At 67.9% G+C, this 56876-nt stretch carries 51 protein-coding genes; 31 read left to right on the top strand and 20 right to left on the bottom strand.

From position 1 onward, the window contains the following. Nucleotides 1-9: 9 nt before the first annotated feature. Nucleotides 10-855, bottom strand: coding sequence for a hypothetical protein (locus ACWD4J_RS34100; protein WP_451399363.1), 846 nt, complete (start codon nucleotides 853-855; stop codon nucleotides 10-12). Further along, a complete protein-coding gene (gene eccE / locus ACWD4J_RS34095; protein WP_451399362.1) occupies nucleotides 855-2171 on the bottom strand; it encodes a type VII secretion protein EccE in 1317 nt (438 codons plus the stop codon). The genes ACWD4J_RS34100 and eccE overlap by 1 nt, the downstream gene beginning before the upstream one ends. 398 nt (nucleotides 2172-2569) lie before the next feature. Here eccE and eccB point away from each other — a divergent pair, with 398 nt between their 5' ends. The 7 genes from eccB to ACWD4J_RS34060 all read left to right on the top strand — a co-directional run bounded on the left by eccB (nucleotide 2570) and on the right by ACWD4J_RS34060 (nucleotide 9954). After that, nucleotides 2570-4156 (top strand): type VII secretion protein EccB, encoded by a 1587-nt coding sequence (eccB, locus tag ACWD4J_RS34090; protein WP_451399361.1) that lies wholly within the window; start codon nucleotides 2570-2572, stop codon nucleotides 4154-4156. 204 nt (nucleotides 4157-4360) lie between these two features. Further along, nucleotides 4361-4672, top strand: a complete 312-nt coding sequence (locus tag ACWD4J_RS34085; protein WP_451399360.1) for a WXG100 family type VII secretion target — start codon at nucleotides 4361-4363, stop codon at nucleotides 4670-4672. A gap of 81 nt (nucleotides 4673-4753) precedes the next feature. Continuing rightward, nucleotides 4754-5038 carry a WXG100 family type VII secretion target gene (locus tag ACWD4J_RS34080; RefSeq protein WP_451399359.1) on the top strand — a complete coding sequence of 95 codons (285 nt, stop codon included), beginning with the start codon at nucleotides 4754-4756 and terminating at the stop codon, nucleotides 5036-5038. A 261-nt stretch (nucleotides 5039-5299) separates the two neighbouring features. Continuing rightward, nucleotides 5300-6523, top strand: coding sequence for a type VII secretion-associated serine protease mycosin (gene mycP / locus ACWD4J_RS34075; RefSeq protein WP_451399358.1), 1224 nt, complete (start codon nucleotides 5300-5302; stop codon nucleotides 6521-6523). Between the two features lie 72 nt (nucleotides 6524-6595). Further along, nucleotides 6596-6943, top strand: coding sequence for a hypothetical protein (locus tag ACWD4J_RS34070; protein WP_451399357.1), 348 nt, complete (start codon nucleotides 6596-6598; stop codon nucleotides 6941-6943). 41 nt (nucleotides 6944-6984) lie between these two features. Beyond that, nucleotides 6985-8520 carry a WXG100 family type VII secretion target gene (locus ACWD4J_RS34065; protein ID WP_451399356.1) on the top strand — a complete coding sequence of 512 codons (1536 nt, stop codon included), beginning with the start codon at nucleotides 6985-6987 and terminating at the stop codon, nucleotides 8518-8520. Between the two features lie 72 nt (nucleotides 8521-8592). Continuing rightward, complete coding sequence (locus ACWD4J_RS34060) at nucleotides 8593-9954, top strand: S8 family serine peptidase (protein WP_451399355.1); 1362 nt, start codon at nucleotides 8593-8595, stop codon at nucleotides 9952-9954. Between the two features lie 1256 nt (nucleotides 9955-11210). On the opposite strand, the gene ACWD4J_RS34055 is transcribed toward ACWD4J_RS34060, so the two are convergent. Continuing rightward, nucleotides 11211-11825 carry an ATP-binding protein gene (locus ACWD4J_RS34055; protein WP_451399354.1) on the bottom strand — a complete coding sequence of 205 codons (615 nt, stop codon included), beginning with the start codon at nucleotides 11823-11825 and terminating at the stop codon, nucleotides 11211-11213. 201 nt (nucleotides 11826-12026) lie between these two features. Between ACWD4J_RS34055 and ACWD4J_RS34050 the strand changes: the two genes are divergently transcribed. Next, the gene (locus ACWD4J_RS34050; RefSeq protein WP_451399389.1) at nucleotides 12027-12911 is read left to right on the top strand and encodes a helix-turn-helix domain-containing protein; all 885 of its coding nucleotides are present in this window, start codon (nucleotides 12027-12029) and stop codon (nucleotides 12909-12911) included. After that, nucleotides 12908-13111 carry a DUF397 domain-containing protein gene (locus ACWD4J_RS34045; RefSeq protein WP_451399353.1) on the top strand — a complete coding sequence of 68 codons (204 nt, stop codon included), beginning with the start codon at nucleotides 12908-12910 and terminating at the stop codon, nucleotides 13109-13111. Before ACWD4J_RS34050 ends, ACWD4J_RS34045 begins: the two co-directional genes overlap by 4 nt. A gap of 109 nt (nucleotides 13112-13220) precedes the next feature. Here ACWD4J_RS34045 and ACWD4J_RS34040 read toward each other — a convergent pair whose 3' ends face one another. Next, nucleotides 13221-13829, bottom strand: coding sequence for a hypothetical protein (locus tag ACWD4J_RS34040; RefSeq protein ID WP_451399352.1), 609 nt, complete (start codon nucleotides 13827-13829; stop codon nucleotides 13221-13223). A 691-nt stretch (nucleotides 13830-14520) separates the two neighbouring features. Here ACWD4J_RS34040 and ACWD4J_RS34035 point away from each other — a divergent pair. From ACWD4J_RS34035 to ACWD4J_RS34005, 7 genes are all read left to right on the top strand, one after another. Next, nucleotides 14521-14850 (top strand): hypothetical protein, encoded by a 330-nt coding sequence (locus ACWD4J_RS34035; RefSeq protein ID WP_451399351.1) that lies wholly within the window; start codon nucleotides 14521-14523, stop codon nucleotides 14848-14850. Beyond that, entirely contained in the window at nucleotides 14850-16112 is a 1263-nt protein-coding gene (locus ACWD4J_RS34030; protein ID WP_451399350.1) for a hypothetical protein, read from the top strand. Before ACWD4J_RS34035 ends, ACWD4J_RS34030 begins: the two co-directional genes overlap by 1 nt. 23 nt (nucleotides 16113-16135) lie before the next feature. Further along, the gene (locus ACWD4J_RS34025) at nucleotides 16136-16846 is read left to right on the top strand and encodes a hypothetical protein (RefSeq protein WP_451399349.1); all 711 of its coding nucleotides are present in this window, start codon (nucleotides 16136-16138) and stop codon (nucleotides 16844-16846) included. A 30-nt stretch (nucleotides 16847-16876) separates the two neighbouring features. Next, complete coding sequence (locus ACWD4J_RS34020) at nucleotides 16877-17488, top strand: hypothetical protein (RefSeq protein ID WP_451399348.1); 612 nt, start codon at nucleotides 16877-16879, stop codon at nucleotides 17486-17488. Nucleotides 17489-18057: 569 nt separating this feature from the next. Further along, nucleotides 18058-19536, top strand: a complete 1479-nt coding sequence (locus tag ACWD4J_RS34015; protein ID WP_451399347.1) for a hypothetical protein — start codon at nucleotides 18058-18060, stop codon at nucleotides 19534-19536. Nucleotides 19537-19820: 284 nt separating this feature from the next. Beyond that, nucleotides 19821-21080: an outer membrane protein assembly factor BamB family protein gene (locus ACWD4J_RS34010; RefSeq protein ID WP_451399346.1), complete on the top strand. Its 1260-nt coding sequence runs from the start codon at nucleotides 19821-19823 to the stop codon at nucleotides 21078-21080. 536 nt (nucleotides 21081-21616) lie between these two features. Beyond that, nucleotides 21617-22147 carry a hypothetical protein gene (locus tag ACWD4J_RS34005; protein WP_451399345.1) on the top strand — a complete coding sequence of 177 codons (531 nt, stop codon included), beginning with the start codon at nucleotides 21617-21619 and terminating at the stop codon, nucleotides 22145-22147. Nucleotides 22148-22153: 6 nt separating this feature from the next. On the opposite strand, the gene ACWD4J_RS34000 is transcribed toward ACWD4J_RS34005, so the two are convergent. After that, nucleotides 22154-22894: a hypothetical protein gene (locus tag ACWD4J_RS34000; RefSeq protein ID WP_451399344.1), complete on the bottom strand. Its 741-nt coding sequence runs from the start codon at nucleotides 22892-22894 to the stop codon at nucleotides 22154-22156. A gap of 21 nt (nucleotides 22895-22915) precedes the next feature. Continuing rightward, nucleotides 22916-23233, bottom strand: a complete 318-nt coding sequence (locus ACWD4J_RS33995; RefSeq protein ID WP_451399343.1) for a hypothetical protein — start codon at nucleotides 23231-23233, stop codon at nucleotides 22916-22918. A gap of 83 nt (nucleotides 23234-23316) precedes the next feature. On the opposite strand from ACWD4J_RS33995, the gene ACWD4J_RS33990 reads away from it, so the two are divergent. Continuing rightward, on the top strand, nucleotides 23317-23715 hold the full coding sequence (locus tag ACWD4J_RS33990) for a hypothetical protein (RefSeq protein ID WP_451399342.1): 399 nt from the start codon (nucleotides 23317-23319) through the stop codon (nucleotides 23713-23715). 26 nt (nucleotides 23716-23741) lie between these two features. Beyond that, entirely contained in the window at nucleotides 23742-23930 is a 189-nt protein-coding gene (locus ACWD4J_RS33985) for a hypothetical protein (RefSeq protein ID WP_451399341.1), read from the top strand. A gap of 214 nt (nucleotides 23931-24144) precedes the next feature. Here the strand turns inward: ACWD4J_RS33985 and ACWD4J_RS33980 are convergent, their stop codons facing one another. Continuing rightward, nucleotides 24145-24756, bottom strand: a complete 612-nt coding sequence (locus tag ACWD4J_RS33980) for a hypothetical protein (protein ID WP_451399340.1) — start codon at nucleotides 24754-24756, stop codon at nucleotides 24145-24147. Between the two features lie 44 nt (nucleotides 24757-24800). Next, the gene (locus ACWD4J_RS33975; protein WP_451399339.1) at nucleotides 24801-25319 is read right to left on the bottom strand and encodes a hypothetical protein; all 519 of its coding nucleotides are present in this window, start codon (nucleotides 25317-25319) and stop codon (nucleotides 24801-24803) included. A gap of 193 nt (nucleotides 25320-25512) precedes the next feature. Here ACWD4J_RS33975 and ACWD4J_RS33970 point away from each other — a divergent pair, with 193 nt between their 5' ends. The 3 genes from ACWD4J_RS33970 (at nucleotide 25513) to ACWD4J_RS33960 (ending at nucleotide 27474) form a co-directional block, all read left to right on the top strand. Then, a complete protein-coding gene (locus ACWD4J_RS33970) occupies nucleotides 25513-25839 on the top strand; it encodes a hypothetical protein (protein WP_451399338.1) in 327 nt (108 codons plus the stop codon). A 20-nt stretch (nucleotides 25840-25859) separates the two neighbouring features. Then, complete coding sequence (locus ACWD4J_RS33965; protein WP_451399337.1) at nucleotides 25860-27008, top strand: WXG100-like domain-containing protein; 1149 nt, start codon at nucleotides 25860-25862, stop codon at nucleotides 27006-27008. A gap of 73 nt (nucleotides 27009-27081) precedes the next feature. Continuing rightward, nucleotides 27082-27474, top strand: a complete 393-nt coding sequence (locus ACWD4J_RS33960; RefSeq protein WP_451399336.1) for a hypothetical protein — start codon at nucleotides 27082-27084, stop codon at nucleotides 27472-27474. Nucleotides 27475-27553: 79 nt separating this feature from the next. Here the strand turns inward: ACWD4J_RS33960 and ACWD4J_RS33955 are convergent, their stop codons facing one another. From ACWD4J_RS33955 to ACWD4J_RS33920, 8 genes are all read right to left on the bottom strand, one after another. Continuing rightward, entirely contained in the window at nucleotides 27554-27703 is a 150-nt protein-coding gene (locus ACWD4J_RS33955) for a hypothetical protein (RefSeq protein WP_451399335.1), read from the bottom strand. Nucleotides 27704-27874: 171 nt separating this feature from the next. Then, nucleotides 27875-28531 carry a hypothetical protein gene (locus tag ACWD4J_RS33950; RefSeq protein WP_451399334.1) on the bottom strand — a complete coding sequence of 219 codons (657 nt, stop codon included), beginning with the start codon at nucleotides 28529-28531 and terminating at the stop codon, nucleotides 27875-27877. A gap of 197 nt (nucleotides 28532-28728) precedes the next feature. Then, on the bottom strand, nucleotides 28729-29388 hold the full coding sequence (locus ACWD4J_RS33945) for a hypothetical protein (RefSeq protein ID WP_451399333.1): 660 nt from the start codon (nucleotides 29386-29388) through the stop codon (nucleotides 28729-28731). Nucleotides 29389-29592: 204 nt separating this feature from the next. Then, nucleotides 29593-31545, bottom strand: a complete 1953-nt coding sequence (locus ACWD4J_RS33940) for an ATP-binding protein (protein WP_451399332.1) — start codon at nucleotides 31543-31545, stop codon at nucleotides 29593-29595. A 40-nt stretch (nucleotides 31546-31585) separates the two neighbouring features. Then, nucleotides 31586-31912: a hypothetical protein gene (locus tag ACWD4J_RS33935; RefSeq protein WP_451399331.1), complete on the bottom strand. Its 327-nt coding sequence runs from the start codon at nucleotides 31910-31912 to the stop codon at nucleotides 31586-31588. 44 nt (nucleotides 31913-31956) lie between these two features. Next, nucleotides 31957-32763, bottom strand: a complete 807-nt coding sequence (locus tag ACWD4J_RS33930; RefSeq protein WP_451399330.1) for an immunity 49 family protein — start codon at nucleotides 32761-32763, stop codon at nucleotides 31957-31959. Nucleotides 32764-32788: 25 nt separating this feature from the next. Further along, complete coding sequence (locus tag ACWD4J_RS33925; RefSeq protein WP_451399329.1) at nucleotides 32789-38065, bottom strand: toxin glutamine deamidase domain-containing protein; 5277 nt, start codon at nucleotides 38063-38065, stop codon at nucleotides 32789-32791. Between the two features lie 233 nt (nucleotides 38066-38298). After that, nucleotides 38299-38829, bottom strand: a complete 531-nt coding sequence (locus ACWD4J_RS33920; RefSeq protein WP_451399328.1) for a hypothetical protein — start codon at nucleotides 38827-38829, stop codon at nucleotides 38299-38301. 295 nt (nucleotides 38830-39124) lie between these two features. Between ACWD4J_RS33920 and ACWD4J_RS33915 the strand changes: the two genes are divergently transcribed. Further along, entirely contained in the window at nucleotides 39125-39553 is a 429-nt protein-coding gene (locus ACWD4J_RS33915; RefSeq protein WP_451399327.1) for a hypothetical protein, read from the top strand. Nucleotides 39554-39622: 69 nt separating this feature from the next. On the opposite strand, the gene ACWD4J_RS33910 is transcribed toward ACWD4J_RS33915, so the two are convergent. Together ACWD4J_RS33910 and eccCa are read right to left on the bottom strand one after the other, a co-directional pair. Next, complete coding sequence (locus ACWD4J_RS33910) at nucleotides 39623-40006, bottom strand: hypothetical protein (RefSeq protein WP_451399326.1); 384 nt, start codon at nucleotides 40004-40006, stop codon at nucleotides 39623-39625. Nucleotides 40007-40158: 152 nt separating this feature from the next. Then, nucleotides 40159-44103: a type VII secretion protein EccCa gene (gene eccCa, locus ACWD4J_RS33905; protein WP_451399325.1), complete on the bottom strand. Its 3945-nt coding sequence runs from the start codon at nucleotides 44101-44103 to the stop codon at nucleotides 40159-40161. A gap of 268 nt (nucleotides 44104-44371) precedes the next feature. Here eccCa and eccD point away from each other — a divergent pair, with 268 nt between their 5' ends. From eccD to ACWD4J_RS33875, 6 genes are all read left to right on the top strand, one after another. Further along, complete coding sequence (gene eccD, locus ACWD4J_RS33900; protein ID WP_451399388.1) at nucleotides 44372-45829, top strand: type VII secretion integral membrane protein EccD; 1458 nt, start codon at nucleotides 44372-44374, stop codon at nucleotides 45827-45829. 228 nt (nucleotides 45830-46057) lie between these two features. Further along, nucleotides 46058-46345, top strand: a complete 288-nt coding sequence (rpsO, locus tag ACWD4J_RS33895) for a 30S ribosomal protein S15 (RefSeq protein ID WP_451399324.1) — start codon at nucleotides 46058-46060, stop codon at nucleotides 46343-46345. Nucleotides 46346-46660: 315 nt separating this feature from the next. Beyond that, nucleotides 46661-48904: a polyribonucleotide nucleotidyltransferase gene (locus ACWD4J_RS33890; protein ID WP_451399323.1), complete on the top strand. Its 2244-nt coding sequence runs from the start codon at nucleotides 46661-46663 to the stop codon at nucleotides 48902-48904. Then, entirely contained in the window at nucleotides 48901-50280 is a 1380-nt protein-coding gene (locus ACWD4J_RS33885; protein WP_451399322.1) for a M16 family metallopeptidase, read from the top strand. Before ACWD4J_RS33890 ends, ACWD4J_RS33885 begins: the two co-directional genes overlap by 4 nt. 126 nt (nucleotides 50281-50406) lie before the next feature. Further along, the gene (gene dapB, locus ACWD4J_RS33880) at nucleotides 50407-51159 is read left to right on the top strand and encodes a 4-hydroxy-tetrahydrodipicolinate reductase (RefSeq protein ID WP_451399321.1); all 753 of its coding nucleotides are present in this window, start codon (nucleotides 50407-50409) and stop codon (nucleotides 51157-51159) included. A gap of 33 nt (nucleotides 51160-51192) precedes the next feature. Continuing rightward, entirely contained in the window at nucleotides 51193-51645 is a 453-nt protein-coding gene (locus ACWD4J_RS33875; protein WP_451399320.1) for a hypothetical protein, read from the top strand. Nucleotides 51646-51675: 30 nt separating this feature from the next. On the opposite strand, the gene ACWD4J_RS33870 is transcribed toward ACWD4J_RS33875, so the two are convergent. Beyond that, nucleotides 51676-52221 carry a PH domain-containing protein gene (locus ACWD4J_RS33870; protein WP_451399319.1) on the bottom strand — a complete coding sequence of 182 codons (546 nt, stop codon included), beginning with the start codon at nucleotides 52219-52221 and terminating at the stop codon, nucleotides 51676-51678. A 144-nt stretch (nucleotides 52222-52365) separates the two neighbouring features. Further along, nucleotides 52366-52605: a hypothetical protein gene (locus ACWD4J_RS33865; RefSeq protein WP_451399318.1), complete on the bottom strand. Its 240-nt coding sequence runs from the start codon at nucleotides 52603-52605 to the stop codon at nucleotides 52366-52368. A 201-nt stretch (nucleotides 52606-52806) separates the two neighbouring features. On the opposite strand from ACWD4J_RS33865, the gene thyX reads away from it, so the two are divergent. The 3 genes from thyX (at nucleotide 52807) to ACWD4J_RS33850 (ending at nucleotide 56502) form a co-directional block, all read left to right on the top strand. Beyond that, nucleotides 52807-53547: an FAD-dependent thymidylate synthase gene (gene thyX, locus ACWD4J_RS33860; protein ID WP_451399317.1), complete on the top strand. Its 741-nt coding sequence runs from the start codon at nucleotides 52807-52809 to the stop codon at nucleotides 53545-53547. A 225-nt stretch (nucleotides 53548-53772) separates the two neighbouring features. Further along, nucleotides 53773-54672 carry a 4-hydroxy-tetrahydrodipicolinate synthase gene (gene dapA / locus ACWD4J_RS33855; RefSeq protein ID WP_451399316.1) on the top strand — a complete coding sequence of 300 codons (900 nt, stop codon included), beginning with the start codon at nucleotides 53773-53775 and terminating at the stop codon, nucleotides 54670-54672. A 144-nt stretch (nucleotides 54673-54816) separates the two neighbouring features. After that, nucleotides 54817-56502 carry a ribonuclease J gene (locus tag ACWD4J_RS33850; RefSeq protein ID WP_451399315.1) on the top strand — a complete coding sequence of 562 codons (1686 nt, stop codon included), beginning with the start codon at nucleotides 54817-54819 and terminating at the stop codon, nucleotides 56500-56502. The last annotated feature ends 374 nt before the right edge of the window (nucleotides 56503-56876 follow it).

Raw genomic sequence — 56876 nt, 5'->3', positions numbered from 1 at the left:
GACGACGCGTCAGTCCATACGCCGGGCCACGCCGAGCAGGCCCGTCTCCGCATCGGTGGCTTCGGTCATGACGAACTTGCGGTGCTTGCGGTTGCACCACAGGGCGACGGCGTCATGAAGGGCCGGCAGGTGCTGGAGATGCTCCTCCGGGATGCCGAGGGTGTCGCGTACGACCTCGGTCTCCTGGGGCGAGATGCGCTGGATCGCGACCAGATCGGCCTGTGCCAGCCAGCGCGGCGCGTGCTCGCCGACGAAGGGCAGCACCGTGACCACGGCCTGCCAGGGCTGCGAGTTCACCCGTCCGCGCGGCGGACGAATGCCGCAGTCACGGAACAACACCACCGGACTCGACACCGAGGGGCCCTGTGCGGGCACCCTCCCCACCGGATAGACCGTCACGCACTGCTGGCCGCCGCCCGCAGCCTGCGCCAACTGCTGCCAGGCCTGCGGACGGCCGGTCTCGACGCCCACGCGCGCGCCCGTCGCGGCGGCACGCAGCGCCAGCACCTGGGCCATCCACAGGCCGCCCACGAGGACGATGTCGAAGGGGGTGGGGCGGGACAGGCCGAGCACGGCCGGCTGCTGCTCCTGGTCGTTGCCGATGATCACGCCGTCGTCGCCGATCGGCATGCTGATCGCCGCGAGCTCGTCCGCGGTGACGACATGGCGGTTCCGGCGCGGCCCGCGCAGCCCGAAACCCGGGCTGAAGATGCGCCGTTGCTGCTGCGGTGCCTGCGGCTGCCGGATGATGGGGATCATGCCGGTGTCGGTGGGCGAGGCCACGTGCGCGGGTGTACGCCCGGAAGCGGCCCGGCCCTGCTGTCCCGGGGGCATGGTCGAGGCGGGGTGGGACATCAGTACGTACCTCCGAGCGGCAGAGTGGCGAGGGCTCCGGGGACCTGCTCCCGGTCGAGGCGCACCAGACCGACCTTCGCAGCGCTCGCGGCCCGCTCCAGCTCACGTCCCACCTGGCCGAGTTCGCTGTCGCCACGTGCGGTGACGCGGATGTGCCCGGTGAGCGAGACGCCCCGGCTGCCGGCCTTGCTCAGGGTCATGCTGAACGTCGTGGCGAGCACCGGGAGCGAGGTGAACCGCGTGATCAGCTCGGGCAGCGCCACACCGCCGTTCCCCAACTGCGGCCAGCGGGACAGCCAGTACGTGGTGTGCCACCGGTCGTCGACCCGCCAGGTCCGTACCGACTCGACCGTACGCCGCTGGGTCGTCCGCCCGTCCTGAGCGTGCTGCGCGTTGGCCCGCGGGTTCAGGCAGCTGGACGTCGCGAGCGCCTGCACCAGCTCGTTCTCGTCCAGGATGGTCGCCTTGAAGCCGGCCCCGGCCAGCCGGCTCGCCAGCTGGTCCGCCACCCGCAGCAGCGCGCGCTGCGCCCCGGGAACGCCGTCTCCGCGCGCCTGGACCGCCTCCGGGCACAGTTCCGGGTCGAGCTTGAGGGCGACCCAGGTGAGCCGGAGCGCGGGGGAACCGGCCTTCGCCTGGAGCGGCCCGTAGGACCGCGCGGCGACGGCCTGCTGGGGCAGATGCGGCGCGGGCGCCGGCTGGGTGTGCTGCACGACCTGCGCGGACGCGAGACGGATCCCGTCGACCTCCAGGGCGCCCTGGATCAGCTGGAGCGGCAGCTGCCGCCCGGCGGAGTCGGGACGCAGCGGCTGGTCCCCCGGCTGCACGAAGAGCACGGCGGTCAGGAACGTCCCGTCTCCGATCATGCCGATCGCACGGTCGTCACGGGACACGAAGGAGTACGTCCGCAGGGCCGGGTCGCACTCCACGGTGGGAGCCAGCCTCGGGTCCGTCCCGGGCGGCACGGGCAGCTTCGCCTCCCGCCGGCGGTGCCTCAGCGCACGCGCCGCCTCGTACCACTCGGGCAGCGGCCGGCGGCCCCGGCGCAGGACCGCCAGAAGCAGCAGCAGTGCCGCCACGGCACCGGCCGGGGCCAGCAGCCACGGCACGTCGGCGGCCCAGGCGGCCAGCATGACGGCCGCCGCCAGCTCCGCCAGGATGAGCTGCTGCAGCCGCACCGGGCCCATACCGCCGGGACGGGGCAGCGTGCGCGGCGACGCGGCAACGGGCGCCGGCGCGGGCATGCGTCTGCGGCCCGGACCGTCCTGTTGCTGCTGTGCGCGGCGTCCGCGCCGAGTGCTCGTAGCGCTGGTCATCCCCCGGGACATCCCTTTCGCGAGGTGGTGGCCGATCGTCTTGCGGAGATCCTCTGTCGGAGATCCCAGCGACGGGCCAGGGGCACCGATGGCCCACATCATCTATGCGAGTGGCTCACGGTACCCGCTGCTGAAGACGGGGCGACACAGGGGACACCGAAACCCCAGGTGGCCAGCCTTGCACGGAGCGGCCCCCGATGGTGGAGCGCAGTGGTGAAGCTCTGTGAAGATGCGGGGACAGCGGGATACCTGATGGATCGTCGCCATGCGGCGCAGTGCATAGTAGGTGCCTGCTCGGCCGAATCGGCCTGTCGAGCACCGCCGAATCGGCCTGTCGAGCACGGCCGTAGCGGCCTGTTGAGCACGATCGAGCATCACAAAAACGGGAGACGGGGACCATGGCAAAGCGTCGGGATGAGCTCGCCGCCTACACGTTCGCTCGCAAGCGCACCGTCGCGGCGTTCCTGGCGCCGTCGCCGGGGGGCTCCGAAGAAGGCGCGCCGCGTCCCCTTCGTACGGTGATGCCCAGCCTGGCAGTGGGCGTTGTGCTGGTGGTGGGCTTCATCGCCTGGGGCGTGATCAAGCCGGCGGCGCCCGAGGGCTGGGACACCCCAGGTGAATACATCATCGTCGACAGCGACTCCACCACGCGCTACGTCGTCCTCGATGACGAGACGACGAACGGCAAGAAGACCGCGACGCTGCACCCCGTCCTCAACTACGCCTCCGCCAAGCTCCTCCTGGACAAGGGCAAGGGCAGCGTCCTCGAGGTGCCCGGCAAGGAGATCGACAAGAGCGGCATCCCGCACGGCGCGACCCTGGGCATCCCGTACGCCCCCGACCGGCTGCCCGACAAGGACGACGCGGAGAAGGCGAAGACCTGGGCGGTGTGCGAGCGCCCGGCCCCGGGATCGGACGACGCCATCGACCGTGCCGTCTTCGTCCTCGACGCAGCCGACGCCAAGTCGCTCGGGAACGCGGGGAAGGTCGATGGCGGCGAGGCCCTGTATGTCGTCGACTCCAAGACCTCACGGCAGTACCTGGTCGACGGCAAGGGCAACGCCTTCCTGCTGGGCGGCTCCTCGGCTCTCGACACCACCACCATGGAGCAGTTGCGCGCCGCCGTCATCGGCACCGCGGCCAAGCCGCAGCCGGTGAGCCAGGAGTGGCTGCGCACGCTCAACCCGGGCGGCGTCATCACCTTCCCGTCGGTTCCGGCCATCGGCCAGCAGACCTCGGTCCAGGGGCTGCCCGCCGAGGCGCGGACGGTGGGCCGGGTGCTCAAGGCGCAGGACGCGCAGGGCGATCAGTACTACGTCGTCCTCAGGGACCGGGTCGCCGCCATCACGCCCTTCGTGGCCGACCTGCTCAAGCGCTCGCCCGACGCCGAGCAGGCCTACGGGACGGACGAGATCAGCGACATCCAGGTCAACACCCAGGAGATCATCGCCGCCAACGGTGGCCAGGCGGAGAGCTTCTACGCCGACAAGGGATGGCCCCAGACCGTTCCGCAGCAGGCCAACCCGGCGGCGACGGCGACCGAGGCGGCCCGCACCACCTCGTGCAGCGTCTACGACGGCACCATCGGCGAGGACAACAAGCCGCAGCTCGCCGCCTGGGCCGGGACGGCGTACCCCAAGAAGGTCATCGCCGACTCGCTGAGCGCCTATGTCTCGTCCGGCTCGGGACTCCTCTTCCAGGAGGTCACCGGTACGGCGAAGGGCGGCGGCGCGACGTACCTGCTGACCGACACGGGTCTGCGCTACTCCCTGCCGGCGAACAACGACAGCGACGCGAAGGACACCACGTCGGCCTCGTCCTCGTCCTCATCGGAGGACCAGGCGAGCGAGACGGACAAGGCACGCACGAGGCTGGGATACGAGGACGTCTCCAACCCTGCGATCGTGCCTCAGCCCTGGGCGGCGTTCATCCCGAAGGGACCCACGCTGGACACCGGCAGTGCGATGCAGGAACAGAGCCAGTGATGGTCAATCGCCTTACGCTCAGGCAGGTTTGACGGTGAGTCACGGATTGGCCGCTCAAGTGTGTGAACCGTGTAACTGATCCGCCTGGTCTGTGGCTGTGTGACATGCGGGCGATAGAGTGTTTACAGCGCTCAAGGGTGCGAAGCTTCTCCGGGCACCATGTAGGTTTGTCCGGATCAACGACGACATGGGGGAAGGTTCAACATGGCCGGCCAGTTCCGGGTAACAGAGGACGAACTCGCCAAGCTCTCCGGTGACATCAACAACGTCAACGGCCAGCTGCAGGGAGAGATCCGCCGCCTGAACGGAGTGATCGACCAGATCGCGGGCGGCTGGAAGGGCCAGGCGGCCCAGTCGTACCACCAGCTGCAGGAGCGCTGGAACGCGGACGCGAAGAGGATGAGCGACATCCTCAACGACATCAAGGAAGCCGTGGACTCCACGCGGAGCAACTACTCCGCGTCGGAAGAGCAGCAGAACTCCGAGATCAGCAAGATCATGTCGGACTTCGGCTGAGCCAGCCGCTCCGGCCTGTAGTTCTTCATCTCTTCCCGATTTCCACCGACTTCCTTCGAATCTTCCTGAAAGGGAACGACGATGTCGATCCTCGTCAATTACGCAACCATCACCAACGCCTCCACCGACGTGAAGACCACCGCCGGTCGCATCAAGCAGCAGCTCGACGACCTCGAGGCCGCGGTCAAGCGCGTCGCCAGCACCTGGGAAGGCGAGGCGCAGGAGGGCTACCAGCGCAAGCAGCGCGAGTGGGACCAGACCGCCGCTGACCTGCACGCGACCCTGCTGAAGATCTCCACGGCGCTGCAGAACGCGGCCGAGAACTACCAGGCCACCGAGAAGAGCAACGCGGCGACCTGGGGCTGATCCCCGTCGGCGACCCGAGGGACGTGACATGAGGAGAATCGGCCCAGCCGACGCCAAGGCGTCCGCTGGGCCGACCCTTTCTCCGGGTTCGCACACAGCAAATCCCAGGAATCTCCACATTCCTCGGGCATCTTCAATCACACACACATGACGCAGCTTCAACGGAAGCAAGCAAGCCCTGGGGGCCTGAAAATGGGGGGCCTGACAGCCCGTTCGCGTAGCCGAGCGAGTGGAACCCGCGCACTGCAGCGGGCCTTCGGCGTGCTCGCAGCCACAGGGATCTGCCTCGCGTGCACCCCGCCGGCACTCGCTGCCCCGTCACTGGCCGACCGGGTGACGGGTACCCGCCCGGCAGACTCCGACACCCCCGACTTCGGCTTGTCGGCCAGCACGGAATGCGTCTTCGGCGGCGACGTCATCAAGTCCACGCCCTGGTCACTCCAGCGGATCCTCCTGGACCAGCTGCGCGCACAGGCGACGGGCAAGGGAGTCACGGTCGCCGTGATCGACACCGGTGTCGACGACTCCAACGCCCAGCTCAGCGCAGCCATGGCCCCTGGCGGCAAGGACTACGTCGGCTCCACGGACGGCACCCAGGACCTCGAAGGGCACGGCACCCGGGTCGCGGGCATCATCGCCGCCCGCCCGATGAAGGGCACGGGCTTCGTGGGCCTCGCGCCGGAAGCCAAGATCCTCTCCTTCCGCTACACAGGCGGGGAGGAGAAGCAGGGCAACTCGAAGACCATGTCCGAGGCGATCAGTGCCGCGGTCGCCAAGGGCGCGAAGATCATCAACATCTCCTCGGACACCGCGAACAGGCAGGACAACGCGCAGCTGCGGAGCGCCGTCGCGGCCGCCGTGCAGTCGGGCGCCCTGATCGTGGCGGCCGCCGGCAACGACGGAGCCGACGGCAAGTCCGCGACGACGTACCCCGCCTCGTACCCGGGCGTCCTGGCGGTGGCCGCCTCGGACCGCAACGACGAGCGCGCGTTCTTCTCACAGTCGGGCGACTTCGTCGACGTAGCGGCACCAGGCGTGAGCATGGTCTCCACCGTCCCGAAGGGCGGCCAGTGCACCGCCGACGGCACGAGCTTCGCGGCCCCCTACGTCGCGGGCGTCGCGGCCCTGCTGAAGGAGAAGCACCCGACCTGGACCGCGGCCCAGATCACCACCCGCATCGAGGAAACCGCCCAACGCACGGGCCGCGGCCCCAACCGCTTCATCGGCTGGGGCGTCGTCGACCCGGTCGCCGCCCTGTCGGACGACTCGACACCGGGCAACTCCCCCCAGCCGGACCCGCCGGTGCAGGCCGGATCTGGCGGAGTCATCCCCATGGCGGTGACCATGGGGGAGAGCGAGGCGGAGCGGGACCGCCGGGTTGCCGTGTACGTGCTGGGCGTGGCGCTGGCACTGGCACTGGTGATTGCGGGGAGCGGGGTGGCTGTGCGGGATTGGCGGAGTAAGCGGGTTGGTCGGGTTGGATAGTCGGGCTAGGCGACGACTTGGGCACCGAGCCGGTGCAGAGAATTTGAATAACAGGGGAGAGGACAACGGGGTATGAGCAGCGGAATGCGGGTCGATCTGAGCGCGCTGGATGAGGTCATCCGGAAGCTCAACGGCCTTCTCTCAGATATGGACAAGGCCAACACCAAGGCCAAGTACGAGACAGACATTCCGAGCACGGCTTTCGGCAGCATGAAGTTCTTGGAGTCCAACGAGCTTCATGAGGCCCACCAGAGGCAGAAGACCAGGATCGAGAACATGATCAGGGACCTGCACAAGCTGATCGATGATTTCGGCACGAGCACCTCGAAGGTCAGGGACAAGTACAGCAACCAGGAACACGCGAACAGTCAGGGCGTGAGCGCTGCCCCCGGCAGCGGGTCCCAGGGTTCGGCCTACTAATCGGTTCAGCGACCGGTCACTGACGGAGGGGATGTTCGAAGATGGTCTACGGCGGTTACTACAACAACCCTGAGTACATCAAGGCTCAGCAAGAGGCACGAGAGCAGCAGATCAAGGACAAGCACGACGAGAAGCTCGAATCACTCCCCGACGGAGGTATGGGGGGCCCGGACCGCAACCAGCTCGACACGCCCTTCATGAAGATGGGCATTCCTGAGCTGCGATCCATGATCCTGGACGCGGACCCCAGCCGGATCTACGAGGTCAGTCAGCACTGGAAGTCGGTGCACAACATCCTGTCCGGCGGCGATGGCGACGGCAAGACCGGTGGCGTGGACTCGGTATCCGCCAAGGACAGCGTCGCGGGCATGATGCAGAGCGCCGTGGAAAACGTCCTTGAGCACTGGCAGGGCGACGCGTCCGAGGCGTTCCGCAAGAAGGCCAACGAGATCACGCAGAACGTCAGGAACGGGGCTGCATGGGCCAATCACTACGCGGAATCCATGCACGCGGTCCAGAACGACCTGCGGAACTCCATGTCCAAGATGCGCGACGTCCACGAGCCTTCTGGCTGGGACAGGGCCTGGGACAAACTTACGGACGACAACCGCAGTGATGAGCAGCTGCTGGCCGACATCAACAAGGGCGTGAGTACTGACGCCGCTCGCCAGGCGAACGCGGACTCCTTGTCGAAGGGCAAGGAAGAGCAGCTGAAGGGGGTGGCGATCATGGAGCAGTTGGGGGTCAATTACAAGGCTTACGCGGGTAACTTTCGCGTCGACGATACTAAGACGGACCCCTTCTCGCCCCCGAATCCGCAAACGCCGATGCCTACCCCCATCTCCGTGCCGTCCTCAGGCAGTTCGGGTCCAGGCAGGGCAAGCAGCACCACCAAGCCGTGGAGCGCAGGGTCGACGACGAGTATTAAGCCGACACCTACGGTGCCCCGTGACCCGGGTATCACAGGAGGTTCGCAGCTTCCAACGGTTCCGACGGCCAAGACGAATGTGGACAGCATCTCTTCCGGCCTGACTGGGACTGGCCCCAGCACGGGCGTTGGCGGGCCGAACGTCGGTGGTGGTGGCCTCGGCAACCTCGGTACTGGTGGAGCTCAGAGCCCCGGCGTCGTGGCCCCTGGCGGAGCTGGTCTCGCCGCCGGTTCTGCTGGGCGCGGCGGCATCGGAGCCATGGGCGGTCGAGGTGGTCTGGCCGGGGGTGGCGCGGCAGCGGGCCGTGGTGCCGGAGGCCGAGCCGGCATGGGCGGCATGGGTGGCGGAGCCGGCGCGGCTGGCCGAGGCGGTGCCAGCGCTGGCGGTCGTGGAGCTCTCGCGAGGGCCCGTGGCGGTGTGGTTGGTGCAGCTAAGGGAGCCACTGGCAAGGGTGCCGGTGGCGGTGCAGGCTTGCACGGGAGCCGGGGCGGAACGCAGGCAGCCGGAGCCGGCGGGGCGGGCGGCAAGGGCCGACGGTCCGAGAAGGAGAACAGCCAGGGCGATCGTCCCGACTACCTGGTCGAGGACGAAGAGACCTGGGTCTCGGAAGAAGACCGTAACCGCAACGTACCGCGGACCATCGAGTAAACACGCAAGCGGGCCGGCCGGAAAGTCGTGGTCTGCCCATGTATGAAGGCTGGTGTGCCCAGTCATAGTTGAGTGAGGAGCAAGGAATTGGGTTTCAAGCGAGTCTGGTCCACGACAGGCGTCGTGGCGTTGACGGGAGCCTTGCTCCTCACTTCAGCCCCAGTGGCGTCGGCAGATCAAGTCAGAGATGCTCAGTGGCCGCTGACCGTGTACGACGCGAAAAAGGTTTGGCAGACCTCCGAAGGGGCGGGTGTCACCGTAGCTGTAATCGACTCAGGTGTAGATGCCAGCCATCCGGATCTCATCGGACAGGTACTGCCAGGTAAGGACTTCACCAGCGCAGGAAATCCTCACGAAGATAATGACGGGCACGGCACGGGCATGGCTAGCCTCATCGCTGGGCATGGCCATGGGGCGAATAATTCCTCCGGGGTTATGGGCCTCGCGCCGAAGGCTAAGATTCTGCCCGTGCGAACCGGCGGAACTAAGAACAATCTGAATGTCGGGGAAATCGCTGATGGAATTCGCTACGCGGTAGATCAGGGCGCTTCGGTGATCAACCTATCATTCGCCGGATCTTCGGCCTATCCTGGTTCAGGTGTCGCCAAGGCAATTGAATATGCGCAGGCGAATGATGCTGTAGTTGTGGCGGGTGCGGGCAATGACTCAGGGACCGTTAGCTACCCGGCCGCTCTCCCGGGAGTGGTGGCTGTTTCGGCTGTGGACAAGAACCTCAATTTCTGGTCTAAGTCAAATACGGGGAATGTCACCGTTGCAGCACCCGGCGTGGAAACCCCGCAGGCTGATCCGACTAGCCGCAGCGGTTATGTGGTAGCCAACGGAACTTCTGGCTCCACCGCCTACGTTTCCGCCATCGTCGCCCTCCTCCGCTCCAAGTACCCCGACCTAACCGCAGGCCAGATCATCAACCGCCTGGTCAAGTCGGCGTCCTTCCTGAACAACGAAGGCAAGACGGCCCCGGACAAGGAACTCGGCTACGGGATCGCGCGCCCCGGTTCGGCGCTGACGATGGACATCCCGGCTGGCCCTAAGCAGGGCCCCCTCGCCCAAGCCTCGCCGTCCACGTCCACGAATTCCGGCACCGCCTCTGGGGACAACGACAGCACGAACCTGGCCAAGAAAAAGAAGAAGTCCTCCTCGGGCAGCATCCTCCTCATCGCCGGCATCGCAGCCGCCGTGGTCGTCATCGCCATCCTCGTCGCGGTAATCCGCAGCCGACGCAACCGCGGCAGCGGCGGCCCCGGCTCCGGCGGCGGAGTCCCCCCGCAGGGCACGGGCTACCCGCCCCAGCCCCCGACGGGCTATCAGCCGTACCCCAACGCAGCTCCCAACCAGGGGTACCCCACGCCTCCAGGACAGTCCCCGCAGTACCCCAACCCCTACGCCCAACAGCCCCCGCACCAAGGGCATTAAGAGTCCGGAGCAGGCGTGGGCGCTGAGCGAGGCTCACCCGTTCAGCAGTGGTGGCGGGGTTGGTCATCAAGGCCCTCGTGCTCGTGATGGTGCTCGCAATGTCATCGGGATGGGCCACAGCCAGCGCGGCAGAGGCTGAGGCCGTCCAGGCAGTAGTGGTCATGGGCACGGGTCAGCCGCAGCCCTATCCGGATGCTGCGCCGGGCCAGGTCCCGGCCTGTCCGGAACATGCCTCGCCACAGCCCAACCCATCGATTTTGCAGTGACCCGGTTGCCAAGAACAGAAGGGATCGTCCTCAAATGGGCGCCATTGCCCTTGCGGTTGGCATTATCGGCCTTGGAGTCGTAATCGCCGTCGCCGTCGCTGTAATCCGCAGCCGCCGCAACTCCGGTACCGGCAACCCTGGCGGCGGAACTTATCCCCAGAATATGGGTTACCCGCCCCAGCAGCCGGTTTACCCAACGCACCCCTCAACTCCCCATCAGGGACACCCCACTCCTCCGGGACAGCCGCCCCGGTACCCGAATCCCTACGCCCAGCAACCCCCTTACCAGGGCCAGTAGGTATTTCATTTGCTTCTGACGCGGGCGATTGAAGTGCGTCGTATCGTCTGCTCTCGCGAAATCGCCTCGCACGGATACATCACCGTAGGACCCTTGACGTTCGGACGGTGGTCAGCCAGGGGTGAGGCGTTCTGACGTTCCCGGGCGCCGGTCACCCGTTGTCAGTGACGCATCGTCCTGGAGCGGCGAGGAACTCGGAGCGGGACGGTTGGGGATTGCAGGACGAATACACTGCACCATCGACTCGAGTGCTGATCGTGATCCCAATCTCCAGGAATGGCGGACGTGAAGACAGCTATCCCCGTTCCTTTGAGTAAATGTGCGTTTGACGACCCGGCGACGCGACGTACATATGCGCGCGTCCGCCGGAGAGTACTCATCAGCCTCCTTTGCAGGGTAGGAACGTGGTTCGCTCTGCTGGTGGTGGCCAAGGTGGTCGAGACGGACTCGCAGCTTCTGGAAGGAACTGCTGCGTTCCTGTTGATCCCCGGTGCCTTTCTCCCGGTTGGCCCGGCTAAGCGACTGCTGTGGATGAATTCGTTGGACAGCGCGCTGAAGTCGTATCCCTGGCAGCATTGCGTCGCAACTTGCCAGGACGGGGCGAGAGTCGACAGCGGCACTCCCGTACAAGTCGCGGGAGCCGCTCGGCCATCTCACGTTGCACCGTTTCCCGCGGAGCCGCACTGACAGTGTCACCCTGTATTCCGTACGATCAGCGGCTCGGCGGCGTCCACCCGCACCGCGGGGCAGTCGTCCAGCCGCAGCACCATGACGAACCCGCCCGAGGCAGACTGCTCACCCTGGACACTGCGGACTGTTCGCCACGCTCCCCGCAGTTTGACCTGATCGCCGGCGTGAAGCGTAACGGCCGCGACCTCCCTCTCCACCGGGACAGCCGCGATGTCCGGGGCCTTCAGCTCGGCCCACACCGTCTTCCCGATGCCGCCCTCGCGTTCCTGCACGCCCCAGCGGTGGGTCAGCGCCTCCACCAGCAGCAGTCCGCGGCCGCCGACCTCGTGCTCGCTGGGGCGCCGCAGTACGGGCCGGCCTTCCCCGGCGTCGCTCACCTCCAGTCGCAGCAGCCCGTCCTCCTCCAAGCGTGCAATGTGCACGCCGATTTGCCGGTCATGTGGGGCCCGCGCCCGCAGGGCGTTGGTTACCAGTTCTGACAGGACCAGCTCTGCAGTGTCGAGGACTTCTTGATCGATGTGCCAGTCTCCCAGCATCGCGCAGAGCAAGGCCCGCGCCCTGGGAACGCTGCCACGATGGCGCGATAGCCGGAAAGAGACTTGCTTCGGTGCGGCCATGGCAGCCCCCTAAGGAGTCGACGCTCGACCGGGATCCCGTACAGCGGAAGCCAGTTAGGCGGTGGGAGCCGGCATCCATGACCAGCAGGATGGATGCGCACCAGGCGAATCTGCAACGTTTCCAATAGGGATGATGTCGATTTTCCCTCTTTCGGATTACGTGCGTTTCGCTACACCTCTCGCTCTGCTAGAGGTGTTGGCATGCTTGCTAATAGCGCCACCCCAAACCCCTCGACCGTCCTCGGTCGCCAACTCGGGGACGAGTTGCGCCGGTTGCGAGAAGATGCGGGACTGACGACCATCCAGGCAGCCGATGCTCTCGACTGCACCAAGGGCAAGATCAGCCGTATCGAGAACGGGCGAGTGGCGGTTCGACTTCCCGACTTGATGGCCATGCTGCAGGCCTACCAGGTGTCGGACGCCGAGCACCGTGAGCGGCTGACCGCACTGGCCCGCAAGGCCAACCGGCGACGCAGGCAGGGATGGTGGAACCAGTACAGCTCCGTACTCGCTGACACATATCGCGACTACATCGCCCTGGAGACCATGGCGGAGTCCATCCGAACCTTTCAGGCCCAACTTGTCCCCGGCCTGCTCCAGATCCCGGAGTACATCCGGGCCGTGACGGTGGCATCACGGCAATGGGAGACCGGGGACGAGATCGAGAAGTTCGTGCAGGTGCGCTTGGCTCGTCAGCAGCGACTGACCGGCGACTCGCCTCTGCACCTATGGGCGGTTGTGTCGGAGGCCGCCCTACTTCAGCACGTCGGGGGGCCACAGGTGATGAAGGCACAGCTACAGCATCTTCTGGGCGCTTCGGAGCGTCCCAACGTGACCATCCAGGTGCTGCCGTTCTCCCGTGGCGCTCATGCGAGTATGTTCGGCCCGTACGTGGTGCTGGGCTTTCCCGAAGAGGGAGCGCTGGACGTGGTGTTGGCGGACAACCCGACCGGCTCCACGTGGCTTGAGCGAGAGGCGGAGGTCGCGCGATACCGCGATCTGTTCGATGCCGCGCGCACATCCGCGCTCTCCCCGGTGGAGTCCCGTACCCTCATCCACCGCAGGGCCAAGGAGTACGGACCATGAAGAACGCACGCCACAGCACGCCCGAACTGTCAGGCGCGCGATGGCGTAGCAGCACATACAGCGGCGGCAACAACGAGTGTGTCGAGGTCGCGGACGGGGTCCCCTGCATAGTCCCCATACGCGACAGCAAGCGTCCGGCCGGCCCTGTACTCGCCTTCAGCCACCACGCGTGGAGCGCTTTCCTCAACCACGTGCGGTAACCGACCGTACGCTGCAGCACCCGGGCGCAGTGCATGGACGTCGAGGACAGATCCGCAGGAACGGACGGGCTCGCGGGATCCCGAACGTCCGCTGAGCCCGGGGTACGCTTCAGTCGGCCACGCGCGCCCCGATGGCCCGGGCGCGGCGGCGGGCTTCAGGGCTGAGGCCTTTGCGGCGGGGAGAGGTGCGGGGGTTGTAGGCGGTGGGCTGGGTGAGACAACTCAGGTACGCCGGGCCGGACTTGGCAACCACGCAGGCGAAGCGCGGGTCACCGGCGTACCAGAGTTCGTCGTCGTAGTCCTTCTGGGCCTCGCGGCTCCAGCTCCGGAACAGCCCGGCGGCCACCTTCAGCGACACCGTCTTCTCGGGGCTGTCGGGGTCGGGTAGCACGAAGAGCGCCTCTTTGCCCCCGGTGATCCGGACGGCTCCGGATTGCTGACGCCAGGGATAGGTGGTGAGGATGCGCCGCATGCGCCGCCGCCTGCTCAGTCGGCCGAAGGCCAGCCACGTGAGGAGCGTGATCACGAAAAGGACCAGCGCCATGGGAACCGCTGCCGCCACGGGCAGAAGGACCGTGAGGTACAGCGCGCCCCACCAAAGCGCCACCCACCCGAGCGACTTGGCCAGGTGTCGTGCAGTCCAACGGAGGAGAGCACGGCGGGTGCCCGGTGTGTCCCACGCCACCGGGCCGTCGAAGCCCTGCTCGTTCAAGTTCATGGCCATTCGTCTATCCCGGGTCAGCTGAAGTGGGAGGCGATGTCGTCCGCGACGCCGCCCGTCCCGTCGGCCGTGTTGCCGCGCGCTCGATCTCCGGCAGCGGATCGTCGAAGGACACGGTGTGCCCGATGCATTCCATCATGTCGCGGTAATACTTCCGGGAGTCCGCAGCCGTGCTGTTCAAGGTCAAGGCCCCCAGCTGCGTACCTGAGGGGGCCCGGGATGTAGAGATTGCACTGGTAGACGTCCTGGCTGGGCACCCCTTCCAGGGCGGGCATGGTGATCACGGTGGAGATCGACGCCTCGGTTAGCGCACCGCGAACACCACCACCACCACGAGCAGCCCGACAAAGAGGAATCACACTTCACCGAGCCGCAACTGCGCCACCTGATCGCCGCGATCACGACGACCAACGCTTCGAATCGCTTCGGCGTGACGTGCCCGATGACCCCAGGCCACTACAAGCCAGCTCAATGCAAGACGTCCTGACGGCATACCGGGCGCGGACATGTCACAGGCAGGCGACGATCCCGTGGGGCTCCTGTGGCGGTTTTCCGCAGAGCCGCGGGGGCACGGGGACTCGGGGCGGGAGCCTGGTCAGCGCATGTATGGTGCCGAGGAGGTTTAGGTGATCAGTTGTGTCGCCTGGGCCTGATGCGTCCAGAGCCGAACGGGGAGAGAAACCGGCCCATGGGGGAATACTTCAAGACGGACATCGGGCAACTCGAACAGTTCCTGACGAATCTGGAGAGATGCGTCGACGAGCTGAACGAGGCGCGGTCCGCCCTCGACCACGTGCGTGCCGACCAGATCGGCACCGCCCGGCTTGACGAGGCCTGTGACAAGTTCCAGGAGGAGTGGAAGTACGGGGCCGACAAGACCAAGGAAATGATCGACGCGATCAAAGAGGGCGTGAAGTCCAACAAGAAGGGCTACGAAGAAGTTGAGGAAGCCTTGGAGAAGGCCCTCAAGCAGATCGCGGACCAGAGCACCTCGGGTGGCGACGGGGGCGGTAAGTAATGGCCGCGAACCCGTACCCCAACATCGGCTGGAACCCCGTACCAGGCATACCCGCCGAGGTCACGAAGCTGCAGCAGAAGGTAGCCGCGGCCGCGACGGCGCTGGAGAACACGCACCGGCAGTTGACGAAGCTCACCGGCGAGAGCAGCTACTGGCAGGGGGACGCGGCTGAGAAGTTCCGCGAGTCCCTTGAGGGCGACCTGCCGAAGTACATCAAGGACGCCGCCTCCTCCCTGCGTACCGCCGCGACCCAACTGCACAAGTGGGAAGGTCACCTGACCTCCAACCGGGAGCTGGCGAAGAAGTACGACGCCGAGGCGGCTGAGAAGCAGGCCGCGGCCGACCAGGCCAAGACCGCCTACGACCAGGCCGCCCAGCACCCCGACCTGAAGCTCGCGGGCCAGACCTTCCCCTCGCAGGAGGAGGCCGACGCCGCGACCGCGCGGCTGCGCTCCGCCGAGGGGGAGTTGAACGAGGCGGGCATGGCGCTCACCAAGGCCAACAACGAGTACGAGTTGCTCAACCTCAAGGTCAAGGAGCTGGAGGCCGAGCACACCGACGAGGCCGAGATCGTCGCCAAGGCCCTGGACGGCTCGGCGAAGAAGGCTCCCGACGAGCCCGGCTTCTGGGACAAGATCGGCGATGTCCTCAAGTCGGTCCGCGATTTCCTGGCGGAGCAGGCAGGAACCATCGGAGCCATTGCCGGCCTGCTTGCGCTCTTTCCGACGCCGCTTGCGCCGCTGTTCGCCGGTATCGCGATTGCCGCCAGCGCGGTATCCATGGCCAGCAACTTCTCCGACCCAGAGTTTCGGGACGCGTTCTTTCCTTGGGGCGACAAGTTTGGCTGGAACATGGACACCTTCTCCGCCTGGGCCTCCGTCGGCGGCGACGCCGTCGGCATGGTGCCCGGCGGCAGGGCGCTGAGCTCGGCGGCCCGCGGCATCCGCGGAGGGCTCGCCGATGCCGCGGAGATGGGCGTCAGGGTCACGAGCCGCGAGGTCGGCACCGAGTTCGTGCGGGAAATCGGCCACGTGCTGCGCACGGCCCCGAGAACCGCCGTGGACGAGGCCTGGCAGGCAGCAGGAGAGAGCGCTGCAGGCTCGGCCAAACTCATGACCGATATCAGTGTGAACGGCCTCAATGTCGCCGCGAACTTCATGCCTGAGGAGGGCACGGCGGGCAACGTAGCGGAAGTCACCAAGGCAGGAGCCGGAGCCTGGGCCGGGCAGGACATCGTACGGTCGCTCCTGGCGGCAAGTTAGCCGAACCGAGAGGTGAACGAAGCATGACTACGACCGCCGCCCCCTCGGGCTCTGCCGCAAGCGCTGCTGCCAAACCCGTCTTCTGGTACGGCATTCCGCACGGTTACGCGAAGTTGGACCTCGATCCGCCGCGCGAGCGCATCGAGGAACTGGTCCGAGAGCTGAACACACTGCCCGCAGAACAGCGGGCGCAGGCCTCGCAAGTTCTGCAGTTCTATGCGGGCATGGTCACCGCGCTCAATGCGCAGAACGTGCACATGTGCGCGGTGGGTTACCACCCGGACGACGACGGCACCATCGTGACGTCCACCCTCACGATCTCCACTGTCCCGACGCCCGGCCACAATGCGAAGTTGGTGATCGCCGGTCTCGCGGGGACAGCCGCCGACGACCCGGGCTCCGGGGTGCGCCCGCTTGAACTGCCATGCGGCCTCGGCTACCTCGCGGAAGAGACAAAGCGTACCGTCTCGCCGGGCAGGGACCCCGACAGTCCCGAAGGGCCCCTGCACGGGGACGTGTGGCAGGGCACCGTGGCGGTCACCGGCTCCGGCACGCCCGACATCATCGTGGTCCAGCTGGTCACACCCGCTCTCCATCTCGCGGACGTGTACCGGGACATCCTTCTCGGGGTTGCCCGTACCCTGACGTTCACCGACCCGACAAAGTCGGCGCCGGCAGCTGACAATCCGCGAGCGGACTCGGCCGAGGCGGCCATGCGCGACGACTTCGGATAAGGACGGAACCACCTCATGGACAATCCGCCCGTGGCGCCCGACGTTGCGCAGGTGCTCAAATACAACCGCACGCTGCTGTACCGGCACATCGCCACGCGCCTCGCGCTCGCCATGGTCCTGTTCGCCGTGCCGTTCGTGGCGCACCTTCTCGGATGGGACGCCGCCCTGCCCGCGTTCGGTATCCCAGCCGCCCTTTTTGTGCTGATCTTCCTGGTGCTCCGGCTTCGTCACGGGGCGCGGCTCGGGGTGTGCGAGAAGGTCCTGCGCACATACCCCCTGGAGTACCGCACCCGGGTGTCCAGGAAGGGATCCGAGTGGAAGTACCTCGGCGATGTGCACACCGTCCGGCTGTCGGTGCGCGGACAGCACGGCGCCCCTTATCTGCGTGCGATCAACGCCTCGACGGTGCGCCGCTGGCCAAAGAAGGCCGAGGAGAGCGGAGCCTGGTTCGCCGGTGATCCGGCCTTCGGCGGAGTCATGATCGTGCCGGGGGGCAACGACATGCTCTTCGTACAGCCCGCAGACTGGGACAAGTACGAGCAGGAGCGCGCCCAGGCTGACCAGCAGCGCAGGGCCCTTGCCGAACAGGCAGGTATCTCCAGGCTGTTGGAGAAGGAGCCGAATATCTTGGTGGGCGGCTGATGTGCGTAATCGGTGAGTCGTCGCAGCGCCACCGGTGCATCCGACGCCTGCACCGGGTGAGGAAACCTCAGGCCTAGATCGGTGGCGGTCAGCCCGTGCGCCCATCGGTCTCCCGTCGCCGCGTCCCCTCCTGCGCTCGTAGAACCGCACGGTGGGCTCCTGCCAGGGCGGCGCACGCAGCACCATGAACAGGGCCGGCTGGTTGACCTTGACCACCAGCACGTAGGCGCCCCCTTCTCCTCCACCAGGAGGCGCGCGTGCGCGGTGGTGTTATGCAGCGCGTCGCAGGGAGAAGTGCGCGATCTGGTGAGGCCCGCTCCGTAGCGCGCGCCACTTTGCAACGTCTGATCACAGCTTCTGCACAGAAGCGCCATGACAGCAGGTACGGCCGCGTTCGCGAAGGTCATAGGGTGTTGTGTGACTTAAGGGGAGGGTGAGTCGGCAGTGTGACTGCCGCTCAATGAGCTTGCACGCGTCGCCTATTGAGGCCTGGGTGAGTCACCCGTCCTCTGCCGCGTGTGGCCGTACCGCATCGTGCCCCTCATCAGAATGACCGCTGAGAGGTAGCCATGTCTTATTCGATGCCACCAGGAGGGCCGCCGGGGAATGCCGGCCCGTACGGGGCACCGGTCCAGCAGCACGGGTGGTATCCGCCACCGCCGCCACCGCCTGACAACTCGGGTGAGGGCAAGGGGCTGAAGCGCGTCGTCATTGGTCTGCTCGTCCTGGCTGTGGTGGCCGTCCTCGCAGTCGGCGGGCTGGCTCTGTCCAAGGCTGTTGGTGGGGGTTCGCTGCCCGGTGCCCAGGACGGCGGCGACGATGAACAGCAGATCTTGAGCTCGGATGAGATCAAGACGTTGCTCAACGGCCGCACGAACGCCCTGAAGAGCGGAGACGAAGACGAGTTCCTGAAGCCCTTCGTCGGCGAGGCAAAGGAAAAGCAGCGCGAGATCTTCAAGAATCTGCGGAAAATTCCCTTCGCAGAGAGCAAGTACATGGTCCTCAAGCAGACGGGCGACGGCTCGGATGAGTGGGGCTCCGAGGTGAAACTCACGCTGGATGTCGCCTTCGTTCACCAGATCAAGGGCGTTGATGTTCGGCCGGTCTCCGAGTGGTATCGGTGGACGGTCGAGAAGCAGTCCGAGTCGGCCGCGCCACGGATCAGTGAGGTAGGGGGATCTCCGGGCGCGAGCGCCATGGCCAACGCGGTCTACTATCCGGCCCCTTGGGACCTCTACGACGACATGTACGTCAAGCGTCAGGCGCACACCGTCACGATCTCGGCCAAGAAGAACGCTGCGGACGCCAACCGTTTCGCGCCCATCGTCGAGGAGAGTGCGAAGAAGGATCTATCACTGTGGGGATCGAATACGTCGTCGGTTCCCAACACGCCTGAAGGCTTCCTCGTCGTACTCGAGCCGGACCGCGAGACGTACACAAAGCTGTACAACAATGACGGTCGTGACGTGGGGTGGGATGCTGGGCAGAGCGTGCCCATGCCCGCCTTCAACGTTGGTTACAGCGGTGACAAGGACGAGCTCGAATACGGCGGCGCGCGTGTCAAGATGGACACCTCGACGAGCCGATTCATTTCATCCGCGTGGCAGAGGGGGGTCGGAGAAATCTCCCGGCATGAAATCGCGCATGCTCTTGTTCAGCCGCAGGATCCTGGCGCATACGGCAGCAATGAGAAAACGAGCATTCGGGCATGGGTTGTTGAGGGGTTCGCAGAGTATGTTGCCTACAGGTTTGACAAAGCTCTAGGTGACGCGGGAGTGCGTAGCGATCTGGCGGACCAGGAGTTCGATGGTCAGTTGCCTGGCCAGGACTTCGAAATGGGAAGCTCGGTTGGCGCGAACTACGCACTCAGCTATCTGGCCATGCGTTTCATCGCGGAGAAGGGTGGCGAGGAAGCGCTCTTCGAGTTTGTCGTAGACCACTACCGGCAGCCCACGAACCTCGATCAGCAGCTGCAGAAGGCAGTGGGCATGAACGAGAGTGAATTCGAGATCGCGTGGGCCCAGTACGTCAGGAGCAACAGCCGATGAGCGCCAACGGACCTGTGCCGGGTATCGGTCCCTATGGGCAGCAGCCCTCTCCGCCGCAGCAGCCTCCCGTCCCACCCCAGCAGGGATACCTACCGCCGCAGGGGTACGGCTATCCACAACAGCCACCCGCGACACCGCCGGGACAACCCGGCTACGGATATCCCCAGCAGTCGGTGCCCCCGCAATATCCGATGGCTCCCCAGCCGGGTTACGGCCATCCACAGCAGTTTCCCGGAGCGCCCGTTCCGCCTGCGCAGCAGCGGAAGAAGAAGACCGGGCTGATCATGCTGCTCGTTGTCTCACTCGTCGTGCTCGGTGGGGCCGGAGGGGCCGCGTGGTACGTGTTGGCGGGCTCGGCCACCGAGCCTTCGTGGAGTATCCCGTCGAAGTCGGAATGGGGCTTGGGTGAGCAAGAGGTGGACGGCACCTGGTTCACCGACAAGGCTGTGATTCAGACCTTGTCCGGTGGTGTGAAGGCCTACGACCGTGACAGCGGAGAGAAGTTGTGGGCCACGCCGCTGCCTGGCGCGGGTAACCAAGCCTGCGTCGCCCCCTCCGTCTCTGACGGCGGGATCGGCGTTGTTGCTTATGGCACCTCGGGCATGGGGGGAGCCCACGGCAAGTGCGACCACGTTGCTGCGTACGACCTCAACTCCGGCAAGGAGTTGTGGCACCGGGGCTTCAAGGTGAAGGACGAGTTCAACTCGGGAACACACCTGGCGGTAGCTCGTACCGGCGAGACAGTCGTGATCACTACCGACCGGGAGCAGGTGGCGCTGAAGGCGGCTGACGGCACCAATGCCTGGGACGTGAAGAAGGTGGTGCCGAGCGGCTGTAACACGGGCACGTACACCGGCGGCAAGAATCTGATCCGCACGACAGCGTGCCTCGAGGGAGACGCGTTCACCGGGAAGTCATGGACCGAAGCGTCGCTCGTCGACCCGGCCACCGGAAAAGCGGAGTGGACGAAGCGATTTGGCGAGGACGAAGCAGAGGTCGCTCTTTCTACTTCCCCGCTCGTCCTCAGCGGGGAGGCTAAGGGAGTGTTCGCGCTCGATGAGAAGTCCGGTGAGCGGCGCGGTACGTTCCCGGGGATGACGGAGAAGTACTACGTCTTCCCGGAGGAGAACGGAAGCCCGATGCGTCAGGTCGCGGGCGTCGGGAACATCCTCCTCATGGGGGTGGCCGAGCAGGAAGTCGCCAAGGGTGAGTCGAAGACGCTGGTTGCCTACGATTTGGACAGCGGCAAGGAACTGTGGAAGGCGCCGGCTTCAAGCACCATTGAGTACATTCCGCTGAGGGACACGGGTAGCGAGCGTCTGTTGGCGTACGTCACCGACGCCGCGAACAGGACGAAGCTGGTGGAGTTCAACCCCAAGGATGGCGCGATGACGACAGTCGTCGAGTATCCGAAAGAGGTGCACACGAACATGGGCGCCGGTGCGTGGCCGTTCTGGCACGATGGCGTGCTCTACGTCACCTCGGTCGGGGCTGGCCTCGGCGGCGATTCGTACGCCCTCGTGGCATTGCCCACGACCTCTTAGGCACCAACTCGGCGGCGAGGCGGACCGCGACGGTCTGCCTCGCCGCCGAGCGCAATAGTGAGCACATCGGTCCCGGCGTCGTTCGTTTCCCTGGAAGACGTGCCGGGGCCTCCGTACGCGAAGATCACGCGAAGAACATCACCCGCAGGCTGACGCCGAAGCCGATCACGCCCCACCGTGATCATTACGTTGGGGCAGCACTTGGCGGTGCCCCACGATGAACCACCACGCGTCTCGAAGACGTTAGCTTGGCGCCACCCGGCCCGGCCGACGCCAGCAGGTCTGTCCGCAGCCGAACCCCAGCTCCAAGACGGGCCGGCCACCGCCAGGTTGCGTATCCCGGTCGACGCCCTGGTTTACTTGGGCAGTATGGAAGAGTGCGACATGGTCGGCGCAGGTGTGGAGCCGACGCTGGTCGACGGCTTGATGTGTGACCGTGAGTTGGTTGAGAAGCGCGACATGGGAGAGGGTGCGTAGTGAGGCAGCCCGAATTGATGCCGCTCGCACCAACTGCACCACTCCCTCAACCCGGCATCATGGGCCGCGCTCTCGGAGGGCTGTTCTTCGTTCTCGCCCTGGTGATCTTCGGGTTCGGCCTGTACAACGCCGCCCACGCCGCCGGCGTCGCCGGCACCCATGGCACTCTGACCGTGGAGCAATGCTGGGTCAAACAAGGTGGCCGCAGCTCCAGTGACACCACGGTGTGCGGAGGAACCTTCCGGTCTGACGACGGCAAAGTCGTCGACGACCAGGCGAGCATCCGAGCGGAGGCGAAGCGGGGCAGCAAGGTCTCTGTGCAGCAGGCCGGCGACTGGTACGTGAAGGTCGGCTTTGGCGAGACGACTCGATGGTTCGCGGTGTTCTTCCTCGGCTGGCTCGTAGTGGCGTTCGGCATGTCATTCGCTGTCACAGGCATGTTCCCGCGTAGCGGTATGCAGGTAGCCATGATCACCCGGGCGGTATCAGGCACCAGAGTGGGCGCGGTGCGAAAGTGGTTCGTCCGCGGAGGCCTCGCTGGTGCTGGTGTCTGCCTCCTGCTGACGCTGCTGGCCTGGCTCCTGAGCTGACAGCGGTTACACCGCCGGATTGTCGTAGCTCTTCCCTGGCTCAGGAAAACTTTTCAGAGCGACGCTGAGCCTGCCGACCACCAATCCACTAGCGGTCGTGGCCACATCCACGGCTTGCTGGGCAGCACTGTAGGCCTCGGTGATACGTCCCCATGTCTTGATCATCGCGGCGATTTCCAGAGCAGCAGCCGCATAGCCCACGACGGCACCCACACCCGTCTCGGCCAGCAGTGTGCCCGCCGCGAGCTCGACCTCCGCGATGATTGCTTCATCCGCCAGTTGTTCAAGCAAACCCTTGATGAGGTCTGCACCCCTGGCCACAGCAAGGCCGACGTCGTTGTAGGCGCCCTGAAGCTCCTTCAAGTCTCCTTCCAAGGAGTCGATCTTCTTCGCCAGCTCATCAAAGTAGACATAGGCGGAATCGGCCGCGTTGCCGTTCCATGTCGCATCCAGTTCCCTGTTGCCGGACTTCAGGTTCGTGGCTATGTCCTTGGCGAGCTTTCCCGTGTTGGCCCACATTTCGCCGCATTTGACGTACGACTCCCAGTCGCCGGTAAACCAGGCGATGGCCTCTTCCAGAGGATTGAAGCCGAAGACGAACTCAATCGTCGCGAGAGCCCATTCGCTGGGACTGAGGAAATCGCTCACCGTGCTGACGGTGTCGCCGACGATTCCCTTGGAGAACTCCTCAGGCTGGCTGGGTGCTTTAAGGTTGTCGACAGGTTCGACAGTGTCCGTGAAACTCATGTGAGGAGGTCTCCAGGTGCGTCAGCGCTTGCTCGGCGGGTAGGTGGCGTCGAGCTTTGACGCCTGGTCCTGATCGGTTGTCCGGTAGTACTCCGCGGACTTCGACAGCTCCTTTGCGCTGGCGGTCAGGAGCGTGCGGAGTCGGGTGACCACATCATTGACCCCGTCCATTGCCTGCGAGTGCATGCCGGTTGCCCACAGGATCAGCCCCTGCCCGGTGACGGCACCCATATCGCCGTACTTCTTGATGTATTCCTGCGACTGATGCACGTCTTCAGCTGCACGTTCCACCTGGCGGCTGTACCCATCAAGATCATCTGGCTGGACCTCGAACGTCATCCCTCACCCCGTCACCGCACGTCCGCTCTATAGCCGCCAGCTACTCTAGCGCCACCAGAAACCCCAGGCGAGGAGCAGTGCCCATGGATGAACGCGAGGTCGGAGACGGGGAATTCCTCGACATCGCCAAGGACCCTGCCAGGGCCCGGGCGTTGCGCAAGTCGCTGCAGAGGCTGGCCGGCAGTGGAGACGAAACCGTGCGGGAGATGGCCCGCGAAGTGCTTGCCGGCCGGGTGGGGCTGCGCCAGGCGATGCGGACGGGAGCCTACCGGGAAGCGCTGCACGAGAGTGCCAAGAATGGGATACGCGCGTACGAGCAGATGAGTGCTGAAGAGCGCAGCGCCGCGGAAGCCGAGGGCCAGCGGCAACTTGACGAGTACCAGAAGGAGATCGACCGGGAGCGAACTGAACGGCAAGCGGAAGATAGGAGAAGCAAGAAAGGTGCGTCAGCACCGCACCAGGCGCGTGGCTGGCAACTGTAAGCATGAGGCGCCGGGGGATCCGTGGTTTGTACCAGCGGCTCCACGAGATGCGCCGGGCGGCCGTCGACCAGACGTACGCGGAACGCCAGCAGTTCAAGGCCCCGTTCGCGGATTGGGACGCGCGCGACAGCGCGTGGAACTGGACCGCGAAGGTGCCGAGCGGGACGCGCCGGTGCACGGGCTCCGGCCGGGGAGGACGGGCGGCTCAGCGCTGAGGCTCGGGGCTGACGTGACCGACAGCGTCATCGTCGCAGTCAACTCCGTCGTACCGGCCGTTCCAGCCGAGAACGTCTGACTCTGAACATCCTGGAATTCCTCGCCGACGCAAGCGCGAGGTCAGGCAAGAAGTCGGTGTGCACGTCGACCCCGGCGTCACTCGTCCCTCTCGGGATGCGCCGGGGCCTCTGTCACGCGAAGTGCATGCGAAGGTCACGCGAAGAACATCACCAACAGGCTGACGCCGCAGCCGATCACGCCCGTCGCGACCATCACATAGACCGTGCGGAGCAGGCCCTGGCTCGCCGCCTGTTCGGAGCGGCGGACGTCGGAGGCGCCGCCGAAGGCGAAGCCGGTGGCGGTGCCGAAGAGGCCGAGGGCGAGGGGGATCAGGGCGCCGAACCACCATGCGCAGCCGACGGCGATGGCGCCGACCCAGCCGTGGTCCTGCTGGTAGGAGGTGTCGCCGGTCTTGCGGGCCTCGAGGACGTCGCCGCGCTGGTACAGGGCATCGCTCTTGAGCTCGGCGTTGAGGTCCTTGGCGGTGCCGTCGTTGGCGGTGAAGGTGCCGTAGCACCACCTGGTCTTGGTGCGCTTCCGTGAACTGCTCGACGCGGTCGAGCGGTACTTGATGCTGACGGTGCAGGTCTCGACGGTGAGCTTGCCCGGTGTGGACGTGGCGTAGGTGTAGGGGCCGAGGAAGGCGCCGAGGGCCAGGAGGACGAGGCTGACGAGGATCAGGCCTGCGCCGATGAGGCGGCCGAGGCCCGCCCGCCCTCCCGGCGCGGCGGCGTTCGTCGCGGCGTTCCCGTGTACTTGTGTCATTGAGAGTTCCTCAGAAGGGGATACGGAATACGGGGGTACGGGCGTTACAGGACGAGTCCGCAGACGAGCGCTGCCAGGGCGCCCAGGGCGAAGACGCCGCCCAGGAGGGGGCCGGTGACGGTCGGGGCCGGCAGGCGCTGCCAGGAGGCCCCGAAGCCGGGGCCGTTGCGCGTGCCGAAGCCGGTGAGGAGGCAGTAGATGCCGAATGCCACCAAGGAGAGGCAGAACGCGAGAATCGCTGCGTCGTCTCCGGGGTCCCGGTCCTGCGGCTGCTCGAACGTGCCGTCCACTTGTACGACGGGGATTCTCGCGCCGGTTTCGAAACGTGATGAAGTCTCCACCGTCACGTCTTCGTAAGTGGACTTACCGTTTTGTGCGGACCAGCTTCCGGTGCAGCTGAACTTGAGTTCTGTCGTGCGCCTGTGCGTGCCGTAGTGGGTCTTCGTGTGCGTTTCGCATGAAGAAATGGTGAGGGTTCCTTCGGTGCCTTCGCCGGCAAGTTCGCTGCGCAGTTCCGGAATGGTCACCGTGGCGACGATCGCGGCCACGAGAAGCAGTCCCAAACCGAGGAGTCTTCCCAGCCACAGGCTTCCTGTGCTGCCGTAACGCGCCTGTGTTGTCACCACTGTTGGTCGTCCCCCTGGGAAACTTGACGATCTCTTGACTGACGGGCTCGCGGGCTCGTGCGCGAGGAGTCTAAGGTATCGGTCTGTCGTCTTATATGAACGGCGACAAGGGGAGTATCGGGGGATGGCAATGGAGTTCGAGACCTTTGATGTGGAGACTGCTGTACTCCGCACGCAGGGGGGAAACTTCGTCGACCTCGGGGGTGATTTCTCGAACGCCTCCAAGCGACTTCAGGACACCCTCGAAGGGCTTGGAGAGCCGTGGTCGGACGCGGACTTCGGGGAGATCTTCGGGCAGGTCTACACGCCGATTCGTGACGGAATCTTCACATCGATGGACAGTCTCGCGAAACGGCTCCAGCAGATCGGGCACAACCTGCAGGACATGGCAGGTAACTACGACACATCGGATGTGTCGAACAGTGGTCTGCTGAACAGGATCTCCGGTCAACTCTAATTAAATTCGGGGCTATTGGCATGTCGCTCACACTGCCCAGCGAACTTGTCTGGGTGCTCGACCTCCTCGGTTACTCCTGGCCCGAGGCCGACGAAGAAGCACTGCATGAAGTCGCCGAGGCATGGCGGGCTTTCGGCGCGGAACTCGAACAGATTCAGGCACAGGGCGAAAGCTTCGCCCGTACCGTCGTCTCCAGCAACATGGGCACGGCCGTCGACGGCTTCAGCAAGGCATGGGGCGCCTACACCGGCGCGAACGGCGAGGACAGCTACATCCCGGACGCGAAGACCGCGTGCGAAGTGATCGCCTTCGCGTTCGACGCGGCCGCGGTGGCGGTCCTCACGGCGAAGGTGGCCGTGATCGTGCAGCTCGTCGCTCTGGCCGTGGAGATCATCGCGGCGCAGGCGTCGGCTCCCTTCACCTTCGGACTGTCCGAGGTCGGCGCGCTGGGCGCGACACAGGCCACGCGAGTGATCGTCCGGGAGCTGCTGGCAAAGCTCAGGAAGGAGGTCGTGGAGGCGGTCACCAAGGCCATGGAGCACGCCACCATGGACGCCCTCAAGAAGATCGCCAAGGAGCAGCTCGAGAAGATCACCAAGGAGAAGGTCAAGCAGTACGCCAAGCAGCAGATCAAGGAGCAGGCCAAGCAGTTCGTCCAGGAGAAGGTGGTCGACGCCGCCAAGGACAAGGCCAAAGAGGCCGCCATCGGAATGGCGCAGAACATCGGCCAGCAGAGCGTCGAGACCTACTTCGACGCGCGGTCCGGCATCGACCTCGGAGAGACCGCGGACGTCGCCAAGACGGCGGCCGGCGAGTACGTGGACGGCCTCAAGAACGAGGTCACCGGCGGCGAGGGATCGACCTTCGCCGGCTACACGGACGTGTCCGGGCACGTGGACAACGCCGTGGACGCCGCGACGGAGAAGGTCACCGGGGCGGTCGGGGACCGCGCACAGCAAGGTGTCGACGCGCTGACCGGAAACAGTGCCGACGGAGCGCAGGGGGCCGACGGGGACGAGACAACCGCCTCCGCGACGGGTTCCGGCTCCTCGGGCACCACACAGGCGTCCAATCGGGCCACGGCCACCACCACCGCCGCCACTGCACGCTCCAGTTCTTCGCACACCACTGGGGGCGCGCATGACTGGGCTCGCGACGAGTTCGGGTGACACCGCCGCCGCTCTTCACCACCGCACCGCCCACAGGAAGCTGCAGAAGCCACAGGAAGGACGTGCCGGACCCATGACCGCGGACCGGGAGATCCAGGACGAGGAACTCATGGGGATCGCCCAGGACCCCGAGCAGGCCATGCGGCTACGCCGCTCGCTGCGCACCATCTCCGACGCGACATCGCTCGACCCGGCCCTGCGCGACATGGCGCGTGCGGTGCTGAGCGGGCGCGTCGACGTCAAGGACGCCTTCCAGGACCCGCGCTACACCGAGGCCGTTTTCCAGCGGCTCCATGAGATGCGTCGGGCGGCCGACGAACAGACGTACGCGGAACGGCAGCAGTCCAAGTCCCAGTTCGCGGACTGGGATACGCGGCAGCAGGCGGACCTGGACCGCGAACGTGCCGAGCGGGACGCGCCGGTGCACGTCCTCGGCCGGGGAGGGCGTCCTCCGGCTCCGCGCTGAGACCAGCCTGGGGTGGGGGGGCGGAAGGTGCGCCCTCCCCGGGCTGAGGCAGGCCCAGAACGCCGGGTGGCCTGCCGATTCAGGCCACGCTGCGGAGTGCTACCAGCGCCACGCTGCTCCCCAGAGCACACGTCAGGGCGAGCCCCACCAGCTTGCCGCTGCGGCTGCGGTAGCCGCGCACGGCTGCCCAGATTCCGGTGGCGCCGACGACAGCCAGAGCTCCGCTCACCACACGCATGGCTACGCCGACGCCCGGCAGGACAGTCGCTGCCAGGCCGCCCCGTGCCATACGGAAGCGCACTCGGCGAAGGACTCCCAGGCGCCGGCGAACCACTGATGGTCCGTCACCGGCCCAAGGGTGGCGAGAGGGGCGGAGCTTGGCTCGACGGCGACCGGGTCTCTAGCGCGAGGACCCGCGCGTACGCTCCCGGTGTCCCTTGCGATCCGGAACACCCATGTAGCCGGGCTCGCGCTCGGTCTCACCGAGCCACAGCTGGGGGACCTGCTGCTGGATCGCCGTGACCAGTGCCACCTGGGAACTCGCGGGGAGAGGGAGGCGGTAGCGCAGCCGCGGGAGGCTGGGGTGCAGCGGTTCCTCGTCGCGGACCAGGGGCCACAGGACGGGGTCGTCGCGGTCGATGGGAGCGTTGGCGCACAGCTCGATGGAGTACACCTTCACACCGCGCCTGCCCATCCTGCTCCAGTGCAGGCCGACTCCGGCGAGGCTCTGCCAGGGGATGACGCGCTGCGCCTTGCCGTTGTGGACCCACAGCCCCGTGTGGTCGACGCTCACGCTGGAGTGCCGGGCCGACCAGGTGGCGGTCAGGCTGGTGAGGCTGATGAAGCCCATGAACAGCCCGATGACGATTCCCGCGATTCCCTGGGGACTTGACTTACCGTCGACGAGCCCAGCAGTTACCGCTATGCCGCCGAACAGTACGAGGATGCTGATCGCCGTGAGCGCGATACCAAGGGGGACCATTCGTCGCGCGGCTCGCTGGCCTGTGCGCACGACAGTGGCGGCGGGGGAGGGGGAGAGTCCGTGGGAATTCGACATGGGGCGGAGTGTAGGAGGCTCAGGGCGGACCGTGACTCGCGGACAGCCGGCTGCGCGACGCGCGGCAGACCCACGTTGGGCGCCGTGCTCGCCCGGACCCGTCGCACCCGCTGGGCGCTGTGGGTCACCTGTATCGCCGTAGCGACGGCGAGCCTCGGCGACAACCCTGCATTCCGCTGAGCAGACCAGGCGAGAAATCACACCTGACGGCGCTTGTTGCCGATGAGGTAGGCGAGGCCCCAAGCGGCCGCTGCGGCCACCACGAGTCCGAGCGGGGAGAACCAGTCGACTCCGCCGGTGGCTTCGTCGGTCCACCAGGCCTTGGCGGGGAAGAAGGGCTCGGCCTCCAGCAGATCCCGGAGGGCCGTGGATGTCTGGTTCGTGGCGATGATGAGCGGGAGGGCGTTGGCGTAGCCGAAGAAGGCGCCGAGCGCGGCGATGACGGCCCCACTGATCCGGGAGCCATTGCTGCGGTGAGCCATCGAGCCGACCAAGGAACCGACAATGGCTCCGTTGAGCAGCGCGTGGGTCAAGTAGAGGGCGTTGGCCGTGGCGACCGACTGCTCCTTGTACGTGGCCAGGATGAGACCGCTGTAGAGCAGCGAGACGACGACCGAGGCGAAGAAGCCGAGGAAGACCGCGCCGACTGGATTGCCACCTGCGTTCGGCTGCTGCCCGAAGGGCGGAGCCTGAAACGGCGGTGCCGGGTACATCGGGGGTTGTCCGGGAACGGGCGGCGGCGGCCCGAACCTTGGCTGCGGCGGCTGCTGCGGCCCGCCCGGCTCGTTGTACGGGTTGTAGGCGACCTGCGGTGGCCGCTGCGGCGGCGGTGGCGGTTGGAACGGCGGCTGGCTCATTGATTTCCCCCGGAGTGAGCTGGCAAGAGCAGCAAGAGCAGCGAGAGCAGCAAGTTATCAGTGAGATCAGGAGGGAGCCGTCGGAGCCGGAGCGGGCCGCGTGAAGGGCCGTGGGGGGCGAGTGCGACGGAGTGCCGGGGCCGGGCAGGCAGGGCCGACCGGGGCAACGCGAGGTAGTGGGCGGGTACGTGTGTCGCTCGTCGCCTACCAGGCTGTCCCCGGGGCCGCCGGGCGGATGCGGAGGGCCTTCGCCCCGCGCTCGGTGGCGAGGAGGAGGATGCCGTCGGGGGAGAGATCGGCGGCGGTGAAGGGGGCGTCGGAGATCAACGCCGCCACGACCTGCTGATTCGCGCGGTCCCAGACCCGTAGGTGGTCGGCGCCGTGGCTCAGACCTAGCGGCGAGGCGGCCCGCTCCTCCTCGGAGGGACGCAGAATCTGCCCGGGATCGATGTCGGGGCCGGTCACGCCGAGGTCGTCCGGTCGTACGAGGCCGTGGACGAGCACCGCGGAACCGGCCGCGCCTGCGGACTCGCCGGCCGGCTGCGCACCGGGCGTCCCCGCGGGCACGGCGAGAACGGCGACCGGGACGGCCGGCCCCTCGGACCTGGGCAGGCGGCCGGCGGTCACGGCGCTGATGCCGGGGACGGGCAGGCTCCACAGCGTCTGCCAGGGCAGGTCGAGGCCCAGCCGGTGTACGGCGTCGGCGTACTCCGGCAGGCCGTCCTCGACGAACGCGGTCTCCAGGAGGGCGGCGCGCAGCGTGGCGGGGACCTGGGTGCGGGTCAGGAGGGGGGCCGTACGCAGGTAGGCGCGGGCGGGTGCGCCGAGTTCCTCGGTGGGGACGGCCTCGATGGCGGCACGCAGTGGCACCGGGTCGGCGTGGACGAACAGGCCCGGGTCCGTGAGGAGTTGGGGCAGCAGGCCCGCCTCCAGGGTGTGGCCCGCGATGTGGTCGCGAACGTACGGGTCGGCCTTGCTCCAGTCCTGGTCCGGCACTGCCTCAAGGAGCGCCATCGCGACCTGCGTCTGGGCGGCGCGGACGTTCGGCAGGCCGGCGCGGATCTCGTCGCCGATGGCCGGGTGCAGCAGCCGGAGCAGCGTACGCGCGCTGCCCTCCCCGTCCGGGCGAAGCGACTCGACGAACGGTCCGGCCAGCGTGCCGCTGTTCGCGAGGGCGCCGCTCATGTCCTTGCCCGCAAGGGCGTTGACGAGCCGTATCCAGATGTCGGTGGGCAGCCCGTCGCCCTCCGCGAGGGCCAGGGGCGCCAGGAGTTGACGGAGGATCCCCGGGTCGGCTCCGAGGCGGCGGGCGTGCAGGTCGAGTGCCTGGCCGATGGACGACGGCAGGAGGGACTCGTCGTGCGGGGCACCGGCGCCCGGACTCGCCAGGATGCTCTGGACGGCGAGCTGCACGGTGAGAGCGCTGGTTCCGGCTCGGCGCCCGATCGCCTCGGCAAGGGCTCGCCTCGTCGAAGGATCCGAGGTGAAGGGCAGCTCCGGTGCACCGGACTCCGGGCTGAGCAGCGCGTCGGCCTGCAGCACCAGACCGTGCGGGTCGGCCCACCGCGGGTCGTCGAGGTCGATGACCTGAATCGTGCCGGGCGGGAGTTCACCGGCGAGTTCGGTGGCGAGTCCGGTGGCGAGGTCGCGCGGTACGTCCGCGAGCAGCCGGACGCCGGATGTGGTGGCGAGTGGCTTGAGCACTTCCCGTACGACGCGGGCCGGTTCGCCCGCCGTACGCACCGGACCTGCCCGGTCGACGTCGGGCACGACGATGGTCTCGGTCCGGCCGAGGGCGCCCAGTGCGGCGTACACCTCTTCGACGCGGGTGGCCTGCACGTCGTAGTGGCCCGCGACGAGCCACCCCAACTGCGCGGCGGTCAGCCCCGCCGCGCTCGGCACCGCGGGGGCCGGAAGCTCGGGCGGTACGGTCGACGGGTCGAGGTGCCTCAGCGGCAGCCGCCCGCGGAACTCCGGGTCGCACAGCATCAGGAAGCCGGTCAGCAGGTGTGAACGCCCGCTGCCCGGGCTGCCGGTGAGGACGATGACGCGGGGCGCACCCGGCCACTCCATCCGCCAGGCGGCAAGTGCGCGCAGCACAGCTGTGCGGCCGCCTATGTAGGGATGGGGTGCGTAACCGTCGGTCGGGGCGGTCATGGGTGTGAGTCCTCGTGTGTGCCGGAGTTACGGACGAAGGCTAGGCGTTGCGCCCGATGTTCTTGCGGTAGAGCGCGATGGCCTGCTCGGTCGGGAAGTTGGGGACGGTCACGGTCTCCCCGGTCTCCTTCGACACGACGATCTTGGCTCCGCCGGGCGGGGAAGGCTGGGGGCGGCCGGCTGTGTCGGTACGGGGCGGGAAGACCGCGTACACCAGGTAGCCGATGTCGAACTCGTGGACGTGTAGTTCGGCGGGGGTGCCGTCGGGGAGTTTGGGCTGAGCGAAGCGGGAGCGGACGATGTCCAAGGCCTGGTCGGCCGTAGTGGGCGGGCCTTGCGGGCCGGAGGCCGGGGTGTCCGGGGCCATGGAATGGGTCTCCTTGTCGGGGATCAGGTCGGCTGATGCGCTGACTACGTGGGGAACTCGTTGACCCAGCCGCCGTCGAGAAGGAACTTGGGGAGGTACTCGGACTCGACGGTGAGCGTGAAGCCGGCGTCAACCGCGAGGCAGGACACGGCCAGTGGCCCCAGGGCGATGGCGCCTTCCGCGTCCAGGGTGCGGTCCTCGTCGCGAGTCCAGTACTCCTTGTGCCACTCCAGGGCCTTGGCCAGTTCGACGTTGAATCTGTCCTGGTCGCCGCGGGCCAGCTGGGTGAGGAGGTTCATCGGCGGATACATGATCTGGAGGACGCCGTCGCGTGGGGCGTGGCGCAGTTTGGCGGGGTCCGTTCCGTCCACCGCGGCCACCAGTTTGTCGCCGAATTCGGGGCGCTTGAGCCAGTACGCCTGCAGTGCCTCCACCCAGTCGTAGATGTACTCGTCGAAGACCCCGTCGGCCTGCCGCATCTGCAAGGCGGGGAACTGGCACAGATCGGTCATGCGCTTCTTCTCGCGGCAGACACAGGCCAGCCAGAAGGCAGTGAGCCAGTTGCCGGCGTGGGCGCGAGGGAGGGCTCCGGCGCGGACGGTGTGCATCTTGTGACCGATGCGGTACTCCGAGGTGCCGGTCGTGGCCTGGGCCGACGCGAACAGGGCCGAGCCGACCTGCATGGCGGTGACGCAGGCTTCCCACGTCTCGAGTTTGTCGGCCTCCGGGTCCAGGGCGCATCGCAGGCCGAGGAGCTTGACGGCGTCGGCCAGAACGTTCGAGAACCACGAGGGCTCGGTACGCAGGTCCTCGACGTCATCCCAGAAGTCCTCGGTATGGGACACGAGCATCGTCGGGATGTTTCGCGTCGGCGACTCATGCCGCGGAATCCGCATCGCTTTCCTTTTCCTTCTCTGCTTCCGTTCTGATGTCGAACTGTTTCATCTCGTAGCCCTGGTGCTTCCCCCCTGAGGAGTTGCCCTTCACGAGTATGTATTTGACCCGCGACGGGTTGGCGTTCAGGGCCTTCCGGAGGTCACGTGCCAGTCGCCGCTCTGCCCGGGCGGCCTCCGACTCGTCATCGGTCTTGGCGTTCCGCTCGTTCCGGGCTGCGCGCGACTCCATCTCATGCAGGATCGTCTCAAAGTACGCACGGGTGCCCTGCCGGACCCTCGGCACGCCAGGACTCGGTGCATCCTGGGTGGCTTGGTCCTCGTTCTGCGTACCGTCGCCGTGCTCCTGGCCGTGCTCCTGGCCGGGATCGCCCGGTGAAGCGGTCGGGTCCGAGCCCTGCTCCGGCGGAAGCCCTCGCCGTTCGCCGAGATCGGCTGTCAGGGAGCCCTTGGCCTCCACGACGACGAAGTGGGGCGGGTCGGTGCTCGGATCCCGCCAGATCTGGTCGAACCGGTTGTTTCCCATGGCACGGTCGTCGACGCGGACGTAATCCTCGAAATGCCGCGGCATCACGTGGTGCTCGGCGACCGCCTCGCCGTAGTCCTCACTGGCCCGTGTCATCTCTCCGTGCAGGGGACTGTGCTTGGCGTCCGCTTCCTCGAACTTCTCCTTGTTCTCGGGAGTCTTGTTCGCCTCGTAGGTCTCCTTGGCGGCCGCCCGGTCCTTGTGCGGCTGCCGGTCCGCGTCGATCGCGTCCTGGCGCGCCTTGGCGGCCTCGTCGAGCAGCTTCAGGTTGTCGTCGGAGATCTTCGTGTTCCGCTCGCCCGAACCCTCGCCCGAGTCGATGTACGACTCCGGAGCGGCGTCCGGTGCGTCGTTGGCCAGCATCCACGGCTTGTTGGGATCGTTCGTCGGATGCAGCTGCGGGACGGGGTACCCGTCTTCGGCCGGATCGGTCCTGCTTCTCCGGTATCCGCTGTTGGGGTGGTAGTACTTTTCGAACCAGGCCTTGTCCTTCGGATCGTTCGAGTTGGCGCGATCGAGCATGTCCAGATCACGCTGCCTGCGCTGTGCCGGGTCGGTCAGGTCGCGGGGACCGTCGCCCGCGGGCTCCGCAGGGCCGGACGGGTGTTCCGGGTGCGCCGGGCTGGGCGCATGCGTGGGGTGCTCGGCCGCGATGTCGCCGTACAGCGGCTTCTTCCCGTTGACGGAGTCCTTGACGTAGTCGGCCGCATCGGCGTTCCTGCCGTCCGGCAGGCTCTCGCGGGTGGGGACCGCGGAGTCCTTGATCATGGTGCCCGGGCGGTCGCGGTGGTCGTCGACCGGCGACGGATTCGAGCCCTCGGGATGTGCCTGGTCCGGGGACTCGGGCCGGTCCTTGTCCGGGGTCTCCGACCGCGGATCCTCGGAATGCTCGGGGTGCTTCTGATCCGGCCTCGGCTCCTCCGGGCGCTGCCCGTCCGGACGCTGCCCGTCGGGGCGTTCGTTGGGCTCCGGGTGCTTCTGCGCGGGGGTGTCCCTGTGCGGCTCCGAGGTGCGCGGATCGGATGTACGTGGGTCGGACGTACGTGGGTCGGACGTACGCGGATCCGTGGCGCGAGGGTCGGTGGCGTGCGGGTCCTTGGTCTGCTGGTGCTGCGGGTCGGACGTACGCGGGTCCGACGGCGTGGTGTTCTGCTGAGGCGTGTCCCGGTGGGGCGTGGGGTCGTTCGGGGTGTCTGTCTCCGGGGCGTGTGTCTCAGCCGTCGTGGTCGGGTGCTCGGACTCCTTGTCGGAGGTGCGGCCCTGCTCGTCGGGGCGGCCGTTCTCGTTTCCGGGCTCGGCGTTCGTTGCGTTCGGGGCGGGCGTCGACGGCTGCGAGGGGTTGTCGTCGTCCTGCTTCGGCGTGTCGCCCGAGACGTCGTTCTGCGGGGTCTGGGTGTCGTCCGGTTGCCCGTCGGTGTTCTCGGAGTTCTCCGGCTGGCCTTCGCCGTTGTTCTGGCTTCCCGTGTCCTGGGCCTCGGGCACCGTGGGGTGCAGGGGGTCGCCATTGGAGTCCAGGGGGATGTGCCAGACGTGTTCCGCGTTGGAGATGTGGAGCGGGTCGTGGCTGACCTCTCCGGTCTGCGTGTCGACCCAGATGATGTTGCCGTGGTGGTTGACGGCGTTGAAGGCGTGGCCGCCCCCGTTGTTCGGCCAGTCGACCTGGACGATGGCCGCGGCACCGTGCCCGGCCTGCTGGAGGTCCCAGGCGATACGGGCCGGCGTGTCGGGGTCGTCACCCCGGCCCGCGTAGGTGTGCGCGGCACCCGCCCAGCGGATCTGGTTGTCGTTCGCGTCGTCCTCGGGGGACCAGTGGTCGGGCTTGCCGTTCTCGTCGAGGTCGAGGGTGCGCGGCGCCGAGACCTGCGGGTTCCCGTACCAGGTCTCCAGGAACGAACGGGAGCAGTCGGCGCAGTTGTTGCTGCGTCCGGGGACGGTGTTGCCGCCGTCGTTCTGGAGCTGGGACCAGTTGCCGAAGGGGTCGGGGAAGCGCTGCGGAGTGCCGTCCTCGTTGCGCGGTACGGCGTCGGCCAGTGCCTGCTGATCGGCCGGGTCGGGTTCGGACAGGCCGCCGGGGTAGTGGTCCAGGTCGGCGCGGATGTTCTCCAGGCTGTCCTGGTTCGGGTGTTGCTGGTGGTTGGGGTCACCGGGGGTGGCCTGGGGCGAGCCCGGGGCGTTCGGCGTGGCGGGGCCCGCGTGCGATGGGGTCGCCGAGGAGCCGGGGGTGCGGACGACGGTGTGCACCGGAACCGCCGTCACCTGGTGTTGCTGATGCTGCTGGGGATTGGACGGGGTGGTCTGCGGCGGAGTGGTGGACTGACCGGCCGGCTGCTGCGGGGCGTTGGGAGTGCTCGGCGCGTTGGGCGTGCTGCCCGCGGGCTGCTGGGGCGGCCTGTTGGGGGTGGATCCGGTGCCGGTGCCCGGCTGGCTCTGGGTGCCGGGTGTGCCTTGTGTGGCGGGACCGGGCTGGGATGTGGAGTTGGGCGTACGACTGCTCGGAGCCGACGAGTTCGAGGTGCCGCTGTTCGATGTCGACGTGCGGTCGGACCCGGACCCGGAGCCGGAGCCGGAGCCGGAGCCGGTCGAGGTGGAGGGCGTCGTCGTGGACGACGTGCCGGTGGACGGCGATGAGGTCCTGGGGGACGTCGACTGGCCCGGGTTCTGGTTCGGGGTGGTCGTAGTCGAGGTCTGGCCCGGAGTGCGGGTACGGGTGCCGTCGGTCGGGTCCGTGGTGCCGCGCGGCGTGGTGCGGTCGCCCGGCGTCGTACCGGGGGTGTTGCGAGACGTGGTGCCGTCACCCGGCCTCGTGCCGTTGGTGTCGCGCGGCACGGTGCCGTCCCCCGGCCTCGTACCGGGCGTGTTCCGAGGCGTCGTTCCGTCGCCCGGAGTCGTGCTCGTGTTACCAGGAGTGGTACGGGGATTGGTGGCGTCCCCCAGGGGCGTACTGGGCGTGCGCTGCGTCGGTATGCGACCGTCCGCTGTGCCGGGAGCGCGACTGTCCGTCGTCGGCGTACTCCTGGGCGTCGTCGTCGGCGACGTCGGGCCCGGCGTGGACGCGGGCCCGGTTCCCGTCGAGGACGACGTGACCGGCGTACCGGCTGAAGTGGCCCTCCCCACTCCCGAGTTGGTGGTAGGGCTGGTCGGCGTCGAGCCCGAGGGCGTGCTTCCGGACGTACCCCCGCCCTGGTGCGAACCGCCCACGCCGCCCCCGACGGAAGGCGCCACCGGGGACGTCGGCATCGCCGAGCCGCCGTCCGCACGACCGCCACCGGTGCCCGCGGGAGACGTATCGCCCGGCGTCGGCGTGGGAGCCGCGTTGGAGTGTGTCGGCACGCTGGCGGCCAGGCTGTCGATGGACGTGCCGATCGTGCCGCTGCCCCCCGTCGGTGACGACGTACCGCCCGACGGCGCGGACGTGGACACGGCATGTGTCGTCGGCGACGAGAGCCCGGACACGGACGAGCCGCCGCCGGAGTGGGACGGGCCGGACGTGCTCGGTGCGTCGGCCGCACCGCCCGAGTCCCCGCCACCCTGCGACGTACCACTCGGCGAGGGATCGTCGAAGTCGGACAGCGTCGGACCCGACGTCGAGGGCGTCGGCCTCGCGTACGAGTCCGGAGTGGAAGCACCGTTCCCGGAATCGGACCCCGACCCGGAGTCGGAACCCGGCGCCGCGCCCAGGTCCGGCCCGCCGATGGTGTGACCACCGGCATCGGCGGAGATCCCGCCACCGATGTTCGACCCCGCCGCCGAACGCGTCGACGCCGAGGAGTCCGACGAGGACGAGTCTGAGCCCCGGCCACCGTCCGACGTATCCGAACGCCCGCCGCCGTCCGACGAGTCGGAGTCCCTGCCACCGCTCGACGAGTCCGAGGAGTCCGAACCCCCGTCGTCATCCGACGAGTCGGAATCCCCCTCACCGTCCGAGCCGTCGCCGCCGTCGCTCCCCGACGACCCCGACCCTCCGTCGTAACCGTCGATACGACTGTCGATGGCATGGTGGGCCCGATGCCCGGCCTTCTCGCCGAGGCTGTCCCGCACCCCCTCCAGAAGGGTCTGCGGGGTCTGCTTGATGGCCTCCCAGGCGCCGTCCGTTCCGGCCTTGACGGTCGTGGCGAGGTCGTAACCCGACTGGGCGCCGAAGCCGACGTTCACCGTCTGGCGGATCAGGTCGGTGATGATCGCCTCGATCGCCGAGATCGCGGGCTCCTTCATCGCCTCCACGATCGCCTCGATCAGCGCCTCTTTCAGCTCGTCGAGGAGCCGGCGCACGATCAGCCGGGTGACCTGGGTCGCGCCCAGCGCGCCGACCTCTGACAGGCCGAAGGTGAACGGCGCGGCGGCCTGGGCGGCGGCGATCTCGATGGCCAGGGCGATCAGCTGGGCGATCACCGCCCACTTGGCGAACTCGACGACGTAGGCGCAGGCCTCCATCACGTTCGCGATGGTGTAGGCGGCCGTGGCGGCGTTCGCGAGGTAGCCGTCGCCGCCTCCGCCGTCGAACTTGGAGTACGTCTTGGTGAACGCGTCGATCGAGTCGCCGGCGTTGTGGGCCACCACCTGACGGGCGCTGGCGTTGGCCGTGGTGTGCAGCTCGGTGACGTCGTCGCCGAACTTCCGCCACAGGGCGGCCGAGTCTCTGAGCTTGTCCTCGTTCGCCGTCGGCCAGCGGTAGCCGAGCATCTCGAGAACCCATTCGAGCTCGTCCGGCAGCATCATCGCCACAGCAGAAAGCACCCCCGTCAGACGACCCGGCCGCACAACTCCCTCGTAGGTCAAGGGAAATCACACAGGAGTACAGCCGCCCGCAAAGTTTATGGAATCACCGGCAGCCGACTTGAGAGGGTTGCTGTCACAAATCCGTTGCAGGTCCCCACGCCGCGCTCACAGTCCCAGACGTAGTACGCCAGAGCGCCGAAGACCGCGATGACGACGGCAAACGACTTCACCGGCCCACGGGCCCGCGCGGCTCAGACGAAGTAGCTCACCAGGAACGACACCCCGGCCCCCACGAGCCCCACCCCGAGCATCCCGATCAGGACCGGCCGCGTCACTCCTCGTCCCGACGCCTCCCAGGCCTCGTCGTACGAGACGCGGCTCTGGCCGAACGGCGCGTACCCGGTGGCGAGGCAGAAGACGCCGAGGCCGGTGAGGACCCAGCCGCCGAAGAAGGCGGCGAAGAAGCGCCAGGCGCGGGGCTTGTCGGTCCGGACGTAGTCGCCGTCCGCAGCCGTGCCGGTCGTAGGCGCGTCGACCTGCTGCACGGACAGTTCCGTGCCCCGCGCGTACTCGGACCTGACCCGCACGGCGGCGTTGGCGTCCGTGCTCTTGCCGTCCTCGGACACGAACCTGCCGTCACAACGGACGGTGAGCCGCTTCTTACGGCTGTTGCGGGAGCTGCTCAACGAGGAGTCGTCCTGGCACTGCTTCACCGTGAGCGTGCCGTGCGTGCCCGCCCAGCCGACCGTGTACGCCCCCTCGTACGCCCCCCACCCGCTCATCGCGAGCCCCGCGAGCAGGAAGACCAGGCCGCCCCAGCGCCCGAGGCGCCCGACGACCCTGCCGGCGAAGCCACCGGCGGAACGGTCACTTCCTTTTCCTGCGCCCTGAGTTCCTGCACCTTGAGTTCCTGCGCCGTGAGCTCCTGTGCCCTGCGTCTGAGCCATGACAGTGAGGCCTTCTCCTCTGCGGCGGGTGGGTGTGTCAGCATGGCACCCCGGCGTTACGGGAGATACTGCGGGTGCCGAGAGGGAGCCGAGCGCGTGCCGACAGGCGAGGCGCAGGAGGAGAAGCGACATGACCAGTCAGCCCGCGAACTCACCGAACCCGCACGGCACTTCACCCGACCGCGGCGTCCTGGACGAGGCACTCGAACCGGAGCAGATCCGTTCCCTGAACGCCGCCCTGCGCAAGCTGACCGAGACCGACGGCGCCGGCAAGGACCTCCAGGACGCGGCGAAGAAGCTGCTCTCCGGCCGCCTCGCCCTGCGCGACGCCCTGGACGACCCCGCCGTGTCCCGTGCCCTGGGCAGTGGCATGGCGAACCTGCGCGGCCAGTGGGAGTCCCTCTCCGACGAGGACCGCGACCGCCTCAGGCACGGCGAGACACTGGGGACCACCAACCCCTCCTCGGGTCAGCCCGAGGCGAGGCGGGAGGAAGGCCGCCCCTCTCAGTCCGCCAAGAAAGACCAGAACCGGCACAGCGGCGGCTTCTCGCTCTACTGATCTGTCCTACGTCCGAGGGAGGAGCGCACGGCCACCATCCCCTCGGGCAGGCAGACGATCTCTGCCCGATCAGGTCTGCTGGCGGCGCACGTGGTGCACGCCCGTCGGGATCTGCACCTGACCGTCGTACTCGGCGGTCGTCTGCTTCCAGATCTCTTCCTGCTTCGCCTCGTTCTCCTCGTGGGCGATGCCCATCTTCGTGAAGGCGATGCCCATCCCCGCGAGGCGCTCCGCCAGGCTGCCCATCGACTGGTACATGCCGTCGCGCAGGCCCTCGTAGACGACCCCGAACTTCTCGCCGATGTCGTCGTCGCCCCACGGCGGGGTGTCACCGCTGCCGCCTTCGAGCTGGCCCAGCCCCGTTTGCAGTGCCTTCACGGCCTTGGCGAAGTCCTGGCCGACCGTGAACATGTTGTAGCCCTCGGTCTTGAGGACCTTGGGATCGGAGTCCATGTAGTCCGACGACACAACTACCCCCCGTGGCTCGTCTTTTCTGCTGCAACGCCACCTTAGCGGGGCACCTGTACGAGACCCACCCCCCAAGGGCAACACGGAGGGGCGGCACCCTCCTGGGTGCCGCCCCTCCGTGTTGCTGTAACCGGTCGTCAGAACCGGGCCGGCAGCCAACCCGTCTGGATGAGCTGCCCACCGCGCCGACGCGTGTGGAAGTACCCACGCCCGGGCGGCAGTTGCGTCGCCGTGATGTTGCCGAGCAGCTGTCCCTCCGAGCGGTCGCCGGAGAGCACCACACCCTGGGCGCCGAGCTCGCGCATCCGCTGCATCACCGGCTCGTACAGCGACCGGCTGGCACCGCCCGAGGCGCGCGCGATGATGACGCGCAGGCCGATGTCACGGGCGAAGGGAAGGTACTCGAGGAGCGGGGCCAGCGGGTTCATGCCCGTCGCCACCAGGTCGTAGTCGTCGATGATGACGAACGCGTCCGGGCTGCTGTACCAGCTGCGGTTGCGCAGCTGCTCGGGCGTGACGTCCGGGCCGGGCATTCGGCGGCCGAGTGAACCGGCCAGGCCCTCCAGCGTCTCCGACAGAGCGGGCGCCGACGCGCAGTACCGCGACAGGTGCGAGTCGGGCACGCCCTCCAGGTGGGCGCGCCGGTAGTCACCCATGACGATCTTCGCCTGCTGCGGCGTGTAGCGCTCGGTGATCTGCTTGATGAGCAGCCGCAGCACCGCGGACTTACCGGACTCGCTCTCACCGAACACGATGAAGTGCGGGTCCGTCTCGAAGTCGACGAAGACCGGCGAGAGCGACGACTCGTCGATGCCGATGGCCACACCGCGCTCCGGGTGCTCGAACCCCTTGGGCAGCCGGTCCGACGGCAGAAGCGTGGGCAGCAGCCGTACGGCCGGAGCGTGGTTGGCCCCCCAGTTGTCGTTGATGCCGCGGATGAGGATCGCCGTCGCCTCCGACAGGTCCTCCGTCTCCGAGGAACCGTCGACCCGGGGCAGCGCGGTCATGAAGTGCAGCTTGTCCGGGCTGAGACCACGGCCCGGCACGGTGGCGGGGACGTTCTGCGCGACCTTGCGGTCGATCTCCGACTCGGTCGGGTCACCGAGCCGCAGCTCGATGCGGTTCTGCAGCATGTCCTTGAGCGCGGGCCGCACTTCGGTGTAGCGGCTCGCGGTCAGGATCACGTGCACACCGAAGCCGAGGCCGCGCGTCGCGATCTCGGTGACGGAGGACTCGAGCAGCTCGTAGTCCGTCTTGAAGGTCGCCCAGCCGTCGATGACGAGGAAGACGTCGCCCCAGGGCTGGTCGGGCAGCAGCCCCGCGGCCCTGCGCTGCCGGTACGTCTGGATCGAGTCGACGTTGTTGGCGCGGAAGTACTCCTCGCGCGCGTTGAGGATGCCCTCGACCTCGCTGACCGTACGGCGCACCTTCTCCGCGTCGAGCCGGTTGGCGACTCCGCCGACGTGCGCCAGCTCCTCCATCGAGATCAGACTGCCACCGCCGAAGTCCAGGCAGTAGAACTGCACTTCCGCGGGCGTGTGGGTGAGGGCGAACGACGAGATGAGCGAGCGCAGCAGAGTCGACTTGCCGGACTGCGGACCACCCACGAACAGACCGTGGCCCGCACCGCCCGAGAAGTCGCGGTACAGCACGTCACGCCGCTGTTCGAACGGCTTGTCCACCAGGCCGACCGGCACGTTGAGCCGGCCGAGCGCCGTGTAGTCGGGCGCGGTCAGGCCGCGCTCCTGGGTGACGGCGAGCTGGGGGAGCAGCTGCTCCAGCGAGGGTGCCTCGTCCAGCGGGGGCAGCCACACCTGGTGGGCGGGCGGGCCCTGGTTGACCATCTTGCCCACGATGACGTCCAGGACGGTGTCGGCGAGCGCGTCGTCCACCCTGTCGTCGGTCTCCGGCTCCTCGATCACCGGCTGCGGGGGCAGCGCCACATGCTCGGCCGTGAACAGCGCGGGCCGCAGCTGCGTGGAGCGGTGCACCCGGGACGGGCCCTCGCCGTGGTACGGCCCCGACACGTACGCGGCCTTGAACCGCACCATGGTGTCGGTGTCGTACCGCAGATAGCCGGAGCCCGGGATCGACGGCAGGTGGTAGGCGTCCGGGACACCGATGGCCGTACGGGACTCGGCGGCGGAGAAGGTGCGCAGACCGATCCGGTACGAGAGATAGGTGTCCAGGCCGCGCAGCTTGCCCTCCTCCAGGCGCTGCGACGCCAGCAGCAGGTGCACACCCAGCGAACGGCCGATGCGGCCGATCTGGATGAACATGTCGATGAAGTCCGGCTTGGCCGTGAGGAGTTCGGAGAACTCGTCGAGCACGATCACCAGCGAGGCCATCGGCTCCAGCGCGGCGCCTGCGGCGCGGGCCTTCTCGTAGTCGTGCAGGTTGGCGTAGTTGCCCGCCGTCCGCAGGAGCTCCTGCCGGCGCTGCATCTCACCCGTGATCGCGTCACGCATACGGTCGACGAGCGTGAGGTCGTCCGCCAGGTTGGTGATGACGGCCGCGGTGTGCGGCATGTCCGCCATACCGGCGAAGGTCGCACCGCCCTTGAAGTCCGCGAGGATGAAGTTCAGCGTCTCCGAGGAGTGCGTCACCGCGAGACCGAGCACCAGCGTACGCAGCAGCTCGGACTTGCCGGAGCCGGTGGCGCCGACGCACAGGCCGTGCGGGCCCATGCCCTCCTGCGAGGCCTCCTTGAGGTCGAGCATGACCGGCTCGCCGTTCTCGCCGACACCGATCGGCACCCGCAGCCGCTCGTGCAGCGTGCGCGGACGCCAGGTGCGGGAGACATCGACGGAACCCGCGTCTCCGATCCCCATGAGGTCGGTGAAGTCCAGGTTGGACAGGAGGGGCTCGCCCTCCTCCGCGGAGCCGACCCGGAAGGGGGAGAGCTGCCGCGCCAGGGACTCGGCCTGCGCCGCGTTCAGCAGATCGGGCTTGCCGGTGTACGCGGACTCATGGCCGACGAACAGTCGCATCCTGTCCGGCTTCACATAGGACGTCAGACCGGCGCGCAGCTCCTCCTCCAGCTCGCCGGGGGCGATCTCGAGGAACGTGACGCCCTGGAGGCCTTCGGCGCTGGCGAGTTCGGAGTCCGGCGGCACGGTGCCGCCGTCGAGCACCACGATCAGGTGCGGCTGGTCGTAGACGGGGTTGGCGTCCCGGTTCCACCGGGGCCTGTCGTCCAGCTGGTCCGCGAGCGCCTCCTCCAGCTCCCCCAGGTCGTCGAAGAGGAGCCGGGCCGAGCCCGCTCCGTCCTTGGCCTTCGGGTGCTGGCTGTGCGGCAGCCACTTGATCCAGTCCCATTCCGCGGCCGTGGAGGGATGGGCCACCACGGCGACCAGCAGGTCCTCGGGCGAATGCAGCGTGACGAGCTGGGCCAGGGCGGCACGGGCGTTGCCGTACACCGTGTCGGTCTCCCCGCACACCGTCACGTGGTAGAAGGCGCGCAGCGAGACCGAGACGGGCAGGTCGGACAGACTGCCGTGCGCGTCGAGGAAGGCCTTCATGGCCGCCGCGGTCAGCGGCTCCAGCTCGTCCTTGGGCGCGGTCTCCGGGGCGATCAGCGGAGTGTTCAGCTGCTGGGTGCCGCGACCGATCCGTACGGAGGCGAAGTCCGCGTCGGTCGGGCGCCGCTCCCACAGGCGCTTGCCGTCGGCCGCCACCGCCCAGAGCTGTTCCGGTTCGGGATGCTGGAAGAGCTGGCTGTTCCGCTGCAGTTCCGCGGTCCTGTGCACGTCCTTGCGTACTTGCTCGAGATAGCGGAAGTAGTCACGCCGGTCCTGGGCCATCCCCGCGCCGCCGCCCTGCCGGGACTTGGCGAACTGGGCGATGGCCATGGCCAGGGTCGAGGCCAGCATCAGCCCGCCGACCACCCTCATGTACGAGGGCAGGTTGGGCATGAAGAAGAAGCCGACGGAACCCAGCATGCCCATCATGGGCAGCAGGTTCATCAGCATGCTCTCGTCGCCCTCGCGCGGGATCTCGGGCGGCGTCTCCAGTTTGACCTCGCCGTCCGGGACGACCGGGGGCACTATCCGCGGCGGCCGTTTGATGATGACGACGCTCACCGATGCACTCATCCTTCGCGATTGATACGTCCTGGCACCGACGCCCCCGTGTACCGCGACGTGTCTGTTCGCGTAGGCGTCGTCCGCGTAGGCGTCGATCCTACTGATGCGCCCCGTGCGCAAGGGAGTCAGGCGCATGAAGATGCCGAGGGGGTCCTGGGAGGAATGAGGGAGGCAGGCCCTGTCCCCGGTGGCGCAACGGATAGGGTGGCGCTCCGCGTCGTATGAACGGCGTGAAGGAGCCTTGTCTAGCAGGGGGAACTACCAGGTGAGCACGGGGACTTCGACGGGATTCTGCCGAATCACCATCGCAGCACCGGACAGCCGTGTCGATGTCGCGCTGCCGGAGGACCTGCCGATCCAGGACCTCTTTCCTGAGATCGTCAGACTCTCGGGCCTGGTCCAGTCGGACACCAGCCCCGCCGGCTACCACCTCGTACGCCGCGAGGGTCAAGTGCTCGACGCCAGCCGTTCGTTGGTCGAGCACCGGGTCAGGGACGGCGAGGTGCTGCTGCTGCGCACGTTCGCCGACTCGCTGCCGCCGGCCGTCCAGGACGACGTGGTGGACGCGATCGCCGCCGCGGTCAAGCAGGACATCCGCAGCTGGAACGACAACCTGATGCGGGTGGCCGGTCTCGTCTCCGGCTCGCTGCTGCTGATCATGCTCGGCTTCGTCTTCTGGTTCGCGGACCCGATACGCCACGACATGCACGGCTTCCAGGGCATCCTCGCCGGCGTGACCGCACTGGCCCTGACGGCCCTCGCGGGCGTACGGGCCCGGGTGTACGAGGACCGCGGCTCCGCCGTGGCGCTGGGCGTCTCCGCGCTGCCCCACGCGCTCATCGCGGGCTCCGGTGCCATTCCCCAGGACGCGGGTGAAGGCCCCGGCAGGCTCCAGTTCCTCGTGGGCTGCGTCGCCGTACTGATCTTCTCGGTCGTGCTGATCATGCTGCTGCCGCAGGGCGACGCCCCCTTCGTGGCCGCCGCGCTGGCCGCCGCCATCGGCACGCTCGCCGTGTTCTGCGGTGTGCTCACCGAGGCGCAGCCGCGGGAGATCGCCGCCGGCACATCGGTCGTCGCCCTGGCCGTCGTCGGCTTCCTGCCCGGCTGGTCGGCCCGCTTCGCCAAGCTGCCGATCGGCTTCCGCAACCCCGAGGACCTGGCCCGGGCCCGCCGGGAAGGCCGCGAGGGCGACCTCGAGGCCGTCGACATCCAGCGCATCGTCGCCCAGACCAGCCGGGGCCACGAACTGCTGCTCGGACTGGTCGGCGGCTGCGCCGCCGTCGTCATCGGCGCGGGCGGCGCGGTGCTCGGCTTCAGCGACAGCGGCTGGGCCCAGCTGCTGGCCCTGTGCACCGGCCTCGCCGCGATGCTGCGGGCGCGCCTGTTCCGCTACACCGCCCAGGTCACCTGCCTGTTCGTGGCCGGTGTCGTCACCCTCGGTCTGCTGGTGCTCGGCCTCGCCATCTCGCCGCCGATGGAGATCCTCGTCGAACTGGCCAAGGGCAACACCGGTCCCGTCGACATCCGGACCCTGTGGATCGGCGCCTCGGTCGCGGCCGGCGTGCTGCTCCTGATCGCGATCGCCCTGATCGTGCCGCAGAAGGGGCTCTCCCCCTTCTGGGGCCGCATGCTGGATCTCGCGGACTCGCTGGTGCTGCTCTCCCTGGTCCCGGTCTGCCTGGCCGTCCTCGACGTCTACGGCAAGGTCCGCGGCGGCGTCTGAGGACCGTCCGCCGCGGCGGCGGGCCACGGGGGAGAAACCGGCCACTTCCGGGCTGGTACCCTGTGTGACGGCCGTTTGTGTACGCACCCCCGGACCACCCAGGCACCCCACCAGGCGCCGGTGTCTGGAGGCCGCGCCCAGCGAGCCCCGCCTCCCGAGTCACGGAAGCTCCCCTGAGAAGTGGACCAGGGGCACTCGGTGGCCACGAAAAGACTACGAGGAGTACGCGTGTCGCTCGACGCCGCTACGAAGAAGCAGATCATGACCGAGTTCGGCACCAAGGAGGGCGACACCGGCTCCCCCGAGGTCCAGGTCGCGCTGCTTTCCCGCCGCATCTCGGACCTGACCGAGCACCTCAAGACCCACAAGCACGACCACCACTCCCGTCGTGGTCTGCTGATCCTGGTCGGCCAGCGCCGCCGCCTGCTGCAGTACCTGGCCAAGAAGGACATCGCGCGCTTCCGCGTGCTCGTCGAGCGCCTCGGCATCCGCCGCGGTGCGGCGGGCGCCAAGTAAGACGCCGTGAAGGGAGCGGTTCCCACTACAGGGGGCCGCTCCCTTTGCTGTACGTGCGGAGTGTCGCTGCGACTTTGTAGGCTGGCTTCACAACGCAATACGAATCGCACATGGGGCGTACGCGGCGCGACGCAGCGTACGGCCACGCACCACACAACGAGGAGGAGCGCCCTAGCCGCCGCCGGTCCTCGGTAGTGGCCCCCGGACCCAATCCCCGGGTGCTTCGATCGAAGACCGGCCAGCACACAAGGCGCGCTTCTCCGCCACCGTCCCCCGCCACACGGGCTCGGGGACGAAAACGAGGAGATTCCGCTGGTGGAGAACGAGACCCACTACGCCGAAGCCGTCATCGACAACGGCTCCTTCGGCACCCGTACCATCCGCTTCGAGACGGGCCGCCTGGCCAAGCAGGCCGCCGGCTCCGCCGTGGCGTATCTGGACGACGACACCATGGTGCTGTCGGCCACCACAGCTTCCAAGAACCCCAAGGACCAGCTCGACTTCTTCCCCCTGACGGTGGACGTCGAGGAGCGGATGTACGCCGCCGGCAAGATCCCCGGCAGCTTCTTCCGCCGTGAGGGCCGTCCCTCCGAGGACGCCATCCTCACCTGTCGTCTGATCGACCGCCCGCTGCGCCCGTCCTTCAAGAAGGGCCTGCGCAACGAGATCCAGGTCGTGGCGACGATCATGGCGCTCAACCCCGACCACCTGTACGACGTCGTCGCGATCAACGCCGCGTCCGCGTCCACGCAGCTGGCCGGTCTGCCCTTCTCCGGCCCGATCGGCGGCGTCCGCGTCGCGCTGATCCGCGGTCAGTGGGTCGCGTTCCCGACGCACACCGAGCTCGAGGACGCCGTCTTCGACATGGTGGTCGCGGGCCGCGCCCTGGAGGACGGCGACGTCGCGATCATGATGGTCGAGGCCGAGGCGACCGACAAGACGATCAAGCTCGTCGAGGGCGGCGCCGAGGCGCCGACCGAGGAGGTCGTCGCCGCCGGTCTGGAGGCCGCGAAGCCGTTCATCAAGGTCCTCTGCAAGGCCCAGGCCGACCTCGCTGCCAAGGCCGCGAAGCCGACCGCCGAGTTCCCGATCTTCCTGGACTACCAGGACGACGTCCTGGAGGCGCTCACCGCCGCCGTCAAGGACGAGCTCGCCCAGGCGCTCACCATCGCGGGCAAGCAGCAGCGCGAGGCCGAGCTGGACCGCGTGAAGGGCCTTGCCGCCGAGAAGCTGATCCCGCAGTTCGAGGGCCGCGAGAAGGAGATCTCCGCCGCGTACCGCTCGCTGACCAAGACCCTGGTCCGTGAGCGCGTCATCAAGGAGAAGAAGCGCATCGACGGCCGCGGCGTCACGGACATCCGTACGCTCGCCGCCGAGGTCGAGGCGATCCCGCGGGTCCACGGCTCGGCCCTGTTCGAGCGTGGCGAGACCCAGATCCTGGGCGTCACCACCCTGAACATGCTCCGCATGGAGCAGCAGCTGGACACCCTTTCCCCGGTGACCCGCAAGCGCTACATGCACAACTACAACTTCCCGCCGTACTCCACCGGTGAGACCGGCCGCGTCGGCTCCCCGAAGCGCCGCGAGATCGGCCACGGCGCCCTGGCCGAGCGCGCGCTCGTGCCGGTGCTGCCCACGCGCGAGGAGTTCCCGTACGCGATCCGTCAGGTGTCCGAGGCCCTCGGCTCCAACGGCTCGACGTCCATGGGTTCGGTCTGCGCCTCCACCATGTCGCTGCTGAACGCCGGTGTGCCGCTGAAGGCCCCCGTCGCCGGTATCGCCATGGGCCTGATCTCCCAGGAGATCGACGGCGAGACGCACTACGTCACCCTCACCGACATCCTCGGTGCGGAGGACGCCTTCGGTGACATGGACTTCAAGGTCGCCGGCACGAAGCAGTTCGTGACCGCCCTCCAGCTGGACACCAAGCTGGACGGCATCCCGGCCTCCGTCCTGGCCGCGGCCCTCAAGCAGGCCCGCGACGCCCGTCTCCACATCCTCGACGTGATGATGGAGGCGATCGACCGCCCGGACGAGATGTCCCCGAACGCCCCGCGGATCATCACCGTCAAGATCCCCGTGGACAAGATCGGCGAGGTCATCGGCCCCAAGGGCAAGATGATCAACCAGATCCAGGAGGACACGGGCGCCGAGATCACCATCGAGGACGACGGCACCATCTACATCGGTGCCTCCGACGGCCCGGCCGCCGAGGCCGCCCGCACCACGATCAACAGCATCGCCAACCCGACGATGCCGGAGGTCGGCGAGCGCTACCTGGGCACGGTCGTGAAGACCACCACCTTCGGTGCCTTCGTGTCCCTGATGCCCGGCAAGGACGGCCTGCTGCACATCTCGCAGATCCGCAAGCTCGCCGGCGGCAAGCGCGTGGAGAACGTCGAGGACGTGCTGGGCGTGGGCCAGAAGGTCCAGGTCGAGATCGCCGAGATCGACTCCCGCGGCAAGCTCTCCCTCATCCCCGTGATCGAGGGCGAGACCGAGTCCGACAGCGGCTCCGCCGCGGGCTCTGACGAGAAGAAGGACGACGCCGACAAGTGACGTCCCGTAGCTCCAAGGCGACGGCCCGCACCTCTTCGGAGGCGCGGGCCGTCGCCCGTACCCAAACCCTCCTCAAGGGCAAGGACGGCATCGGCACGGTCCGCCGTACGACCCTGCCGGGCGGCCTGCGCGTCGTCACCGAGACCCTGCCCTCCGTACGCTCCGCGACCTTTGGCATCTGGGCGCACGTCGGTTCCCGCGACGAGACCCCGACGCTGAACGGCGCCACCCACTACCTCGAGCACCTCCTCTTCAAGGGCACGTCACGCCGTAGCGCGCTCGACATCTCCGCCGCCATCGACGCGGTCGGCGGCGAGATGAACGCCTTCACGGCGAAGGAGTACACGTGCTACTACGCGCGCGTGCTCGACACCGACCTGCCCCTCGCGATCGACGTCGTCTGCGACATGCTGACGGGCTCCCTGATCCAGGAGGAGGACGTCGACGCCGAGCGCGGCGTCATCCTCGAAGAGATCGCGATGACCGAGGACGACCCGGGCGACTGCGTCCACGACCTGTTCGCGCACACGATGCTCGGTGACACCCCCCTCGGCCGCCCGGTCCTCGGCACCGTCGACACGGTCAACGCCCTTACGGCCGACCGCATCCGCCGCTTCTACAAGCGCCACTACGACCCGACGCACCTGGTCGTGACGGCCGCGGGCAACGTCGACCACGCCAAGGTCGTACGCCAGGTCCGCACCGCCTTCGAGAAGGCCGGAGCCCTCTCGGGGACCGCGGCCGAACCGCTCGGCCCGCGTGAGGGCCACAAGGCGATCCGTGCCGCCGGCCGCGTCGAACTGCTCGGCCGCAAGACCGAGCAGGCCCATGTCGTCCTCGGTATGCCGGGCCTCGCCCGCACCGACGAGCGGCGCTGGGCCATGGGCGTGCTCAACACGGCGCTCGGCGGCGGCATGTCGTCCCGCCTCTTCCAGGAGGTCCGGGAGAAGCGCGGCCTGGCCTACAGCGTGTACTCGTACACCTCGGGCTTCGCGGACTGCGGTCTCTTCGGCGTCTACGCCGGATGCCGGCCCAGCCAGGTGCACGACGTGCTCAAGATCTGCCGTGACGAGCTCGAGCACGTCGCCGAGCACGGCCTGTCCGACGAGGAGATCACCCGCGCCGTCGGCCAGCTCTCCGGCTCCACCGTCCTCGGCCTGGAGGACACCGGCGCGCTCATGAACCGTATCGGCAAGAGCGAGCTGTGCTGGGGCGAGCAGATGTCGGTCGACGACATGCTGGCGAACATAACGACGGTCACCCCGGACGACGTCCGCGAGGTGGCTCGCGACATCCTGGGGCAGCGGCCGTCTCTGTCGGTCATCGGCCCGCTGAAGGACAAGCAGGCCGCGCGTCTGCAGGAAGCGGTCTCCTGACCGCGCTGAGGGCGGTTTCCGGGCCGCGCGGTGTGCGGCCCGGGACCGCCGTGATGGCGGTCCCCTGATCGCCTGATCGCCGTACGGGGGGCTCCCCGCTCCCGTCAGGAACGTAAGGAACATGGGATGAGCAAGCTGCGCGTGGCGGTACTCGGCGCCAAGGGGCGTATCGGCTCCGAGGCGGTCAAGGCCGTCGAGGCCGCCGAGGACATGGAACTGGTCGCGGCCCTGGGCCGCGGCGACAAGCTCGAGACGCTGGCGGAGACCGGCGCCCAGGTCGCCGTCGAGCTGACCACGCCCGCATCGGTGATGGAAAACCTCGACTTCTGCGTACGGCACGGCATCCACGCCGTCGTCGGTACGACGGGCTGGACCGACGAGCGCCTCGCGCAGCTGAACACCTGGCTGGCGGCGTCGCCGGAGACCGGCGTGCTGATCGCGCCGAACTTCTCCATCGGCGCGGTCCTGACCATGAAATTCGCGCAGATCGCCGCGCCGCTGTTCGAGTCCGTCGAGGTCGTCGAGCTGCACCACCCGAACAAGGCCGACGCCCCCAGCGGCACCGCCACACGCACGGCCCAGCTCATCGCCGCGGCCCGTGCGCAGGCGGGCAGCGCGCCCCAGCCCGACGCCACGGTCACCGCGCTCGACGGCGCCCGGGGCGCGAACGTCGACGGCGTCCCCGTGCACGCGGTCCGGCTGCGCGGCCTCCTCGCACACCAGGAGGTGCTGCTGGGCGGCGAGGGCGAGACGCTCACCATCCGCCACGACTCGCTGCACCACAGCAGCTTCATGCCGGGCATCCTGCTCGGCGTCCGCCGCGTGGTGTCCACTCCGGGCCTGACCTTCGGCCTGGAAAACTTCCTGGACCTCGGCTGACGCACGAGCCCATCCGACGCAAGAGCTGAAGAGATGCGCGCAAAGATCACTTACTTCGTCACGGCTGCCGTCCTGGTCGTCTACTTCGTCCTGGTCGGCAGCCGCGGCGTGATGCTGATACAGCAGGGCACCGCGCTCACCGTCACCTTCGGTGTCGCGGTGCTGATCCTGCCGGTCATCGGCCTGTGGTTCCTCTGGAAGAACACGCAGTTCGTGCAGAGGGCCAACCGGCTCGCCGCCGAGCTCGACGCCGAGGGCGGCCTGCCCGTGGACGAGCTCGTCCGTACGCCCGGCGGCCGCATCGACCGCGACTCGGCCGACGCCGTGTTCCTCAAGCGAAAGGCCGAGACGGAGGACTCACCGGACGACTGGCGCTGCTGGTTCCGCCTCGCGGTCGCCTACCACGACGCCCGCGACACCCCGCGAGCCCGCAAGGCGATGCAGCGCGCGATCGCCCTGCACGACGGGAAGCAGATCAGGGTCTGACCGCCTGGCGGCGCCGCGGGCCTGACGGCCCTAGGCCCGGTACTCGTAAGCCCAGGCCTCGACGGAGTCGGCCGCCCGGTCGAACGCCTCGAGGCGGGCCAGGAAGTCGGCGTCGTGAGTGGTGAGCAGCGGCTCCTGCTCGCCGTCCGCGCGTACGAGAACGAGGGCCTGGCCCTGCACGGTCCGCGGCAGACCCAGCCAGCGCACCGGCTGCTGAACCGTCCGCGCGCCCGCCACCTGCGCCCAGGGCACCGTCCGGGTGACGAAGAAGCGCACACGGCGCAGACCGTGCGCGCTCACCCATGTGCCCACCCGCAGCAGCCGCAGCGCACTCACGATGATGAGCAGGGCCAGAGCCCCGCAGGCGGAGCCGCCCGACGACTGGCCGGCAAAGGTGATGATCACGGCGGCGACGAGGACGTAGGACGCCAGCAGCAGCAGAAGCGCGGCGGCACCCACACGCCACGGCCCCGGCCGGTAGGGGCGCCGCCACCGGTCGCGGTCGTCGAAGGGCAGCGCGACATCGCCGGCTGCCTCGTCGAACGCGCGGTCTGCGGTCAGGAAGGGCAGGGGCACGACTGTTCCTCACTCGATCACGCACGGGTCTGTGCCCGAGGAGGCTACCGAGCCGCGCCCCCGCCTACCACCCGTGGGGGCCATGGAGGGCCCAAGGGGGCCCAGGGGCGTACGTACCACGCCGCTCAGGCGGGTCAGGTCGCGTCAGCGGCCCTGGGACGCCTCGGACTGCTGCGTATGCGCAGGCGACTGGTCGGCCGACAGTGCGGGCACCCCGAAGAGCAGGGAGCCCACGAGCCCGGCGACCACGGTGAGCCCGATGAGCGTCCGTCCGGCGACCTGGCCGGCGCTGACGCGTTCGCGGGGAGGGGGAGTGACGTTGCTGCGGAACTTGCCGGCTTCGGCGATGAAGGCGAACGGGACGGGCTCGCGCCGACGGAACATGGGTGGTGCTTCTCCTCGGATGAATCGAACGGAACGCTGCTACCTACACAGACGCTCGGCGATCTCCCATGGTGCCCTGATTTGGGGAATTCTCCGAAGTTCGACGCCGAATGTCGCGGCACTCCTGGATCGGCCGGTTGTCAGAGCCGGGCCGTAGAGTGGGCGCCGCCCGAGAGAAGTGATGGAAGGACCCTCCGAGCCGTGACCGACACCCCCGCAGACGACCCCAAGCCCAGCTTCCGCAGCGATGTCACCGTGGAGCTGGTGAAGCACGCGGCGAGCGACTCCGACGTGCTGTGGGCCGCCCGCGTCTCCACCGCCGGGGAGCAGTCCCTGGACGAGCTGAAGAAGGACCCGGAGCGCTCCAAGGGCCTGATCAACTACCTGATGCGGGACCGGCACGGCAGCCCCTTCGAGCACAACTCGATGACGTTCTTCATCAGCGCCCCGATCTTCGTCTTCCGCGAGTTCATGCGCCACCGCGTCGGCTGGTCGTACAACGAGGAGTCCGGGCGTTACCGGGAGCTGCAGCCCGTCTTCTACGTCCCGGACGAGTCCCGCAAGCTGGTCCAGGAGGGCCGCCCCGGCAAGTACGTCTTCGTCGAGGGCACCCAGGCGCAGCAGGAGCTCGTCGGCCGCGTGATGGAGGACTCGTACCGCGAGTCGTACGAGGCGTACCAGGAGATGCTCGCGGCGGGTGTGGCGCGCGAGGTGGCCCGCTCGGTCCTCCCGGTCGGCCTGTTCTCGTCGATGTACGCCACGTGCAACGCGCGCTCGCTGATGCACTTCCTCGGCCTGCGTACGCAGCACGAGCTGGCGAAGGTCCCGTCCTTCCCGCAGCGGGAGATCGAGATGGTCGGCGAGAAGATGGAGGCGGAGTGGGCGAAGCTCATGCCGCTCACGTACGCGGCCTTCAACGCCAACGGACGCGTGGCTCCCTAGCGATTACTGGCGCGGGGGACACGACAGGGCATGCCGGTACAGATGTGCGCATCAGCCGAGTGAAGTGTCCGTATTGCGGCATTTAGCGAAGTTCATCTAGCCTGATCAAACGGACCCGGCACTGCTTGAACCCCCGAGCAGGCAGTGCCGGGCTCCACATATGTAGCGACTTGTCGCATGCCCCGAGGGGGGACCCCGCGCTGAGCAGCGAGTAGCGTGTTACCCATGGCTCCGACCTCTACTCCGCAGACCCCCTTCGGGCGGGTCCTCACCGCCATGGTCACGCCGTTCACGGCGGACGGCGCACTCGACCTCGACGGCGCGCAGCGGCTCGCCGCCCATCTGGTGGACGCAGGCAACGACGGCCTGGTCGTCAACGGCACCACCGGCGAGTCCCCGACCACCAGCGACGCGGAGAAAACCGAGCTCGTACGAGCCGTACTGGAGGCCGTCGGCGACCGAGCCCACGTCGTGGCCGGCGTCGGCACGAACGACACGCACCACAGCATCGAGCTGGCCCGCGCCGCCGAGAAGGCCGGCGCTCACGGCCTGCTGACCGTCACGCCGTACTACAACAAGCCGCCGCAGGAAGGCCTCTACCGGCACTTCACCGCGATCGCCGACGCCACCGAGCTGCCCGTGATGCTCTACGACATCCCGGGCCGCAGCGGCGTACCGATCAACACCGAGACGATCGTGCGTCTGGCGGAGCACCCGCGCATCGTCGCCAACAAGGACGCCAAGGGCGACCTCGGCCGCGCCAGCTGGGCCATCGCCCGCTCGGGCCTCGCCTGGTACTCGGGCGACGACATGCTCAACCTGCCGCTGCTCTCCGTGGGCGCCATCGGCTTCGTCTCGGTCGTCGGCCACGTCGTCACGCCCGAGCTGCGCGCCATGCTCGACGCCCACACGAACGGCGACGTCCAGAAGGCCACCGAGATCCACCAGAAGCTGCTCCCGGTCTTCACCGGCATGTTCCGCACGCAGGGCGTCATCACGACCAAGGCCGCACTCGCACTCCAGGGCCTGCCCGCCGGACCGCTGCGTCTGCCCCTCGTCGAGCTGACGCCCGAGGAAACCGCCCAGCTCAAGGTCGACCTCGACGCCGGCGGGGTAGAGCTCTGATCACGAGCTCTGACCACAGACTTCATAACTGAATACGCAGAATGCGCAGGTCAGGGACCTGGCTTCCATCCATACACACATGCACGAACGTCATGCGCGCCACGTGCCCGACCGGTACGTGGCGCGCATGGGTAGGAGAGTCTTTTGAGTCATCCGCATCCTGAACTCGGCGCACCGCCGAAGCTGCCGGAAGGGGGCCTCCGCGTCACCCCGCTGGGCGGCCTCGGCGAGATCGGCCGGAACATGACCGTCTTCGAGTACGACGGCCGCCTGCTGATCGTCGACTGCGGAGTGCTCTTCCCCGAGGAGGAGCAGCCCGGAGTCGACCTGATCCTCCCGGACTTCACGTCCATCAGGGACCGCCTCGACGACATCGAGGGCATCGTCCTCACACACGGCCACGAGGACCACATCGGCGGCGTGCCGTTCCTGCTCCGCGAGAAGCCGGACATCCCGCTGATCGGCTCCAAGCTGACCCTCGCCCTGATCGAGGCCAAGCTCCAGGAGCACCGCATCCGCCCCTACACACTCGAGGTCGCCGAGGGCCACCGCGAGCGCATCGGACCCTTCGACTGCGAATTCGTCGCGGTCAACCACTCCATTCCGGACGCGCTGGCCGTCGCCATCCGTACGCCCGCGGGCATGGTCGTCCACACCGGCGACTTCAAGATGGACCAGCTCCCGCTGGACAACCGCCTCACGGACCTGCACGCCTTCGCGCGGCTCAGCGAGGAGGGCATCGACCTCCTCCTGTCGGACTCGACGAACGCCGAGGTCCCGGGCTTCACGCCACACGAGCGCGACATCTCCAACGTGCTGCGTCAGGTCTTCGCCGGAGCCCGCAAGCGCATCATCGTCGCCAGCTTCGCCAGCCACGTCCACCGCATTCAGCAGATCCTGGACGCGGCCCACGAGTACGGCCGCCGGGTCGCCTTCGTCGGCCGCTCGATGGTCCGCAACATGGGCATCGCACGCGACCTCGGATACCTGCGGGTCCCGCCCGGCCTGGTGGTCGACGTCAGGGCGCTCGACGACCTCCCGGACAGCGAGGTCGTGCTGGTCTGTACGGGCTCCCAGGGCGAGCCGATGGCGGCCCTGTCCCGCATGGCCAACCGCGACCACCAGATCCGCATCGTCCAGGGCGACACGGTGATCCTCGCGTCCTCGCTCATCCCGGGCAACGAGACCGCGGTCTACCGCGTCATCAACGGGCTGACCCGCTGGGGCGCCAACGTCGTCCACAAGGGCAACGCCAAGGTGCACGTTTCCGGCCATGCCTCGGCCGGCGAGCTCCTGTACTTCTACAACATCTGCCGACCCAAGAACCTGATGCCGGTCCACGGTGAATGGCGCCATCTGCGCGCCAACGCCGAGCTCGGCGCCCTCACGGGCGTCCCGCACGACCGGATCGTCATCGCCGAGGACGGCGTCGTCGTCGACCTCGTCGAGGGAAAGGCGAAGATCTCCGGCAAGGTCCAGGCCGGTTACGTCTACGTGGACGGCCTCTCCGTCGGCGACGTCACGGAGACCTCGCTCAAGGACCGCCGCATCCTCGGCGAAGAGGGCCTCATCTCGGTCTTCGTCGTGGTCGACTCCACCACCGGCAAGGTCACCGGCGGCCCGCACATTCACGCCCGCGGCTCCGGCATCGAGGACTCGGCCTTCGACGACGTGATCCCGAAGATCCGGGAGGCCCTGGAGCGTACGGCCCAGGACGGCGTCGTCGACCCCCACCAGCTGCAGCAGCTCATCCGCCGCACGCTGGGCAAGTGGGTCTCGGACAACTACCGCCGACGCCCGATGATTCTCCCAGTGGTTGTGGACGTCTGACGGTCCGTCGGACTCCGGCCAGGAGCGGGGTGCCTCGATTTGCATCGAGGCACCCCGCTCCAGTACGTTTACGGCTCCGCCAGCGGGGCACCCGGCACACTCGTGAGCCAAGGGGCATCGCGGACGAGGCGGAAAATTCGACTCAGAACCTCTGATAAAGTCGGATCCGCCGAAAGGGAAGCCGCAAGGCGAACCAAAGGCAAAAGGCCCTCCAACGGCCACCGGAAATGAATTCCGACCGGGAACGGAACGGAAAACGGATCTGGTAAGGTTGGAAACACCGAAGGGAAGCGCCCGGAGGAAAGCCTGAGAGAGTCTCTCGGGTGAGTACAAAGGAAGCGTCCGTTCCTTGAGAACTCAACAGCGTGCCAAAA

This window comes from Streptomyces sp. NPDC002577, from assembly GCF_053594815.1.
This window is presented reverse-complemented; position numbering and strand designations above follow the sequence as displayed.

What these genes read in the sequence shown, in the direction of transcription:
- ACWD4J_RS33920 (WP_451399328.1), bottom strand. Translation starts at nt 38,829, where the DNA reads ATGAGCGGGTGGGGGGCGTACGAGGGGGCGTACACGGTCGGCTGGGCG.
- ACWD4J_RS34080 (WP_451399359.1), top strand. Translation starts at nt 4,754, where the DNA reads ATGTCGATCCTCGTCAATTACGCAACCATCACCAACGCCTCCACCGAC.
- eccE (WP_451399362.1), bottom strand. Translation starts at nt 2,171, where the DNA reads ATGACCAGCGCTACGAGCACTCGGCGCGGACGCCGCGCACAGCAGCAA.
- ACWD4J_RS33940 (WP_451399332.1), bottom strand. Translation starts at nt 31,545, where the DNA reads ATGACCGCCCCGACCGACGGTTACGCACCCCATCCCTACATAGGCGGC.
- ACWD4J_RS33980 (WP_451399340.1), bottom strand. Translation starts at nt 24,756, where the DNA reads ATGACACAAGTACACGGGAACGCCGCGACGAACGCCGCCGCGCCGGGA.
- ACWD4J_RS34010 (WP_451399346.1), top strand. Translation starts at nt 19,821, where the DNA reads ATGCTGCTCGTTGTCTCACTCGTCGTGCTCGGTGGGGCCGGAGGGGCC.
- ACWD4J_RS33990 (WP_451399342.1), top strand. Translation starts at nt 23,317, where the DNA reads ATGGATGAACGCGAGGTCGGAGACGGGGAATTCCTCGACATCGCCAAG.
- ACWD4J_RS33930 (WP_451399330.1), bottom strand. Translation starts at nt 32,763, where the DNA reads ATGCTCGTGTCCCATACCGAGGACTTCTGGGATGACGTCGAGGACCTG.
- ACWD4J_RS34025 (WP_451399349.1), top strand. Translation starts at nt 16,136, where the DNA reads ATGACTACGACCGCCGCCCCCTCGGGCTCTGCCGCAAGCGCTGCTGCC.
- ACWD4J_RS33995 (WP_451399343.1), bottom strand. Translation starts at nt 23,233, where the DNA reads ATGACGTTCGAGGTCCAGCCAGATGATCTTGATGGGTACAGCCGCCAG.
- ACWD4J_RS33965 (WP_451399337.1), top strand. Translation starts at nt 25,860, where the DNA reads ATGTCGCTCACACTGCCCAGCGAACTTGTCTGGGTGCTCGACCTCCTC.
- ACWD4J_RS33915 (WP_451399327.1), top strand. Translation starts at nt 39,125, where the DNA reads ATGACCAGTCAGCCCGCGAACTCACCGAACCCGCACGGCACTTCACCC.
- ACWD4J_RS34070 (WP_451399357.1), top strand. Translation starts at nt 6,596, where the DNA reads ATGAGCAGCGGAATGCGGGTCGATCTGAGCGCGCTGGATGAGGTCATC.
- ACWD4J_RS34045 (WP_451399353.1), top strand. Translation starts at nt 12,908, where the DNA reads ATGAAGAACGCACGCCACAGCACGCCCGAACTGTCAGGCGCGCGATGG.
- eccB (WP_451399361.1), top strand. Translation starts at nt 2,570, where the DNA reads ATGGCAAAGCGTCGGGATGAGCTCGCCGCCTACACGTTCGCTCGCAAG.
- ACWD4J_RS33945 (WP_451399333.1), bottom strand. Translation starts at nt 29,388, where the DNA reads ATGAGCCAGCCGCCGTTCCAACCGCCACCGCCGCCGCAGCGGCCACCG.
- ACWD4J_RS34085 (WP_451399360.1), top strand. Translation starts at nt 4,361, where the DNA reads ATGGCCGGCCAGTTCCGGGTAACAGAGGACGAACTCGCCAAGCTCTCC.
- ACWD4J_RS33950 (WP_451399334.1), bottom strand. Translation starts at nt 28,531, where the DNA reads ATGTCGAATTCCCACGGACTCTCCCCCTCCCCCGCCGCCACTGTCGTG.
- ACWD4J_RS34030 (WP_451399350.1), top strand. Translation starts at nt 14,850, where the DNA reads ATGGCCGCGAACCCGTACCCCAACATCGGCTGGAACCCCGTACCAGGC.
- ACWD4J_RS33875 (WP_451399320.1), top strand. Translation starts at nt 51,193, where the DNA reads ATGCGCGCAAAGATCACTTACTTCGTCACGGCTGCCGTCCTGGTCGTC.
- ACWD4J_RS34040 (WP_451399352.1), bottom strand. Translation starts at nt 13,829, where the DNA reads ATGAACTTGAACGAGCAGGGCTTCGACGGCCCGGTGGCGTGGGACACA.
- ACWD4J_RS34035 (WP_451399351.1), top strand. Translation starts at nt 14,521, where the DNA reads ATGGGGGAATACTTCAAGACGGACATCGGGCAACTCGAACAGTTCCTG.
- ACWD4J_RS34050 (WP_451399389.1), top strand. Translation starts at nt 12,027, where the DNA reads ATGCTTGCTAATAGCGCCACCCCAAACCCCTCGACCGTCCTCGGTCGC.
- ACWD4J_RS34055 (WP_451399354.1), bottom strand. Translation starts at nt 11,825, where the DNA reads ATGGCCGCACCGAAGCAAGTCTCTTTCCGGCTATCGCGCCATCGTGGC.
- dapA (WP_451399316.1), top strand. Translation starts at nt 53,773, where the DNA reads ATGGCTCCGACCTCTACTCCGCAGACCCCCTTCGGGCGGGTCCTCACC.
- ACWD4J_RS33910 (WP_451399326.1), bottom strand. Translation starts at nt 40,006, where the DNA reads ATGGACTCCGATCCCAAGGTCCTCAAGACCGAGGGCTACAACATGTTC.
- ACWD4J_RS34005 (WP_451399345.1), top strand. Translation starts at nt 21,617, where the DNA reads ATGGGCCGCGCTCTCGGAGGGCTGTTCTTCGTTCTCGCCCTGGTGATC.
- ACWD4J_RS34100 (WP_451399363.1), bottom strand. Translation starts at nt 855, where the DNA reads ATGTCCCACCCCGCCTCGACCATGCCCCCGGGACAGCAGGGCCGGGCC.
- ACWD4J_RS34015 (WP_451399347.1), top strand. Translation starts at nt 18,058, where the DNA reads ATGTCTTATTCGATGCCACCAGGAGGGCCGCCGGGGAATGCCGGCCCG.
- dapB (WP_451399321.1), top strand. Translation starts at nt 50,407, where the DNA reads ATGAGCAAGCTGCGCGTGGCGGTACTCGGCGCCAAGGGGCGTATCGGC.
- ACWD4J_RS33935 (WP_451399331.1), bottom strand. Translation starts at nt 31,912, where the DNA reads ATGGCCCCGGACACCCCGGCCTCCGGCCCGCAAGGCCCGCCCACTACG.
- ACWD4J_RS33970 (WP_451399338.1), top strand. Translation starts at nt 25,513, where the DNA reads ATGGAGTTCGAGACCTTTGATGTGGAGACTGCTGTACTCCGCACGCAG.
- ACWD4J_RS34065 (WP_451399356.1), top strand. Translation starts at nt 6,985, where the DNA reads ATGGTCTACGGCGGTTACTACAACAACCCTGAGTACATCAAGGCTCAG.
- ACWD4J_RS34000 (WP_451399344.1), bottom strand. Translation starts at nt 22,894, where the DNA reads ATGAGTTTCACGGACACTGTCGAACCTGTCGACAACCTTAAAGCACCC.
- ACWD4J_RS33960 (WP_451399336.1), top strand. Translation starts at nt 27,082, where the DNA reads ATGACCGCGGACCGGGAGATCCAGGACGAGGAACTCATGGGGATCGCC.
- ACWD4J_RS33865 (WP_451399318.1), bottom strand. Translation starts at nt 52,605, where the DNA reads ATGTTCCGTCGGCGCGAGCCCGTCCCGTTCGCCTTCATCGCCGAAGCC.